58 protein-coding genes, 1 tRNA gene and 1 pseudogene (1 of these 60 running past the window's edge) are annotated in these 54,212 nt (G+C 70.1%); 23 read left to right on the forward strand and 37 right to left on the reverse strand.

Annotated features, from left to right (window positions below):
* Both ACH41F_RS19640 and ACH41F_RS19645 read right to left on the reverse strand, forming a co-directional pair.
* Positions 1 to 950: pseudogene (locus tag ACH41F_RS19640) on the reverse strand (hypothetical protein); the annotation flags it as partial.
* 648 nt (positions 951 to 1,598) lie between these two features.
* A complete protein-coding gene (locus tag ACH41F_RS19645; RefSeq protein WP_391233035.1) occupies positions 1,599 to 2,066 on the reverse strand; it encodes a GatB/YqeY domain-containing protein in 468 nt (155 codons plus the stop codon).
* A gap of 109 nt (positions 2,067 to 2,175) precedes the next feature.
* Here ACH41F_RS19645 and ACH41F_RS19650 point away from each other — a divergent pair, with 109 nt between their 5' ends.
* The 3 genes from ACH41F_RS19650 (at position 2,176) to ACH41F_RS19660 (ending at position 4,174) form a co-directional block, all read left to right on the forward strand.
* Positions 2,176 to 3,102 carry a metallophosphoesterase gene (locus ACH41F_RS19650; RefSeq protein WP_398836743.1) on the forward strand — a complete coding sequence of 309 codons (927 nt, stop codon included), beginning with the start codon at positions 2,176 to 2,178 and terminating at the stop codon, positions 3,100 to 3,102.
* Between the two features lie 158 nt (positions 3,103 to 3,260).
* Positions 3,261 to 4,058, forward strand: a complete 798-nt coding sequence (locus tag ACH41F_RS19655; protein WP_391233038.1) for a Pr6Pr family membrane protein — start codon at positions 3,261 to 3,263, stop codon at positions 4,056 to 4,058.
* 42 nt (positions 4,059 to 4,100) lie between these two features.
* Positions 4,101 to 4,174: transfer RNA gene (locus ACH41F_RS19660), tRNA-Pro, on the forward strand.
* A 78-nt stretch (positions 4,175 to 4,252) separates the two neighbouring features.
* On the opposite strand, the gene xerC is transcribed toward ACH41F_RS19660, so the two are convergent.
* The 14 genes from xerC to ACH41F_RS19730 form a co-directional block, all read right to left on the reverse strand.
* Positions 4,253 to 5,419 carry a tyrosine recombinase XerC gene (gene xerC, locus ACH41F_RS19665; RefSeq protein WP_398836744.1) on the reverse strand — a complete coding sequence of 389 codons (1,167 nt, stop codon included), beginning with the start codon at positions 5,417 to 5,419 and terminating at the stop codon, positions 4,253 to 4,255.
* Positions 5,419 to 5,607, reverse strand: a complete 189-nt coding sequence (locus ACH41F_RS19670) for a helix-turn-helix domain-containing protein (RefSeq protein WP_398836746.1) — start codon at positions 5,605 to 5,607, stop codon at positions 5,419 to 5,421. The genes xerC and ACH41F_RS19670 overlap by 1 nt, the downstream gene beginning before the upstream one ends.
* Positions 5,604 to 6,968: a replication initiator protein RepSA gene (repSA, locus tag ACH41F_RS19675; protein ID WP_398837041.1), complete on the reverse strand. Its 1,365-nt coding sequence runs from the start codon at positions 6,966 to 6,968 to the stop codon at positions 5,604 to 5,606. The genes ACH41F_RS19670 and repSA overlap by 4 nt, the downstream gene beginning before the upstream one ends.
* Before the next feature lie 7 nt (positions 6,969 to 6,975).
* Entirely contained in the window at positions 6,976 to 7,389 is a 414-nt protein-coding gene (locus tag ACH41F_RS19680) for an ASCH domain-containing protein (RefSeq protein ID WP_398836747.1), read from the reverse strand.
* Positions 7,386 to 8,441 (reverse strand): DNA cytosine methyltransferase, encoded by a 1,056-nt coding sequence (locus ACH41F_RS19685; RefSeq protein WP_398836749.1) that lies wholly within the window; start codon positions 8,439 to 8,441, stop codon positions 7,386 to 7,388. The genes ACH41F_RS19680 and ACH41F_RS19685 overlap by 4 nt, the downstream gene beginning before the upstream one ends.
* Complete coding sequence (locus ACH41F_RS19690) at positions 8,438 to 8,644, reverse strand: hypothetical protein (protein WP_398836751.1); 207 nt, start codon at positions 8,642 to 8,644, stop codon at positions 8,438 to 8,440. Before ACH41F_RS19690 ends, ACH41F_RS19685 begins: the two co-directional genes overlap by 4 nt.
* An 88-nt stretch (positions 8,645 to 8,732) precedes the next feature.
* Positions 8,733 to 9,053 (reverse strand): SpdD-like protein, encoded by a 321-nt coding sequence (locus ACH41F_RS19695; RefSeq protein WP_398836752.1) that lies wholly within the window; start codon positions 9,051 to 9,053, stop codon positions 8,733 to 8,735.
* A 12-nt stretch (positions 9,054 to 9,065) separates the two neighbouring features.
* Complete coding sequence (locus tag ACH41F_RS19700) at positions 9,066 to 9,221, reverse strand: hypothetical protein (protein WP_212672659.1); 156 nt, start codon at positions 9,219 to 9,221, stop codon at positions 9,066 to 9,068.
* Between the two features lie 14 nt (positions 9,222 to 9,235).
* A complete protein-coding gene (locus tag ACH41F_RS19705; RefSeq protein WP_398836754.1) occupies positions 9,236 to 9,430 on the reverse strand; it encodes a mobile element transfer protein in 195 nt (64 codons plus the stop codon).
* 22 nt (positions 9,431 to 9,452) lie between these two features.
* Positions 9,453 to 10,127, reverse strand: coding sequence for a DUF2637 domain-containing protein (locus ACH41F_RS19710; protein WP_398836755.1), 675 nt, complete (start codon positions 10,125 to 10,127; stop codon positions 9,453 to 9,455).
* 74 nt (positions 10,128 to 10,201) lie between these two features.
* On the reverse strand, positions 10,202 to 10,396 hold the full coding sequence (locus tag ACH41F_RS19715) for a hypothetical protein (RefSeq protein ID WP_398836757.1): 195 nt from the start codon (positions 10,394 to 10,396) through the stop codon (positions 10,202 to 10,204).
* A complete protein-coding gene (locus ACH41F_RS19720) occupies positions 10,393 to 10,605 on the reverse strand; it encodes a hypothetical protein (RefSeq protein ID WP_398836758.1) in 213 nt (70 codons plus the stop codon). Before ACH41F_RS19720 ends, ACH41F_RS19715 begins: the two co-directional genes overlap by 4 nt.
* Positions 10,606 to 10,688: 83 nt before the next feature.
* On the reverse strand, positions 10,689 to 12,029 hold the full coding sequence (locus ACH41F_RS19725) for an FtsK/SpoIIIE domain-containing protein (RefSeq protein ID WP_398836759.1): 1,341 nt from the start codon (positions 12,027 to 12,029) through the stop codon (positions 10,689 to 10,691).
* 5 nt (positions 12,030 to 12,034) lie between these two features.
* Positions 12,035 to 12,382 (reverse strand): hypothetical protein, encoded by a 348-nt coding sequence (locus ACH41F_RS19730; protein WP_398836760.1) that lies wholly within the window; start codon positions 12,380 to 12,382, stop codon positions 12,035 to 12,037.
* Positions 12,383 to 12,534: 152 nt separating this feature from the next.
* Here ACH41F_RS19730 and ACH41F_RS19735 point away from each other — a divergent pair, with 152 nt between their 5' ends.
* The 3 genes from ACH41F_RS19735 to ACH41F_RS19745 all read left to right on the forward strand — a co-directional run bounded on the left by ACH41F_RS19735 (position 12,535) and on the right by ACH41F_RS19745 (position 14,857).
* Positions 12,535 to 12,903, forward strand: a complete 369-nt coding sequence (locus tag ACH41F_RS19735; protein ID WP_398836761.1) for a winged helix-turn-helix domain-containing protein — start codon at positions 12,535 to 12,537, stop codon at positions 12,901 to 12,903.
* Positions 12,904 to 13,137: 234 nt separating this feature from the next.
* Positions 13,138 to 14,352 (forward strand): helix-turn-helix domain-containing protein, encoded by a 1,215-nt coding sequence (locus ACH41F_RS19740; protein WP_398836763.1) that lies wholly within the window; start codon positions 13,138 to 13,140, stop codon positions 14,350 to 14,352.
* 19 nt (positions 14,353 to 14,371) lie between these two features.
* The gene (locus tag ACH41F_RS19745; protein WP_398836764.1) at positions 14,372 to 14,857 is read left to right on the forward strand and encodes an NUDIX domain-containing protein; all 486 of its coding nucleotides are present in this window, start codon (positions 14,372 to 14,374) and stop codon (positions 14,855 to 14,857) included.
* Between the two features lie 730 nt (positions 14,858 to 15,587).
* Here the strand turns inward: ACH41F_RS19745 and ACH41F_RS19750 are convergent.
* The 3 genes from ACH41F_RS19750 to ACH41F_RS19760 all read right to left on the reverse strand — a co-directional run bounded on the left by ACH41F_RS19750 (position 15,588) and on the right by ACH41F_RS19760 (position 18,463).
* The gene (locus ACH41F_RS19750) at positions 15,588 to 16,325 is read right to left on the reverse strand and encodes a XamI family restriction endonuclease (RefSeq protein ID WP_398836766.1); all 738 of its coding nucleotides are present in this window, start codon (positions 16,323 to 16,325) and stop codon (positions 15,588 to 15,590) included.
* A 171-nt stretch (positions 16,326 to 16,496) separates the two neighbouring features.
* Positions 16,497 to 17,918 (reverse strand): DNA cytosine methyltransferase, encoded by a 1,422-nt coding sequence (locus tag ACH41F_RS19755; RefSeq protein WP_398836768.1) that lies wholly within the window; start codon positions 17,916 to 17,918, stop codon positions 16,497 to 16,499.
* Positions 17,919 to 18,001: 83 nt separating this feature from the next.
* Entirely contained in the window at positions 18,002 to 18,463 is a 462-nt protein-coding gene (locus ACH41F_RS19760; RefSeq protein ID WP_398836770.1) for a very short patch repair endonuclease, read from the reverse strand.
* Positions 18,464 to 19,725: 1,262 nt separating this feature from the next.
* Between ACH41F_RS19760 and ACH41F_RS19765 the strand changes: the two genes are divergently transcribed.
* Together ACH41F_RS19765 and ACH41F_RS19770 are read left to right on the forward strand one after the other, a co-directional pair.
* Positions 19,726 to 20,400 carry a hypothetical protein gene (locus ACH41F_RS19765; RefSeq protein ID WP_391233056.1) on the forward strand — a complete coding sequence of 225 codons (675 nt, stop codon included), beginning with the start codon at positions 19,726 to 19,728 and terminating at the stop codon, positions 20,398 to 20,400.
* A gap of 263 nt (positions 20,401 to 20,663) precedes the next feature.
* The gene (locus tag ACH41F_RS19770; protein ID WP_391233059.1) at positions 20,664 to 20,954 is read left to right on the forward strand and encodes a zinc-ribbon domain-containing protein; all 291 of its coding nucleotides are present in this window, start codon (positions 20,664 to 20,666) and stop codon (positions 20,952 to 20,954) included.
* Positions 20,955 to 20,970: 16 nt separating this feature from the next.
* On the opposite strand, the gene ACH41F_RS19775 is transcribed toward ACH41F_RS19770, so the two are convergent.
* On the reverse strand, positions 20,971 to 21,705 hold the full coding sequence (locus tag ACH41F_RS19775; protein WP_398836772.1) for a TIGR03943 family putative permease subunit: 735 nt from the start codon (positions 21,703 to 21,705) through the stop codon (positions 20,971 to 20,973).
* Complete coding sequence (locus ACH41F_RS19780) at positions 21,702 to 22,715, reverse strand: permease (RefSeq protein ID WP_391233655.1); 1,014 nt, start codon at positions 22,713 to 22,715, stop codon at positions 21,702 to 21,704. Before ACH41F_RS19780 ends, ACH41F_RS19775 begins: the two co-directional genes overlap by 4 nt.
* 265 nt (positions 22,716 to 22,980) lie before the next feature.
* Here ACH41F_RS19780 and ACH41F_RS19785 point away from each other — a divergent pair, with 265 nt between their 5' ends.
* Entirely contained in the window at positions 22,981 to 24,894 is a 1,914-nt protein-coding gene (locus ACH41F_RS19785; protein WP_391233656.1) for an NAD-binding protein, read from the forward strand.
* A 146-nt stretch (positions 24,895 to 25,040) separates the two neighbouring features.
* On the opposite strand, the gene ACH41F_RS19790 is transcribed toward ACH41F_RS19785, so the two are convergent.
* A complete protein-coding gene (locus ACH41F_RS19790; protein ID WP_391233061.1) occupies positions 25,041 to 26,858 on the reverse strand; it encodes a prolyl oligopeptidase family serine peptidase in 1,818 nt (605 codons plus the stop codon).
* Between the two features lie 200 nt (positions 26,859 to 27,058).
* Here ACH41F_RS19790 and ACH41F_RS19795 point away from each other — a divergent pair, with 200 nt between their 5' ends.
* Complete coding sequence (locus ACH41F_RS19795; RefSeq protein WP_391233062.1) at positions 27,059 to 27,940, forward strand: SURF1 family cytochrome oxidase biogenesis protein; 882 nt, start codon at positions 27,059 to 27,061, stop codon at positions 27,938 to 27,940.
* A gap of 69 nt (positions 27,941 to 28,009) precedes the next feature.
* Here ACH41F_RS19795 and ACH41F_RS19800 read toward each other — a convergent pair whose 3' ends face one another.
* From ACH41F_RS19800 to ACH41F_RS19815, 4 genes are all read right to left on the reverse strand, one after another.
* Positions 28,010 to 29,035: a hypothetical protein gene (locus tag ACH41F_RS19800; protein ID WP_391233063.1), complete on the reverse strand. Its 1,026-nt coding sequence runs from the start codon at positions 29,033 to 29,035 to the stop codon at positions 28,010 to 28,012.
* A 158-nt stretch (positions 29,036 to 29,193) separates the two neighbouring features.
* Entirely contained in the window at positions 29,194 to 29,871 is a 678-nt protein-coding gene (locus tag ACH41F_RS19805; protein WP_391233064.1) for a SigE family RNA polymerase sigma factor, read from the reverse strand.
* A gap of 361 nt (positions 29,872 to 30,232) precedes the next feature.
* The gene (locus tag ACH41F_RS19810; protein ID WP_391233065.1) at positions 30,233 to 31,303 is read right to left on the reverse strand and encodes an aspartate-semialdehyde dehydrogenase; all 1,071 of its coding nucleotides are present in this window, start codon (positions 31,301 to 31,303) and stop codon (positions 30,233 to 30,235) included.
* Positions 31,303 to 32,580 (reverse strand): aspartate kinase, encoded by a 1,278-nt coding sequence (locus tag ACH41F_RS19815; protein WP_391233068.1) that lies wholly within the window; start codon positions 32,578 to 32,580, stop codon positions 31,303 to 31,305. The genes ACH41F_RS19810 and ACH41F_RS19815 overlap by 1 nt, the downstream gene beginning before the upstream one ends.
* 287 nt (positions 32,581 to 32,867) lie before the next feature.
* Between ACH41F_RS19815 and ACH41F_RS19820 the strand changes: the two genes are divergently transcribed.
* Genes ACH41F_RS19820 through ACH41F_RS19835 form a run of 4 tightly spaced genes read left to right on the forward strand, consistent with a single transcriptional unit; the run spans position 32,868 to position 36,860 of the window.
* A complete protein-coding gene (locus ACH41F_RS19820; RefSeq protein ID WP_391233070.1) occupies positions 32,868 to 33,599 on the forward strand; it encodes a tRNA-dependent cyclodipeptide synthase in 732 nt (243 codons plus the stop codon).
* The gene (locus ACH41F_RS19825; RefSeq protein ID WP_391233071.1) at positions 33,586 to 34,776 is read left to right on the forward strand and encodes a cytochrome P450; all 1,191 of its coding nucleotides are present in this window, start codon (positions 33,586 to 33,588) and stop codon (positions 34,774 to 34,776) included. The genes ACH41F_RS19820 and ACH41F_RS19825 overlap by 14 nt, the downstream gene beginning before the upstream one ends.
* 60 nt (positions 34,777 to 34,836) lie before the next feature.
* Positions 34,837 to 35,523, forward strand: a complete 687-nt coding sequence (locus tag ACH41F_RS19830; RefSeq protein WP_391233073.1) for a response regulator — start codon at positions 34,837 to 34,839, stop codon at positions 35,521 to 35,523.
* Positions 35,520 to 36,860, forward strand: coding sequence for an ATP-binding protein (locus ACH41F_RS19835; RefSeq protein WP_391233074.1), 1,341 nt, complete (start codon positions 35,520 to 35,522; stop codon positions 36,858 to 36,860). The genes ACH41F_RS19830 and ACH41F_RS19835 overlap by 4 nt, the downstream gene beginning before the upstream one ends.
* On the opposite strand, the gene ACH41F_RS19840 is transcribed toward ACH41F_RS19835, so the two are convergent.
* The gene (locus ACH41F_RS19840; RefSeq protein ID WP_391233075.1) at positions 36,826 to 37,329 is read right to left on the reverse strand and encodes an SgcJ/EcaC family oxidoreductase; all 504 of its coding nucleotides are present in this window, start codon (positions 37,327 to 37,329) and stop codon (positions 36,826 to 36,828) included. The genes ACH41F_RS19835 and ACH41F_RS19840 overlap by 35 nt on opposite strands.
* 256 nt (positions 37,330 to 37,585) lie before the next feature.
* Here ACH41F_RS19840 and ACH41F_RS19845 point away from each other — a divergent pair, with 256 nt between their 5' ends.
* Positions 37,586 to 38,305 (forward strand): TSUP family transporter, encoded by a 720-nt coding sequence (locus ACH41F_RS19845; protein WP_398836777.1) that lies wholly within the window; start codon positions 37,586 to 37,588, stop codon positions 38,303 to 38,305.
* Positions 38,306 to 38,338: 33 nt separating this feature from the next.
* On the opposite strand, the gene ACH41F_RS19850 is transcribed toward ACH41F_RS19845, so the two are convergent.
* Genes ACH41F_RS19850 through ACH41F_RS19860 form a run of 3 tightly spaced genes read right to left on the reverse strand, consistent with a single transcriptional unit; the run spans position 38,339 to position 39,989 of the window.
* Positions 38,339 to 38,998: a DUF5063 domain-containing protein gene (locus ACH41F_RS19850; protein ID WP_391233078.1), complete on the reverse strand. Its 660-nt coding sequence runs from the start codon at positions 38,996 to 38,998 to the stop codon at positions 38,339 to 38,341.
* The gene (gene recR / locus ACH41F_RS19855; protein WP_391233080.1) at positions 38,991 to 39,590 is read right to left on the reverse strand and encodes a recombination mediator RecR; all 600 of its coding nucleotides are present in this window, start codon (positions 39,588 to 39,590) and stop codon (positions 38,991 to 38,993) included. Before recR ends, ACH41F_RS19850 begins: the two co-directional genes overlap by 8 nt.
* A gap of 57 nt (positions 39,591 to 39,647) precedes the next feature.
* Entirely contained in the window at positions 39,648 to 39,989 is a 342-nt protein-coding gene (locus ACH41F_RS19860; protein WP_391233657.1) for a YbaB/EbfC family nucleoid-associated protein, read from the reverse strand.
* Positions 39,990 to 40,257: 268 nt separating this feature from the next.
* Between ACH41F_RS19860 and ACH41F_RS19865 the strand changes: the two genes are divergently transcribed.
* Positions 40,258 to 41,010, forward strand: a complete 753-nt coding sequence (locus ACH41F_RS19865; protein ID WP_391233082.1) for an SLATT domain-containing protein — start codon at positions 40,258 to 40,260, stop codon at positions 41,008 to 41,010.
* Between the two features lie 263 nt (positions 41,011 to 41,273).
* On the opposite strand, the gene ACH41F_RS19870 is transcribed toward ACH41F_RS19865, so the two are convergent.
* Positions 41,274 to 41,834 (reverse strand): hypothetical protein, encoded by a 561-nt coding sequence (locus ACH41F_RS19870; protein WP_391233083.1) that lies wholly within the window; start codon positions 41,832 to 41,834, stop codon positions 41,274 to 41,276.
* On the reverse strand, positions 41,831 to 42,223 hold the full coding sequence (locus ACH41F_RS19875; protein WP_391233084.1) for a hypothetical protein: 393 nt from the start codon (positions 42,221 to 42,223) through the stop codon (positions 41,831 to 41,833). Before ACH41F_RS19875 ends, ACH41F_RS19870 begins: the two co-directional genes overlap by 4 nt.
* A 147-nt stretch (positions 42,224 to 42,370) precedes the next feature.
* Between ACH41F_RS19875 and ACH41F_RS19880 the strand changes: the two genes are divergently transcribed.
* Together ACH41F_RS19880 and ACH41F_RS19885 are read left to right on the forward strand one after the other, a co-directional pair.
* Positions 42,371 to 43,546: a sensor histidine kinase gene (locus tag ACH41F_RS19880; RefSeq protein WP_398836781.1), complete on the forward strand. Its 1,176-nt coding sequence runs from the start codon at positions 42,371 to 42,373 to the stop codon at positions 43,544 to 43,546.
* A complete protein-coding gene (locus tag ACH41F_RS19885; protein WP_391233086.1) occupies positions 43,543 to 44,148 on the forward strand; it encodes a response regulator in 606 nt (201 codons plus the stop codon). The genes ACH41F_RS19880 and ACH41F_RS19885 overlap by 4 nt, the downstream gene beginning before the upstream one ends.
* Positions 44,149 to 44,176: 28 nt before the next feature.
* Here the strand turns inward: ACH41F_RS19885 and ACH41F_RS19890 are convergent, their stop codons facing one another.
* Positions 44,177 to 46,189, reverse strand: a complete 2,013-nt coding sequence (locus ACH41F_RS19890) for a serine/threonine-protein kinase (protein WP_398836783.1) — start codon at positions 46,187 to 46,189, stop codon at positions 44,177 to 44,179.
* A 256-nt stretch (positions 46,190 to 46,445) separates the two neighbouring features.
* Between ACH41F_RS19890 and ACH41F_RS19895 the strand changes: the two genes are divergently transcribed.
* The 3 genes from ACH41F_RS19895 to ACH41F_RS19905 all read left to right on the forward strand — a co-directional run bounded on the left by ACH41F_RS19895 (position 46,446) and on the right by ACH41F_RS19905 (position 49,441).
* On the forward strand, positions 46,446 to 47,801 hold the full coding sequence (locus ACH41F_RS19895) for an aspartate aminotransferase family protein (RefSeq protein WP_398836785.1): 1,356 nt from the start codon (positions 46,446 to 46,448) through the stop codon (positions 47,799 to 47,801).
* Between the two features lie 130 nt (positions 47,802 to 47,931).
* A complete protein-coding gene (locus ACH41F_RS19900; RefSeq protein ID WP_391233092.1) occupies positions 47,932 to 48,648 on the forward strand; it encodes a GntR family transcriptional regulator in 717 nt (238 codons plus the stop codon).
* A 142-nt stretch (positions 48,649 to 48,790) separates the two neighbouring features.
* The gene (locus ACH41F_RS19905; RefSeq protein WP_391233093.1) at positions 48,791 to 49,441 is read left to right on the forward strand and encodes a hypothetical protein; all 651 of its coding nucleotides are present in this window, start codon (positions 48,791 to 48,793) and stop codon (positions 49,439 to 49,441) included.
* 4 nt (positions 49,442 to 49,445) lie between these two features.
* On the opposite strand, the gene ACH41F_RS19910 is transcribed toward ACH41F_RS19905, so the two are convergent.
* Together ACH41F_RS19910 and ACH41F_RS19915 are read right to left on the reverse strand one after the other, a co-directional pair.
* On the reverse strand, positions 49,446 to 49,739 hold the full coding sequence (locus ACH41F_RS19910) for a hypothetical protein (RefSeq protein WP_391233094.1): 294 nt from the start codon (positions 49,737 to 49,739) through the stop codon (positions 49,446 to 49,448).
* 165 nt (positions 49,740 to 49,904) lie between these two features.
* Positions 49,905 to 51,188, reverse strand: a complete 1,284-nt coding sequence (locus ACH41F_RS19915) for an adenylosuccinate synthase (protein ID WP_391233095.1) — start codon at positions 51,186 to 51,188, stop codon at positions 49,905 to 49,907.
* A gap of 219 nt (positions 51,189 to 51,407) precedes the next feature.
* Here ACH41F_RS19915 and ACH41F_RS19920 point away from each other — a divergent pair, with 219 nt between their 5' ends.
* Positions 51,408 to 52,271 (forward strand): diacylglycerol kinase, encoded by an 864-nt coding sequence (locus ACH41F_RS19920; protein WP_391366107.1) that lies wholly within the window; start codon positions 51,408 to 51,410, stop codon positions 52,269 to 52,271.
* 33 nt (positions 52,272 to 52,304) lie between these two features.
* Here the strand turns inward: ACH41F_RS19920 and ACH41F_RS19925 are convergent, their stop codons facing one another.
* Positions 52,305 to 52,754 (reverse strand): hemerythrin domain-containing protein, encoded by a 450-nt coding sequence (locus ACH41F_RS19925; protein ID WP_391233098.1) that lies wholly within the window; start codon positions 52,752 to 52,754, stop codon positions 52,305 to 52,307.
* A gap of 168 nt (positions 52,755 to 52,922) precedes the next feature.
* Positions 52,923 to 53,441: a MarR family transcriptional regulator gene (locus ACH41F_RS19930; RefSeq protein ID WP_391233099.1), complete on the reverse strand. Its 519-nt coding sequence runs from the start codon at positions 53,439 to 53,441 to the stop codon at positions 52,923 to 52,925.
* Between the two features lie 73 nt (positions 53,442 to 53,514).
* On the opposite strand from ACH41F_RS19930, the gene ACH41F_RS19935 reads away from it, so the two are divergent.
* A protein-coding gene (locus ACH41F_RS19935) for an ATP-binding cassette domain-containing protein (protein WP_391233101.1) crosses the window boundary here: on the forward strand, positions 53,515 to 54,212 show its 5' portion. The gene runs 199 nt beyond the window's last position; the window shows 698 of its 897 coding nt (coding positions 1-698); the start codon lies at positions 53,515 to 53,517; its stop codon lies off the right edge, out of view.

Consider the following 54,212-nt stretch of genomic DNA (forward strand, 5'->3'; position numbering starts at 1 on the left):
TGCACGATCGCGGCACCCGTGGTGGAAAGCGTGGCATCCTTGTCCGCCCCCGCCAACCGCGTGACGGTCCTCGGCAGACCCTTCGCCGCCTTCACCCCGCCGGTGAGATAGACCTGCCCGCCACGCCGGGTCAGCCCGGTGTCACCGAGCGGCCCGGACCCCAGCCCGGTCACCTTCCCCCCAGCCCAACGCCGTACCAGGGCCGACTCCCGCTCCTTGAGGCTGTCGCGCTGCACCCGCTCCAGGAACACATAACCGCCCCCGCCGTCCCGGCTGATGCGATACGGCACCGTGCCCGTGGCAGCCAGCCTCTCCTTACGGCCCCTCGCGTCGATCTCGACGAGCGTGCGCCCGGAAGCCGCAGCGATCCTCCCACCCCCGGCAGGCACCGCCGAGGTCACCTGCCCGGCCACCACAACCGGCGCAGCCGCCTCCCCGGTTGCCGCATCGACCCGGATCAACCGCGTCTTGTTCCGGTCCTCACCCGGGGACTGCGTCAACACCGCCGTCTCACCCGTGCCACACCCCGGGTTGTAATACGACAGCGAGGCATTGACTTTCAACTTCCGCACCGAACCGGTCACCAGGTCGACCACGGCCGTGAAACCGCCACGCGCCATCAACTTCGGATCATTGGTGAACGTACGCGGCGCATACACCACCACCGCCCGCTTCCCCGACCCGGTGACACACACATTCCCGATCCACTGATCCGCATCGAACCCCGGCTCAGCCAGCGACGCCAACGTCTTCCACGCGTAACCACTCTTCTCCGTCGCGGTCAGCAGATGAAAACCCTGCGCATCACCCGTCGTCGTCCAGGCAACATCCGCCGACGACCTGTAATCCAAACCGAGTACGTCGGCACGCTCACCCGCGGGCACCGAATCCGCACCCGGATCAGCCGACTTGACGGCCGCCTCGGCGCGGGCACCGGGCGAGGCACCCACCTCCGCCCAAGCCGTGGCCTGAAGCAGACCCGCCAGAATTCCGCCGGCGGCTATGAGGGCCAGCGGAGCTCGAGCTCGTCTGAGGCGTTGCCGTTGCGCTTGCCCTTGTCTTGGTCCTTGTCTGGGGCTCAACCACTCGTCCTTCCTGCTCTCCTGATACGCGTGCCGGGACGGCACGACTCGTCCGGCCCACGGGTGCGCGTGGCGGCGGGGCCGGAAGTTGGGGGGAGGGGGCGTATGCGGCGGAGGAGCGGGGACGGCGGCGTAGGACGTCTTCGTGTGGCGCGTCGTGGCACGTTGTCGTGTGACTCGTCGTAGGACGTCTTCGTGTAGCGCGTTGTGGAACGTCTTCGTGTGGTGCGTCGTACGGCGTTCCCGTAGGGGCGTTCTCGTGCTCGGAGACGAGTGCGTTGATCGTGCGTCAGGGACGCGCTAGGTGAAATCCCGCTGCTGAAGGCCCTGTTACGGCGATATTCGATCAGAGGGGGCGGCCATCTCTCAACGCGTGCACAGGAATTGACGTCATTACGCCAGGCTCGACGAGAAGGGTGACGAGGAGGGTGAGCGGAGACGCAGAAAGCCCCGCTTCCCTCTCCCTGGAGGGAGGAAAGCGGGGCTTTTCGTGCTCTGGGTCTGTCGGCCCTGTTCTCAGCCGGCCAGCCGCTTCTTCACCACGGCGGCGACACGGCCGCCCTCGGCGAGGCCGGCGACCTTCGGGTTCACGATCTTCATGACGGCACCCATGGCCCGCGGCCCCTCGGCACCCGCCGCCTTGGCCTCCTCGACGGCCTGGGCGACGATGTCGTTCAGCTCGTCGTCGGACAGCTGCTTGGGCAGGTACTCGGCGAGCACCTCGCCCTCCGCCTTCTCCCGCTCGGCGCTCTCGGCCCGACCACCCTGCGCGAAGGCGTCCGCGGCCTCCCGGCGCTTCTTCGCCTCCTTGGTGATCACCTTGAGGACCTCGTCGTCGGAGAGCTCACGCTTCTCCTTGCCCGCCACCTCCTCCTTGGAGATCGCGGCGAGGGCCATGCGCAGCGTCGAGGAGCGGAGCTCGTCGCGCTCCTTGATCGCGGCGGTGAGGTCTTCCTGGAGCTTCGACTTGAGCGTGGTGGTCATGTGACTGATTCTCGCAGGTGTGCGAGGCCGGACGCCCGTCGATTTCAGGGGCCGGCTCCAAGGGACGGCGGGCGACGGGGTACTTGCCGGGTCTGACACGATGGGACCCATGCGCGCGCGATACGGAGTACCTCTGTCGGTCGCGGCGGCTGGCGCCGCCGGTCTGGTGTATGCGGCGGGCTTCGAGGCCCGCTCCTTCCGTCTCCGGCGGGTGACGGTCCCCGTCCTGCCCAGTGGGATGCGGCCGTTGCGCGTCCTGCAGGTCTCCGACATCCACATGGTCGGCGGGCAGCGCAAGAAGCAGCGCTGGCTGCGCTCGCTGGCGGGTCTGCGCCCCGACTTCGTGATCAACACCGGTGACAACCTGTCCGACCCGGAGGGCGTGCCGGAGGTCCTGGACGCGCTGGGCCCGCTGATGGAGTTCCCGGGGGCGTACGTCTTCGGCTCGAACGACTACTACGGACCGAGGCTGCGCAACCCGGCGCGCTATCTGCTGGAGAAGATGAGCGGCCGCCACGGACTGAACGGCAACCCGCCCGCCGTGGGCGTGGTCCACAACCCGTGGGAGGACCTGCGGGACGGTTTCGACGCGGCGGGGTGGCTCAACCTGACCAACACCCGCGGGGTGCTGAAGGTCGAGGGCATGTCCGTCGAGCTGACCGGCCTGGACGACCCGCACATCAAGCGGGACCGGTACGCGGAGGTGGCCGGCGGACCGTCGTCCGCGGTGGACTTCTCGATGGGCGTGGTGCACGCGCCGTACCTGCGCGCCCTCGACGCCTACACGGCCGACGGCTACCCGCTTCTCCTCGCCGGCCACACGCACGGCGGGCAGCTGTGCATCCCCTTCTACGGGGCGCTGGTCACCAACTGCGACCTGGACACGGAGCGGGTGAAGGGGCTGTCGACGCACACGGCGGAGGGTCGGACGTCGTATCTGCACGTCTCGGCGGGGTGCGGGACGAACCGCTACACGCCGGTACGGTTCGCATGCCCGCCGGAGGCGACGCTGCTGACGCTGGTGGCGCGGGGTTAGGTGGGCGGAGGGGGTGGCTTCCGCGCGGGTGCTGGGCCCTGGGGTGACCCGCATGGGTGCCGGGCCCTTGGATAACCGGCACGGGTGCCGGACCGTGGGGGTAACCCGCACGGACCGCCCGTGTCGCCCCTTTTGTCCGATCTGCTTAGCGTGAGGGCATGACCGCCCCGATACCCAGGGACATCCCGGACCTTCCCGCGGTCCCGGGCATGCCCGCACTGCTGCCCTCCCCCGTCCCCGCCACGGCGGTGGTGGCCCCCGTGCGCCGCCCCCTGACCGCGGCGTACCGCCTGCTGGTCGCCCTCGTGGCCGCCGGGGCCGTGACGATCGACCTGATCCTCGGCAGCCCGACCCGCGTGCTGAGCTACTTCACGATCCAGAGCAACATCCTGCTGGCGCTGGTCTTCGTGGCGGCGGCAAAACGGGCATGGTCGGCCCGCCGCGCGCTGCCGGCGGCACTGACGGGCGCGACGCTGCTGTACGTCCTGATCACCGGCTCGGTGTACCACCTGCTGCTGGCCGAGGCGGCGAACCCGTTCTCGATGACAGGCGGCGCGACGGCTCCCACGGGCTGGCAGTCCCTGGCGAACCACGTCCTGCACACGGCGGTCCCGATCGCGGCGGTCGTGGACTGGCTGCTCCTGACCGCCCCCGGCCGCCTCCACCTCCGCCAGGCGGCGACCTGGCTCCTGTACCCCATGGCCTACCTGGCCTTCTCCTTCGCCCGAGGCGAACTGCTCCTGCCCGGAACACCGGGCCGCTACCTCTACCCCTTCCTGGACGTGGACCTGCACGGCTACAAGACCATCCTCGGCAACGCCCTCCTCCTCGGCCTCGCCTTCTACGCCCTCGCCGTCCTACTCGTCGCCCTCGACCACGCCCGCCCCAACCCGATCCGCCACCGCGCCCACCACCACCCCAAAACCGGATTTCGTCTCCAGCCACCAGTGGGCTAAAGTAAACGTCGTCGCCGCGACAAGCAGGACAAGCAGCGACATCGGGGTGTAGCGCAGCTTGGCAGCGCGCTTCGTTCGGGACGAAGAGGTCGTGGGTTCAAATCCCGCCACCCCGACAGCCAAAACAGCAGGTGAGGCCCTTACCGATTCGGTAAGGGCCTCACCTGTTTTCGCGTGCGTGTCTATCTGCGTGACTACCGCTTTGGGCTGCGCTCGAAGATGCCGTCCATGACCACGGCGCCGGTCTGGATCACGGGCCGGATCTGCTTGCGATAGACCTCCTCGGTGACCGCCGTACCGGAGTGTCCGACGAGCCGGGAGATCTCCTCCAGCGGGACGCCCCGGTCGGAGAGCAGCGACACGAAGCTGTGCCGGAGCTCCCGAGGAGTCCATTCGGCAGCGTCGACCCCGTCAACGCCTTTGAGCGCCTGGCGGAAGGCGCGGCGAACGTTGGCGGCGTCGAGTGGCTTGCCGACGGCCGAGGAGAAGACGAGGCCGTGTTCCTCCCAGGCGTCGTCGGCGGCGAGCCGATCCCAGCCCTGGTCTTCGAACTGCTGCCAGAGAGCTTCGACGCAGCGCGCCGGCAGGGCGAGGGTGCGCCGAGACTTTCGGGTCTTGGTGTCCCCGCTCCGCCTGACAGAGCGCCACACGGCGATGTGCGGAGGCTGCGGCGGATCGAAGTCGGGGCGCCCCTTCAGGAAGACGTGATCCCAAGTGAGGGCGCGCAGTTCCTCGGTACGGGCCCCGGTCAGCAGCGCGACGACGATGTAGGCGTACATCGAGGTTCCTTCGGCCCCCTTAAGTACCGCCTCAGCTTGGGTGAAGGTGAGTGCCTTAGACGGGCGCCCAGCCTGCCCCTGAGGTACCGAGCACAGCTCCACGACGTTGCGCTTCACCTTGTCTCGCGCCATGGCCCGCTTCACCGAGCGGTTCAGGCAGGAGTGAAGGCCCTGGAGTGTGCGAGTGCTGAGCGTCTTCGCCTTGATGGCCAGCCAGCGGTCTACGTCCTCCGCGCTGAGGTCACGGAGCTTGCGAGCGCCGAGTGAGGGAATGACGTGCTTCTGGCTAAGGAGCGTTGTGGTCTCGACGGTGCTCGGGTCGAGACCGGCCAGGCCGTAGGTAAGCCAGTCCGTCACCGCGTCTCTGACCGTGTAGTTGGTGGGAGCGATAGCGAGGCCATCTTCGTGATCCCGCAGCACCTCCTTGAGCTTGTTCTTCGCCTCCGTCTTGGTCTTGCCACTCCCCCGCTTCACGATTCGCTTGCCGCTCGGGTCGAAGCCGAGGTTCGCCGTGGCGATCCATCGCTGTCTCTTCTCATCCCAGTGCAGGCCACCATCACCGCGACTACGGCGCTTCGTCATCAGGCCGCTTCCGCAATCCGCGCACGGATGTAGTCCTGGACCGCGCTCTCTGGGATGCGCCGTGCACGCCCCTCCGTGATCGAGACCAGGCGCCTCGTACGGATCAGGTCGTAGACCTTGGTCCGGCTGAGCTTGAGCCGCGCCATGACCTCAGGAACGGTCAGTAGTGCGGCACTTGCTGCGGTCATGCTGCGACTCCTTCCAAAACGAGTCGATCTCGGAGAGCTTCACGGGCGGTTTCGCGGTTGAGTGCGAGGTCGTGGGCGATGGTGGCGGCGAGGGCGGATTCTCCGGGGGTGTGGCCGTGGCCGGCGTACTGCCAGTCGGCGAGGACGAGGACGGTGTCCGGCTCGATCTCGTCGAGGCCGAGGGCTTGGCGTTCCTGTGCGGCGCGGTAGTCGGCTCGGGTCTGCCGCAGTGCGCCGAGGGTGGTGGAGTAGCGGCGGGATTTGGAGCTGAAGTGGCCGCGGAAGCCGAGCATGTGGGCCCAAGCCCAGAGCCGGCGGTCGGGATACAACTTGTCGAGGTCGCGGCATGCGGTGATCAGGCGGCGGGCGTGGTCGGGCACGTCGTGGCGGTCGAGTTCGGCGAGTTCGCCGATGCGGCGGTCGAGGGTCCCGGTGTTCTCGGCTGCTTTGGTGGCGTACTTGGCGACGTAGGAGGCCACGGCCTGTTCCGTCAGCTCCGAGTCGTCGCCGAAGGCCTTGACGGAACGGATGTCGAGCTGTCGGCCCCACTTGAAGGTGCGGGCAGGTTGGTCACCGACCGGGGGGAGGCTGACGGTGGTGTAGGAGTGTCGGGCGGCGGCGCGGATGGCGTCGGTGAGCAGGTCGACGCTTGCCCAGGTGGGCGGGGTGTCTTCGGGGCCGTCGGGTCCGTCGAGGCGGATGACGGCGTGGAAGTGGATCGCGCCGCGTTTTTGGAATTCGGCGACCTTGCCGTAGGAGAGGCGGCAGGCCTCTTTGAGTTCGCGCTGTGAGAGGCCGGCGCGGGCGGCGATCTCGCGGCGGAGCCGGTTGGTGAAGCGCTGCCACAGCTCGCCCGCGTGATTGTTGAACAGCACCGCGCCCGCGTAGTCGTAGCGGTCGGGGTCGAGGGGGGTGCCGAGGGCGGGGTCGTCGTCGCGGTGGTGGCGTCCACAGCGGCAGCGTGCGTGGTCGGGTTGGTTGTGGACGGGGCCGAAGGAGGGGGCGGTGAGGGTGGCGAAGACCCAGGGATGGTCGCGGACGGCGCTGGGGATGTTGCGGTCGGGTGCTCCGGCGAGGCCGGCGCGGATGAGGTGGTAGGTGTCGCCGGCGTAGGTGTAGGCGCAGGAGGGGCAGCGGGAGGCACGGCGGTTGCCGCAGGCGACGCGGAGTCGGCTGCCGGGTTCGCCGGCGGTGGTGTAGTGGTGCAGCACCTGGCCGGTGGTCTTGTCGGTGTGGGTGGTCCAGCCTTGCAGGTGGATGGGGTCGGCGCAGCCTCCGGTGCGGTGGATCTGGTGTTGCCAGCGCTCGAAGTCGGGGGCGGAGGCCACCCGCAACAGGTCGTTGAGGGTGGCCGGGTCCATCAGAGGGTCAGGCACGGGCGGCCTCCCTGACCTGGTCGAGCAGGGCGGGGGCGGGGGTCCACAGGCCGCGCGCGCCAGCCCAGGGGACGGGGCGGGTCAGGCGGTGGACGTCGGTGAGGTGCCAGTGCCACTGTCCGGGGGCGGACCACAGGGTGCACATGCCGTCGTCGGGGTGGCAGTCGTCGAGGCGGGCCCAGCCCAGGACGGCGCTGATGGGCTGCGGGCGGTTGAGGAAGGGGCGGGCCATGACGGCGTACTTGGCGGCGGGGTCGGGGGTGGCGCCGGCGTGGAGGAGGAGCCAGCCCCGGTAGTCGGTGGCCCAACGCCGGTTCTCGATGCGCTTGGTGCCGTAGACGATGGCGGAGGCCCAGGGCTGCCACAGGGTCAGGGCCCGTACTTCGGCCCGTTCGGAGGTGGTCATGCGGCCACCTCCAGCGCGGCGGGTGCGAGGGCGCCCAGGACGGCGGTGGCGAGCGGGGGCGGGACGGCGTTGCCGATCTGCTGGAACTGCTTGGTGCGTGAGCCGGCCCACGGGTAGTTGGCGGGGAAGCCCTGGAGAACGGCGGCTTCCTCGAGGGCGAGGCGACGGATGGGCGTACCGTCCGCGTCGATCCAGGCGACGTGGTTCATGGCCTTGCCGAACAGCAGCGTCGAGGCGGGTTGGTCGAGGCGCCGGCGAGTGGCGGTGGGACGGCTGCCGACCTTGAGCAGCCAGGACCGAGCGCGGCCGGTGACCGCCCAGGACGGGCCGGTGGTGGGGAAGCGGCTGCCGCCGGTGGTGTGGTTCCCGCGGGTGTGGACGATGGCGGGCGGGCAGCCCAGGACGTCGCCCATCGTGCGCCACGGGAGCAGGCCGGTGCCGAACAGGTCGTCGGGGGTGCCTCCGTCGGCGTGGGTGGGCTCCGGAGGCAGAGCCGGATGGGTGCGGGAGGCGAGCAGGATGGCGCGGCGGCGGGTCTGCGGTAGGCCGAAGTCGGCGGCGTTGAGGATGCCGGTCCACGTCGAGTAGCCGACGCCGGCCAGGAGGCGGGCGGTGTGCTCGAACAACGGGAGTACCGCGGGGACTTGTTCCAGGGCGACCCAGTCGGGGCGCAGGTCCAGGGCGTAGCGCAGGGGCTCGACAACGAGGAGGGAGCGCGGGTCGGTGCAGGCGACGCGCAGCGCCGCGCGGGTGTCGTGGCCGTGGGCGAGGTCGTCCAATCCCTGGTGGCACAGCGGCAGGTCGTCGTTTCCGGCGCGCAGGCCGGCGGTGCTGAAGGTCTGGCAGGGTGCTGAGCCGATGAGGCCGGACACCTTCCCGAGAAGCGGGGCGGTGGGGTAGACGGCCACGTTGGCACGAATGGTGGTGTGGCCGGCGGCGGCGCGCGTCTGGCACACGGTGGCGTCGATCTCGATGCCCACCTCGCGGATGCCGATCTCGCGCAGTCCGGTGGACCAGCCGCCGGGGCCGGCGAAGAGGTCGAGGACGCTCATGCGGCCACCTCCACACCCGCTGCCGTGAGGTGGGGGCGCAGGGGCACGGTGCCGGTGCCGTGGCAGGTTGCGCAGTCGATGTGGAGCAGGGCGCGGGTGCCGTCACGGTGGCGGGTGCCGGAGGCTATGGCGGCGGTGGCGAAGCCGTCGCAGTTCGGGCAGATCCGCGTTGTGGTGCTGGTGGCCGGGTTGGGGCCGGGCATGATGGAGGTTCCTTCCGGTTGAGAGATCGGATAGGGACGGCGCCCGGAGCGGACGAAACTTGGCGGTAGAGGCCGCTCCGGGGGCCGGTCAGCGTCGGGTGTCACTCGCGAGGATCGAGCGGATGACCAAGGCGCAGATGGCGACCGACGCGCCGGTGATGGCGACCGCGAGCAGCATGGAAACGAGGACGGCGCCGACGACGAGCACGACGGCGGTACCAGCTCCGGCCACGGCGACGACGGCGCCGGGCGTGAGCTGGATCGTGGGCCGCGACGGCACCTGTGCCGGAGCCATGGGAGCGGGCGGCTGGGTCGGGGTGCCGGGGGTGACGCTGGTCGGCTGGATGACGGCGGGCGGGGTGCTCAGCCCGGTCGGTGTCGGGTTGACCGGGACCTTCGGTCGGATCATGGCGGAGTCTCCTTACTTAGTTGCGGTGTCGATGGCGGGGGCGAGGAAGCTGTCGGCGAGGAGGTAGCCGCCGATCAGCAGGACCAGGACGAGCCACCAGGGCGGGCGAACGAGCTTGACGCCGACCAGCCCGAGGCAGGCGATGAAGAACCACAGCGGCACAGACACGGTGTGATCTCCCTTCACCGGACGGGGCAGCGGTGGCCGCGTGCGGCGACCATGGCGGCCTCGTAGGAGTCGTAGGCGGCCGACCAACCGCAGTCCTCGGCTTCGCAGGCGGCGACGTACTTCATCTCGCCGGTACGGTGGTCAGGTCCGCCGCCGATCGCGATGGCGCCGACGCGGTGCATCTCGTTCCAGATCTGGTAGAGACCCATGAGGGGTCAACTCCTCTCCGATTCAGGTGAGTTGGGCAGTGATGGCGTCCGCCATGGGGGCGGGGATGCCGAGGCGGGCGCGCAGGGTGGCGGTGTCGATCGGGGTGCCGGTGCGAGCCGTGTGATCAGCGGCGATCTTGCGGGCGTGTTCGACCAGAGCGGCCGGAACCGGTACAGAGGAAGTAGGAGCGGGAGCCGGATCGGCGACGGACAGAGCGGGAGGCTCCTCAGCCGGCTGCACTGCCGTCTTGGGTTCCGGGGCCGACGCGGTTTCGCGTTCGACGTCGAGGACTGACGGGGCGGGGAGCGGGATCGTGTCATCGGTGTCAGCGAACCGGTCGGGGGCGTGGGCGAGGAGGGTGCCTCCGAGGAAGGCGAGGGCGGGCCAGCCGGCGACGCCGAAGCGCAGCCAGGCGGGCGGATGTTGAAGGTCGAGGAAGCCTGCGGTGGCGACGTTGGCGCCGAGCGATGCGAACAGGGCGATGAGGAACCAGCACCAGGCCAGCCGGGACGGGCCGTCCGCGCGCAGTCGTCGCCATGCGGCCACCAGGAGCAGGTCGACGGAGACGGGGTAGGCCCAGGCTTTCCAGCCGGTCTGGCCGGCGGCGGCGGCGAGGTCGTGCAGGTGGGCGAAGGACAGGGCACCGGCGATCACGGCCTGTACGAGCACGGCGTCCGGGCGGATCGAGCGGGTCACGGGTCTTCACCTCCTTCAGGTGGTTAGGCCAAGGTGGGGCGGGGATCAGGTCCGGCCGCCCCGTCCTGGCGGGTTCAGTCGGTAGGGGCTTCGCCGGAGCCGAGGCAGGCCAGGCACAGGCCGGTCTGCTTGCCGACCACGCGCTGACTGCGGCCGACCCGGACCGTGCGGGAGACCTCTCCGGTGCCCTCGCAGGTCCCGCACGGGGCGGGGCCCGGCTTCGGGGCGGTGGTCTTGCGGCGGGTGGCCGGCTTCTTCGCGGCGGTCACGGGGTCCACCCCTCGCCGGGGTATTCGGGGCCCTCGGTGGGGTCGTAGCCGGGCGGCAGGAAGCCGGGCGGCGGCTCCGGCAGGGACGCGGCGAGCGAGGGGCCGACGAGTTCCACGAACAGCAGGTCAGCGCCGCCGGCGTCGGCGTACAGGGCCAGGGAGCCGAGCATCCGCACGGTGCGGGCGAAGTCATCGCAGCGAGGGCACATGGCAGGCTCTCCCTCCTTTCGGGCATGGCTCGGGTAGGGATCTGGCGCGAAGGCGGTCGCGCCGACCGTGGAGCGGGGAGGGTTCAGGCGGCTTCGGTCACCGCGGGCGCCTCGACGGGCGCGAGGTCGAGCAGCGGGCGGAAGCGGACCAACTCCGGGAGATCCGGGACCAGATGCGCGTACTTGTTGCAGGCCGAGACGGCTTGCCGCATCGTCGTGTGCGGGGTACGGATGCGCACCCATTCACCGGTGGAGTAGCCGACCACGGCCATCCCGCGCCGTTCGTTGGGGATCTGGATGGCGGCGAACACGGCGTGGGGGGAGATGTCGCCGAACGCCATCTTGGCGGTGGATTCGTCGTTGACGCGGTGCACCATCCGCCCGGTGAGCTGGGCGCGGAGCATGGTGATGCCGTCGCCGAGTTCGGAGCCGAAGCGCTGGCCGTAGATGTCGAGGAAGATGCCGGCCGCACGGCCGAGTTGGGCGAGGCGGACCAGGGCTTTGACGATGCGGTCGCGGCGCGGGTCGTTCTTCTTCGTGCTCAGCGCGAGTTCGGCGATCTCGTCGATGGTGACCACGATCGGCACCGGCCGCAGGTCTTCGGGCAGGTCCCAGATGTTCGCGGCGATGTCCGCATCCGGGGTGTCCGCGCTGATGCGCTGCTCGCGGCGGATGACGTCGTAGATGACTTCCATCCGGGCGATGAGGGCTTCGAGGAGATCGGCGGCATCGTCGGGGTTGTCGACCAGCGCGGAGAACCGGCGTGCGAGCGGGCCCAGTTCCACGCCCTTCTTGCAGTCGATGCCGACCAGCGCGACCGGTTGCGGGGCGAGTTCCTTGATCAGGGTGCGTTGGGTGACGGACTTGCCGGTGCCGATCGCACCGACCGTGATCGAGTGCGGCACCTGTCGATAGTCGCGGTAGTGCACACTGCCGTCCTCGACCAGCGCGAGCGGAATCTTCAACAGACCACGCTCGACCGTGGCCGGCATCTGCACCCGCTTGAGGACGTCATAGCCGGTCAGCGTGACCTCGATGACACCCGGCTTGATCTCGCGGGAGCTGACCTGATGGACACCGAAGGAGTGCCGCAGCCGATCCGAGGCGGCGGCGAACTCGAACGCGTCCTGACCGGGCCACAGCCTGATCCGTAACCGCAGACCGGTGCGGGTCGGGCGGATCCACAACAGGCGCGGCACCCGCTGCGGCGGAACCGGCTTCTTCATCCAGCGGGCCAACGCCCGACGCATCCGCGAAGCGGGCATGGTCAGGTGACAGGCCTCCATGACCGAGGCGTAGCGCCAACGCACCCGCACCACGGCGAGGACGATGCCGAAGCTCAGCCAGTACCAGACCGGGCGGCGCCACTTCAGCAGCAGCGCCAGCGCGACCAGGACCGCTAACGCGATCAGCAGCTTGGTCACGGCGATCAGCCCTTGCCGTTCGAGCCGGCCGGGGTGAGCCGCTTCGCTGCAACCGCGATCGCACGGTAGGAGATGCCGTGCCCGAAGTCGTTCTCCCACGGACGGGCCACCAGCCCCGGCAGCTCAACCGGCATACCCGGCATGAGGTCGGTCTGAATGCCGTCCTCAGCGACCACGATCGTCACGGCGTCCGGACGACCGTCCACGATCACGGCGACGTTGACGTTGTAGAGCACCTTGCCCGACTGCTTGTCCACGGCGATCTCACCGGTCTCACGGTTCTTGACCTTCTTCTCCGGAACCTGGATCAGCATGACCGTCATCGCGGACGTGTCGACGGGAATCTGACGCATGAGCTTTGCTCCTAGAGTTGAGCGTCTTGACGTACTTAGTACGTCAACTTAGATTCGAGGATGCACCTGTACCACTTGGTGTGTCAAGTAGTGCTCTCGACTCTTGTCGGTCCGATGTGCTGCACTTGGTACAACAACCGCGGAGAGGGGCTATGACCGAGTTCACCGGGCGTGCGGCGTACTTGCAGATCGCCGACGAGTTCAAGGGCAAGATCCGGGATGGGGACCTGGCCCCGGGTGACAAGCTGCCTTCAGAGTCCGAGCTGATGACTCGTCACGGCGTCTCACGTACCGTCGCCCGGCAGGCGATCTCTCGTCTACGTGAGGATGGCTATGCCATCTCTCATCAGGGCAAAGGCAGCTTCGCAGCCCTGCCAGGTGAGGGTGTGGAGTCGAAGCGAAGCCCAGAGTTCGAGCAAATCACCAAGTACCTGTCGGAGGTTCGCCAAGACGTGCGCCGTCTTGCCGAGCGGATGGAACAGCTCGAAGATCTTGTGAAACAGCAGGGGCAAGTGAAGTAATCACTGCCTCGGCACGACGTGCCAGCGCGGTCATGTCGTCAACAAGTCCCTCGATTTGGCGGACCAGTTCCAGCCGTTCCTGCGGGGTCAGTGCCATCGTGTCCCCCTCTTCGCACGTTCGAGCCGACAGCCCCTCCGGTAGTCAGCAACGCTAGGACCGAAGCGATGCGCTACCCCGGAAAAACTCTCCGGGGTCGCTTGAGGAGACGGGGGGACGCTCGTTCCATGCGAGGAATGACGACGAACCTGACGATCGGCGAGCGAGTTGCTTGGTACCGCCGCCGGCGCGGAATCTCCCAGGAAGTCCTGGCTGGCCTGGTCGGCCGTACCGTCGACTGGCTCAGCAAGGCCGAGAACAACAGGCTAGAGCTGGACCGTCTCTCGGTCATCAAATCTTTGGCCGACGCGCTGGACGTGACACTCGGCGACTTGCTTGCCGAACCGACCCTCGTGGACTGGACGGCAGACAGCGGGACCCGTACCGTTCCCGCGCTGCGATCAGCGCTGATGAACTATCGACAGCTCACACCACTGTTGGGGGTGCCCACAGATGGTGAGCCGACGGCACTCGACGAGCTGCGAGCGAGCGTCTCCGAGGTGTGGGATGCCTACCAAGACTCGCGATACGGGTTCGCGACTCGCCGTCTGCCACTCCTGCTCGCCGACGTGCTCATTGCTGCCCAAGCGTACGAAGGCCGAGACAGGGAGCGAGCGCACGAGTTGATGGCCATGACTTACCAGAGCGCTGCCATGGTGCTCACCAAGGTCGGGGAAACGGATCTCGCCTGGATCGCGGCGGATCGCGGCCTTGCCGCGGCACAGCAGTCCGGGAATGAGGTCGTTACGGGATCTCTCTTCCGGTCCGTGGCGCACTGCCTGCTGTCCAACGGCAGGTTCGACGCTTCAGTGCAGCTTGTAGGCGATGCCTCGGACTACCTCCGACCAGGTCTCGAAGACGCCAGTCCGGAGTTCCTGTCGATCTACGGAACGCTCTTTCTCGCCGGCTCGATGGCAGCGGCCCGCGCCGAAGAGCGAGAGACGACCCGAGAGTTTCTCGCCGAAGCCGACCGGGCCGCGCAGCGGCTCGGGCATGACGCCAACCACGTATGGACTGCGTTCGGGCCGACGAATGTTGCGATTCACCGTGTGGCCACGTCGGCGGAACTCGGAGACATGCAGGTCGCCGTCGATCTCGGACCGCAGATTGATACCAGCGCCCTGCCAACCGAGCGGCGCACACGGCACAACCTCGAAGTGGCCCGAGCTCTCAGCGCGAACAACCGAGTCGACGACGCTTTGTCGATGATCCTTGAAGCGGAGCAGTGGGCGCCGGAACAAGTTCGGAGCCATTACCTCGCACGAGAGCTCGTGCTCACTTGGGTACGGAACCAACGTGGTCGACCGAGCCGTCCGATGGCAGAGCTGGCCAACCGGCTGCATGTCATCTGACATAGGTACGCTCGGCCGCATGGCCTTGAACGAACATGAAGCAAGGATGGCGCATCCGCGTATGGCAGCGGGTGCGCTCTTCTTTGATGCCGCAGGGCGCGTCCTGATGGTCGAGCCCACGTACAAGGACTACTGGGACATCCCTGGCGGGTACGTCGAGACGGGGGAATCCCCCCTTCAAGCAGCCACCCGCGAGGTGCGAGAAGAGCTGGGGATCACTCCTCCCCTGGGGCGCTTGTTGGCCGTCGACTGGGCACCCAGCGACGCCGAGGGCGACAAGGTCTTGTACCTCTTCGATGGCGGTCAGCTCAGCTCAGAAAGCCTTGCCGAAGTGACCTTGCAGGCGGACGAGTTGAAGGCGTTCGAGTTCCTGTCGCCCCAAGAGATCAGCAAGAGGGCGATCCCGCGACTAGCCCGAAGGATCTTGGCCGCAGTTGAAGCCCGATCAGGGGCCGCACCGATCTACCTCGAACACGGGCAGCAGCCAGGAAGCGCGGCCCCCTAACCCATGACGAAACGCGCTGACCCTGGCGCGGCGAGCGCGGTAGAACTTTCCCTACTTCATCAAGGCTCGCTGCGCTCGCGGCCGGCCATCCTCAGCCGCGGACGCCGACCGCCCCTTGCCTTGGGCCCTGGACCCGGTGACGCGGGTACGCCCGCGGGGAACCGCCGCCGCGATCCGGCCTAGGAGGGGAGAACCCTTCAGCACCCGTAGGGCCGCACAGCGCACGGAGCACGAGACACCCCATCAAGACCATTAGACCCGGGCAGCCCAACGAAGTCGGGATCGATCCAAGTACCGAGGGCCGCACACACGGGGCGGCGCCGGCCGGCCGCCGCCCCGCTGCCTCCATGCCTCCGTCACCGGCTGCGTGTCGCCGTCCGTCCGTCGCCGCCCTCAGCGGCCAAGAACCAAGCACCGTGCCATGAGGTACAGGGGATTGCCGCACAGCAGGCCAAAGACGCTTTGTGTTACCGAAGAGGCCGGATCGCGGCGGCGGTTCCCCGCGGGCTACCTCGCTACCGGGGCCGTTGCCCCGTGGCTGGGGCGGTCGGCTCCGCGACTTTAGCCAGCCACTTTGGCGCGAGCCTCGAAGATCATGGCCCCAACGTCGTGCTTTAACGGGCAGGTCCACAGACTGCCCGACTCGCCATGAGCTTACGGGGCCATGATCACTCGCGCCAAAGCAGCTCCCGGCCAAAGTCGCTACGCCAACCGCGCTCTCATGGCCTCGCTAGACTATCGTCTCGATAAAATCTGTCAGCGACTCCAGGTCATGCTGCCAATAAACCCAGAGGCCGTCCATATTCTGTGCCCTTTCCAGGCATGAGAGATCAAAGGAGCCGGCCAATACGGCAACCGTCATCACCTGGGTGCCGAAAAGTTGACGCCAAGTCTCAGACTTGCCGCCGCATTCACGAATCAGCCGCTTCCAAGAGTTTTTTGGGCCATTTGAAACCTTGCACTCGACCGCTAGAAGGCGTCCGTCTCTCAAGCGAATGGGAACATCGCATTTCGCTCCGGCCACCTTTCTTTCCTTTGAAAAGTGGCCACGTTTCAAGACATCCAGGACGTCGATGTCACCTCTTTGGCCATCTAGTACGTACCCGATGCTTTCTAGAGCCTCGGCGACTTCGGCTTCCTGACGCTTACTTGCCGTTCCTCGCCGACGTGTTCGCAATAGTTCCAAAGCCAGAAGCGCTGTGGTCGCCATGATTGCGGACTCGCGCTCCGTATCGTTCGGTCGCCGGCCCTCTGCGACCCAGGAAAAACGAACAGGATCCAGGACCTCGCGAATCACGTCAGCGGTTTCATCGCCAAGATCTGCTGGAACGGTTCGAAACTTTTGCCCAACGAGTGTCCAAAGATCCTCTTCGCTTACTGGAGGGGCACAAACATATCGAAGAATACGCCAAATAGTGGGGTCGTATATAAAAGCTTGGCCGTCCAGATTGAGGAGATCGTCGGTCACCTCTAGTGCTTCTCGGACCCGAGGCTCGACTTCTCGATACACATCCTCAAAGGCGCGGGGCCCTTCATCTTTACGCTCTTTCCGGAAGAGCTGCTCCGAACACGCTCGCCCTTCTACTAATTCCGACGTAGACCACTTCGAAGGGAACTTCCACGTCTGAGCCATCCCCCACTAACCTGCCATTTCTCGTTGCTTTCGCGCGGCAGCCCTATGCTCGCCGTTTGTCTGATGTTCCATGGCGGTGTAAGCCATCCATTTATGGAACTCAGGAGGCCAAGGCGCAGACTTGGGAGCGGCCTTCTTGTTCGAGCTAATGGATTGCATGAGCATCAGTCCCATTTTTTCCGCCACGTCGGCCTGTACAGCATTGCCGATCTGGCGAAACCTGCTGGCGACTGTGCCCTGGAACTCCCACTCTCGGGGAAACCCTTGTAGTGCTGCGCATTCACGCCAAGTGATCCGACGCAAGGTGCCGTCTTCAAGACGGACCCAGTCCGGGGTAGTAGCAGCGCGGATCGTTCGCGCCGGCATGTCGAGGTCAGCAAGAAAACGATCCTGCCTATAACCCCAATGACCGCTGGGTCGGTTGGCTTCAACAATTCCACCCGACTTAACACCTGTACCTGGACTCAGCCCTTTCAGTTCCTCCACCAGGGAACCAGAGGGATAAACGACATCCTCAGGCTTAGGAGTTGGCTGGCCAGAAAGAAACTCGCCAAGTGTCACCCACGGCTTCACATCGCCAATAAGGGTGTCCCCCACAAGCCTTCCATGTGTGGGTTCCGGGAAATCGGGAAGAATGCGATCCTTGGACGCAATCATAAACAGCCGGATCCGGCGTTGTGCAGCTCCGAAGTCGGCAGCATTGAGCAACTTGAAGCGCGTAGCGTAACCAATTTCTTCGAAGGAGGACCGGATGAGTCGTAGAACTCCTCCCGGTTCTCCATTCGGGTCTTTTGCCGTAACGAGGCCACGGACATTTTCAAAAAGAATTAGTCTCGGCTTCAGCTGTTCGGCAAGGCTGACGAACTCCAAAAAGAGCTTGCCCCGAGGATCCTCGATGCCCCGCTGTCGACCAGCAGAGCTAAAAGGCTGGCACGGAGGCCCGCCGGCCAGAACGTCAGGGCGCCACCGACTCGTTGCACCCTCCGGTCGCAAATCCGCAGCCTTGAGTTCTGCTGCAGGGACATGGAGAAGCCGGGCGCCTTCCAAGTGGAATCGCCCCTCATGGCCGCGCACCGGAACATTGGATTCCTGTACCTTCTGCAGAGTCTTCATGCAGTTGGCGTCCATATCGGTCGCGCTGACAGTGTGGAACCCAGCACGTTCTAGGCCGAGGTCAAGCCCACCCGCTCCCGAGAAGAGCGAAACGAGTGTTGGCTTCCTTTCGCTATTAGGTGTAGTCAAGGGGCCCTCGCTGACTCTCAGTGGTTCGGACCGGCGGTGCAGCTGGTGGAGTTGCTGCCGCACTGGACGACTATGGATGCTACCGGGGCCAGCCGTCAGCGTGATGCGATAGGTGGCATCGTGTTGCAGGAAGGCCGATGCGCGCGTTGCCGACACTGGCAGAACGTCTGCGTATCCACAGCACACAGCAGCAGTTCAGGTAGCGCAGCGGGCAAGATGGTGTAACCTAACCGTTTCCTGACACTTCGTCATAAGAAGTCTCTGCGTCCCTACGCGGCTGAGCTGCCCCCGGGCTTCGCCGTCGTTTGTGGCTGCTGGCGGACACGTTCAGCCACGTGCTCGGCTGCGACGGTCGGATCCTCGTGCTCCCAGACGCGAATAACTGTCCATCCAGCGTCTACCAATTGGCGATCAGTGTCAGCATCCCGTTCTCTATTCTTGCTTATCTTGCGCGCCCAGTAATCACTATTCGTTACAGAGGCGAAGTAGTGTTTGGGACAGCCGTGCCAGAAACATCCATCAAGGAAAACGGCGACTTTAGCCCTTGTGAATACCAAGTCAGCTGTCCGGCGCAGATGCGGCAGTGGCCGAATGCTCACGCGATACCTAAGACCGCGCGCATGGATGGCGCGCCGAAGAGCCAATTCAGGACGCGTATCGCGACGTGGGGTGCGCTGCATCCTTGCCCGCACTTCATCGCTGGATGCCCAAGATATATAGGAACGACTCATGTTGCAGCCTAGCCAAGGTATTTAGTCAAAATGTAGTAGCCGTATCGACCGGCGCCTGCCGAACGTGTCTCTTGCAGGCTAACTGACAAGCCGAGCTGACCCGAACGGAGGTGCGTCATGGGCAATCGACGGGTAAGCGAAAGCTCTGGCGATCAACGAAACGACTGTAGAGAGCGCCCTTACTCGGAAAACTGGATCTTCTTCGCGGTCGGTGTGGTGCAGCACGCGGAAGTACAGCAACCGTGTCGGCCACAGCGGCCAACCCCTGTCTCGAGCCCCGTGGATGCTCAGAAGCCTTGACCGGGGTGACCGTCGCTGGATGCATCGGGGTGGTGCTGAGTGTCTAACTGCGTGACAACGCCGACGAACAACGGCGGACGAGCACGAACGTCTGCGGACCATCAGCCCAGGTGAGCGCCACGCCAGCCCAAGCCACCGCCCCCACCCAAGTTGCTTCGGGACGAAGAGGTCGTGGGTTCAAATCCCGCCACCCCGACAGCCAAAACATCAGGTCAGGCCCGGTGCTGAGAGATCAGCGCCGGGCCTGATTGTTTTGTAGCCCTGTTTTGGCAGCCAACTGAGTGTGGTGCCTTGAGATCCGGCTCCTGGTGGTTCCCCCCGGGGAGCGGTCGTCTGCCTCCTCTCGGCGCGGGCCTGCTCCGGGTGGCTGGTGAGGACGGCACCGAGTGGAACGGGATCCGTCTGGCGCGCAGGCGTGTGATCACCAACGTCGAGAGCATGCTCGCCGCGCGTCTCGAGTCAGGCGCCACACGGGCCGCCGATCAACCGCGGACCAAGGTCAACGGATTTGACCGTGGCCGTCACGCTCGTCGGCACAGTTGAAAGGTGTGTTGGTGGGGATCTGGCGAACCATCGTCTGGCATCCGCGCGGCTGTAGATCCTGGCTCACGACGCAGGGCTGTTGGCCGCGCTGCGCGAGGTCAACGGCGCCGGCGAGGCTCTGGGAGCCTGCTGGCGACGCGGGGCACGGAAGAGGTCGAGTATCGAGCCCGGCGAGACCGGTGCCGTGGAGCCTGGACTCGTTCATCGAGCGGGGCAGTCGTGTGATCGGGAAGCGCCTGGAGCGTCCTTGACTGGCCTCCGCGCCACACCCGCACCAGGCGTGGCGTGATGGGGCATGCCGCGCAGGGGCCACGTTGGTCACAGATACGCAAAACCACACCTCGGCAGGACCAGCAGCTATGGGATGTCACTTCCGACCCCGCCCTCGGGGCTCCTACTGCCGTAAAGGAACTGCGCAGATGACTCAGCCCGGAGCAGTGGTCCTGACCAAGGCCTCGCCCACGGTCTCGTTGGACAAGCACGGTGTGACCTCGGGGCTGATCCGGGTCAACCTCAACTGGACCTCGCCGCGGGCGACGGCAGAGCGGGAAGCCCGGGAGGTGAGTGGCGGTTGGTTCAGGAGGATGCGGGCCTCCTTGAAGGCGAACGCGGCCAAGGATGTGGATCTCGATCTGGGCTGCATGATCAGATGCAGTGACGGCAGCAAGACCGTCGTGCAGGCCCTCGGCAACGCATTCGGCGCAGTGGATCGCTTTCCCTACGTCGCGTTGGACGCGGACGATCGGACCGGCACCCGCTCCGCAGGCGAGAACCTGGTGATCAATCTCGACCACCAAGCCGAGTTCTCCAAGCTCTTGCTCTTCGTCTACATCTACAGCGGTTCGGTGGACTTCCGGGGTCTCGACGCAGTAGTGACCCTCACTTCGGATCGCGGCGACCGCTTTGAAGTGCGACTGGATGAATGCCCGCCGCAAGGCCATGCGTGTGCGATCGCCATGATCAAGCGTCAGAAGACGCAGCTCGTCGTGGAACGTGAGGTGAGGTGGTTCACCCCGCAGGACGGCCCTGCCATCCACGACGTGATCTCGCGTGCCTATCGGCTCGGCATGAAATGGACACCCGGACGGAAGTAGCTCGCCCGTCGCAAGCCGGTACCTCGGCGATCTCGCCACCGCTCCGGCGGCCGAGGAGATCCTCGACGGGGTCCTGGCGGGGTACGCGCTCTGGCGGGGTACGCCGACTGACCCCCGCCGGGTCACCCCAGCCCCCGGGTACTCCGGATACGCGCCGATTGCCCGCCCCCGGGTCCCCAAGACCCCCCACCCCCACCAACCCCGCCGCTCCCCCGCCACCCCCCGTAGCCTTGGCCGCAGGCGTACCCCCGAAAGGACCCCGCATGATCATCTTCGGTACCAAGGGCTATCTCTACCAGCTCGCGATACTCACCCTCGTGTGCGGGCAGTGCGGCAACCCCTCCGCGCACACGCTCCGCAAGCGCGTCACCAAGTTCACCTTGTTCTTCGTGCCGTTGTTCCCGTTCTCGACGAAGTACTCCACGCAGTGCACCTTCTGCGGTGCGGAGCAGAAGATCACCGGGGAGCAGGCGGAGCAGCTCCAGGCACAGGCGCAGGGCGCCGGTGGGCAGCAGGCTTACGGGCAGCCGCACCAGCAGCCGTACCAGCGGTGAGCGGTCCCGCCCGACCTCACTTGTTCCACGTCTCGTCGTACGGGTCCGGCGGCGCCGTCACCGGGCGGGAGCTCGTGACCTTCAGATACGGGATCGGGCCGTCGTTGACCGGGTCCTCGGTGCGCTCGGGCGTATAGGTGCCGGTGACCTCCAGCCAGGCGTCCGGGCGCAGGACGGGCGGGATCGTGCCGGTGAGCGCGATCTTCACCGGCTGGGCGTCCGCCGCGCAGCAGTTGAGGGCCATGCGGACCAGGTAGGCGTGCCCGGCGGAGTCCATCGCGACAAAGCCGGTGACCTTGATCTCGCGGCCGGCCAGGGACTTGCCGTGGTCGTAGACCGCGCGGCCCGCGTAGTCGGCGACCCCGAGGCGCAGCGGGCCCTCGGCAGGCAGGTCCTCATAGCCGTAGGCCTGCTGCAGAGCCGTACCCGTGCGCATCGCGCTGTACGAGCCGAGGGCCGGCGGGGCGACCAGGACGAGGGCGAGGAGGGGGAGGATCAGGAGCCAGGACACCCGGGGTTCCGGATGGTGGTCCTCGCCATGGCCACCCTCGTCCCCCTCATGCTCCTCGCCCTTGCCTCGCCGCTCGTACCACAGCGTGGCCGCCGCCGCGGCGATCAGGACCGCTCCGGAGAGCAGGAGCAGCGGGCGCAGGCCCGCCTTGACGTAGCGGAGGTAGAGGTCGGTGCTGCCCGCGTGCAGCAGGGTCGCGCCGAGCAGGAACATGACCGCCGACTGCGCGTGCCGGTTCACAGCAGCACCGCCCCGACGGCGACCGACACCAGGACGGCCAGGACGAACGTGGCGGGGGCGAACCGCAGCGCGAAGCCGCGGCCGAAGGTGCCGGCCTGCATCGCGAACAGCTTCAGGTCGATCATCGGGCCGACCACCAGGAACGCCAGCCGCGCGGTGAGCGAGAACTGCGACAGCGAGGCCGCCACGAACGCGTCCGCCTCCGAGCAGATCGACAGCAGGACGGCCAGTACGGCGAGGGCGAGCACGGAGACGACCGGGTTCCCCGCCGCCGTACGCAGCCACTCCTCCGGTACGACCGCCTTCAGCGTCGCCGCCGCCATCGCCCCGACGACCAGGAAACCGCCGGCGTGCATCACGTCGTGCCGGACCGAACCCCAGAACGCCACTCCCCTGCCCTGACCCTCGTACGACGCGCGGGCCGGTGGGCGCAGCCAGTCGGCGCGGCCCACGCGCAGCCACAGCCAGCCCATCGCGCACGCCACGACGAGGCTGGCGACCAGACGGGCGAGGACCATCTCGGGGTCGTTCGGGAACGCGACCGCCGTCGCCGTCAGCACGATCGGGTTGATCGCCGGGGCGGAGAGGAGGAAGGCTAGCGCGGCGGCGGGTGTGACGCCCCGGCGGACCAGCGCCCCGGCCACCGGGACGGACGCGCACTCGCAGCCCGGCAGCACCGCGCCCGCCGCGCCCGCGACCGGCACCGCCAGGGCGGGGTGCCTGGGCAGCACACGGGCGAAGAAGGACGCCGGTACGAACACCGCGATCGCCGCCGAGAGCAGCACCCCGAGCACGAGGAACGGCAGTGCCTGCACGACCACCGCCACGAACACCGTCATCCAGCTCTGCATCACCGGGGCGGCGAGCGCCCCCCTGATGGGGCCCTGCAACAGGAGCACCAGGAGGAGGAGCATCGTGAGCAGGAGGGGGGAGTCGAGGTGACGCCCCTGCCGGTCGTCGCGGAGGCGTCCCTGCCGGTCATCGCGGGGGCGCGCCTGCCGGTCCTCCAGGGAGCGGGTCCGCTGATCGTCGGGCGGGGGCGCGCCAGGCAGGGCCGGGGGTGCCGGCGCGCGGTTCGGCGGCGGCTTGGTGGTGGCCACGGGCGAGGTACCTCCCGAAGGGTGCTGGTTTCCCTCCCCTCCAGTACGGCGGGCGGGGGGCGGACGTTCAGTCGCGACCTCGGTGGTCTGTGGCACCTCCCGTCCCGGTGCGGCACTCTTCTCCCTTGTGGGGAGCGTTCCGAACCAGGGTCAGCACAGTGCTGCCGCCACGCACATGGTGGTCTGCGGCGACGACGGGCTCGCGCATCGGCTGGCCGCCGAGTTGCGGGGCGTGTACGGGGAACAGGTCACGCTGGTCGTGCCGGCGTCCGAACGGAGTGTGCGGCCACCGGTCGTCGGGCGGGCACGGGCCGCCTCGGCGGCCCTGCTGGACCGGATGGTGAGCGCCGCCGGCGGAGGTGGTCGGGCCGGTACGGGTGAACCCCCCGGTGGGGAAAGGCTGTTGGAGGCCGGCGAGGCGACCGAGGCGGTGCTCGCCGACGCCGGGGTGGAGCGGGCCGCCGCCCTGGCGCTCGTGTACGACGACGACGAGACCAACATCCGTGCCGCGCTGACCGCCCGGCGCCTCAACCCCCGCCTGCGGCTCGTACTGCGGCTGTACAACCGGCGGTTGGGCCAGCACATCGAGGAACTCCTCGACCAGGCCGCGGCCCTGGCCTCCGGCGACGGCACCGACGCCGACTCCCCGTCCGGCTCCGCCCTCGACGCCTCTACGACCGTCCTGTCCGACGCCGACACCGCCGCGCCGGCGCTCGTGGCCAGTGCCGTCGCCGGGACCAGCAAGGTCGTACAGACCGACGGGCTGCTGCTGCGGGCGGTGGAGCGGGCACCCGGAAGCGGCGGTGCCGGGCTCGCCACGCTGGCCCTGCTGTCCGCGAACGGCAACGGCACGGCGGGGCCCGACGGCTCCGCTCCGGGCGGCACCGGCGAGCACGGGCCCGAGCTGCTGCCGGACGCGGAGGCGGTACGGGCGGCCGAAGGGCGCGGGACCGTGGTGCTGGAGCAGGTGTCGTACGCGGCGCCCGACGGCTCCGCGGGCCGCGGCGTCGTGCCCCCGTTCGCCTCGCTCTTCTCGCGGCGGCTTCGGTGGTCGCTGGCCGGGATGGTGGGGTGCGTGGCCGCGCTCGCCGTCGCGCTGACGGTGGTGACCGGGGAGCATCCGCTGTACGCGACGTACATGACGCTGCTCGATCTCTTCGCCATCAACGATCCCGCGCTCGGGGCGTCGATCGGGCGTCAGGTGCTTCAACTCCTCGCCGGACTCGTCGGGTTGCTCCTGCTGCCGGTGCTGCTCGCCGCCGTGCTGGAGGCGCTGGGGACGTTTCGGACCGCGTCTGCCCTGCGCAAGCCGCCGCGGGGGCTGAGCGGGCACGTGGTGCTGCTCGGGCTGGGGAAGATCGGCACCCGGGTGCTGACGCGGCTGCGGGAGCTGCACATCCCGGTGGTGTGCGTGGAGTCCGATCCGGAGGCGCGGGGGCTCGCCACGGCTCGGCGGTTGCGGGTGCCGGTGGTGCTCGGTGACGTCACCCAGGAAGGGGTGCTGGAGGCGGCGAAGGTGCACCGGGCGCATGCGTTGCTCGCGGTGACCAGTGCGGACACGACGAACCTGGAGGCCGCGCTGTACGGGCGGTCCGTGCGGCCGGACCTTCGGGTGGTGCTGCGGCTGTACGACGACGACTTCGCCACCGCGGTGTACCGGACCCTGCGGGCCGCGCATCCGCAGGCCTCCACGCGGAGTCGGAGTGTGTCCCATCTGGCCGCGCCCGCGTTCGCCGGGGCGATGATGGGGCGGCAGATTCTGGGGGCGATCCCTGTGGAGCGGCGGGTGTTGCTGTTCGCGGCGATGGAGGTGGGCGGGCATCCGGAGCTGGAGGGGAAGACGGTGGGGGAGGCGTTTCGGGCGGGGGCGTGGCGGGTGCTGGCGTTGGACACGGCGGTGTCCGGGGGGCGGGAGGAGTCGGTGGTGGCGGGGGCGTCCGAGGAGGTCGGGGCGGGTGGGGGGTTGGTGTGGGATCTGCCCGACACGTATGTGCTGACGGGGGCGGATCGGGTGGTGCTGGCGGCTACGCGGCGGGGGTTGGCGGAGTTGTCCGGGCGGCGGGGGCGGCGGGAGCCTGCCGGGGCGTAGGTGGGGCGCCGGGGAGTTTTTCGCCCCCGCCGCCCCTACCCGTCCCGTCCCTCAGGGGGCTCCGCCCCCTGGACCCCCGTCGGCCCTGAACGGGCCTCGTCCTCAAACGCCGGACGGGCTGAGAGACAAACGCCGGACGGGCTGAGTCAGCCCCGCATGTGCCTCTCCGCGAAGTCCAGTTCCAGCCTCACCTGCTTGATGCGTTCGTCCACGACCAGGGAGCCGTGGCCCGCGTCGTAGCGGTAGACCTCGTGGATGGCGCCGCGGGCCTCCAGGCGCTTGACGTAGTTGTCGATCTGGCGGATGGGGCAGCGGGGGTCGTTGACGCCGGCCGAGATGTAGACCGGGGCCTTGACCTGGTCCACGTAGGTCAGGGGTGACGATGCCTCGAAGCGTTCCGGGACCTCTTCCGGGGTGCCGCCCAGCAGCGTGCGGTCCAGGGCCTTCAGGGCCTCCATCTCGTCGTGGTACGCGGTGACGTAGTCGGCGACGGGGACGGCCGCGATGCCCAGGGCCCAGGCGTCGGGCTGGGTGCCGAGGCCGAGGAGGGTGAGGTATCCGCCCCAGGAGCCGCCGGTCAGGATCAGCCGGTCGGGGTCGGCCAGTCCCGAGGTGACGGCCCATTCCCGGACCGCCGCGATGTCCTCCAGCTCGATCAGGCCGACCCGGTGCTTCAGGGCGTCGGTCCAGGCCCTGCCGTAGCCCGTGGAGCCCCGGTAGTTGACCCTGACCACCGCGTATCCGTGGTCCACCCAGGCCGCCGGGCCCGCGGCGAAGGCGTCGCTGTCGTGCCAGGTCGGGCCGCCGTGGATGTCGAAGACGGTGGGGAGGGGGCCCGTGGCACCCCGCGGCTTCTGGACCAGGGCGTGGATACGGCCGCCCGGGCCCTCCACCCACACGTCCTCCACCGGGACCGAGCCCGGGGACTTCAGGCCGGGCGGGTCCAGGACGATCCGGCCGGTCGTGGAGCGGACCGTGGAGGGTTCGGCGGCCGAGGACCAGAGGTACTCCACGCTGCCATCGGGGCGGGCGGTCGCGCCGGAGACCGAGCCGGGCGGGGTGGGGATCCTGCTCAGTTCGCGGGTCGTCAGGTCGTAGCGGAACAGCTCGCTGCGGGCCTCGAAGCTGTGGGCGATCAGCAGGCCCGAGCCGTCCGGGTACCACTCCGCGCTCACGTCGCCGGGCAGGTCGAGGGCGAGGTCGCGCTCCTCGCCCGTCGCCACGTCCCAGACCAGCGGTTCCCAGCGGCCCCGGCGCTGGTGGCCGATGAGCAGGCGGGTGTCGCCCTCCACCGGGGCGAAGCCGAGGACCTCCAGGCCCAGCTCCAGGGTGCCGTCCTTGGTGTCGTCGAGCTCGGCGACCGCCGTGCCGTCGGGGCGGACCACGCGCAGCGCCGAGTGCATGGCGTCGCCGTGCTCGGTGTGCTCCAGGGCGATCAGCGTGCCGTCGTGGGAGAGGTCGCCGACGCCCGCCGACTCACGGTGGCGGTAGATCTCCACCGGCTCCTCGCCGGTGCGCACGACGTGGATCGTCGTACCGTCCTCGTCGGTCGAACGGCCCACCACCGCCGTGCGGCCGTCCCTGGCGAGGGCGAGGCCCGCCGGGTAGGAGGCGTCCAGACCGGGGGCGGCGAGTTCGTCCTCGCCGCCGGTGAAGGGCTGGCGGCGCCAGACGCCGAACTCGTCGCCGTCCTTGTCGTCGAACCACCAGATCCACGCGCCGTCCGGGGACAGGACGCCGTCCGTCGTGCCGTTCGGCCGGTCGGTGACCTGGCGCTGCTCGTCCGTGGCCCGGTCCCAGGCATACAGCTCGTACGTCCCCGTCGCGTTCGACACGAACAGGGAGCGGTCCGGTGCGTCCTCCGCCCAGTCCGGCAGGGACACCCGGGGCGCCCGGAAGCGCTTCTCCCAGTCCGGCGTGGCTGCGTTCTGCTCGGGCGAGACGGACCCGTTGCTCTCAGTCATGGCCCCATAGTGCCTGGCCCCGCCGACAATGCGCCGCCGAGGTCCCCAGCCTGTGGACAACCAGCACGCATCACACCCTTTGAGCCGGTCGCCGACACGCGTCACAGCCCTGAGCGGGCCGGGCTCCCGGCGCCCCGGGCACCCCCGGCGGTCCCGACCCCGCGGGCGGCCAGGACCGGGCTGCCCCGTACCGTTGAGGTGTGTACCGGTTTCTGCTGACGCCCCGGTGGTGGGGGATCAACGTCTTCGTGCTGCTCGCCATCCCCTTCTGTGTGTTCATGGGGTCCTGGCAGCTGAGCCGGTTCGAGGACCGGATGGCGGACCATGACCGGGCGACCTCGCGGGCGGCGTCGGACGGGCGGGATGCCGCGCGACCGCTGGCGGAGCTGCTGCCGGTGGACAAGGAGACGTCCGGGGACCAGGTCACCGCGACCGGGCGGTACGGCAGGCAGCTGCTGGTGCCGGGGCGGGAGCTGGACGGCAGGCGCGGCTACTACGTGCTGACCCTGCTGCGCGTCGACGGCGGCAAGGCCCTGCCGGTCGTGCGCGGGTGGCTGCCCGGCACCGCCGACGCGGCGAAGGCTCCGGCCGCGCCCTCGGGCGAGGTCACCGTCAGGGGCTCCCTGCAGGCGTCCGAGCAGCCCGGTGAGAACGGGGTCAGCGCGCAAGGAGGGCTGCCGGCGGGGCAGACGTCGGCGATCAGCGCGGCCTCGCTGGTGAACCTCGTGTCGTACGACGTCTACGACGCCTGGGTCACGCTGAACACCGGGGACTCCGGGATGAAGGCGGTGCCCGCGGCGGCGGCTCCGGACACCGGGCTGAACCTGAAGGCGTTCCAGAACCTCGGCTACACCGGCGAGTGGTTCGTCTTCGCCGGGTTCGTGGTGTTCATGTGGTTCCGGCTCCTGCGGCGCGAGGTGGAGTTCGTACGGGACGCCGAACTCGGACTGCTGCCGGAACCGGAACCGGAGCGAGAAGCGGGACCGGACCGGGAGGGAGAACCGGGACCGGACCTGGAGAAGGATCCGGCCTCGGGGCCCACGCCGTCGCCCTCCCCCGCGCCGGACGGGCAGCGGGCCTGAACCCCGGCCCGCGTCACGTGCCGTCCGCGGCGAGCGCCGCGCGCGGCTCCCGGCGGCGCGGGACGCCCGTCACGTCGTAGGGGCCAGCAACCCGGTCCAATACACCGTCCCGGCGCACGCGTTCGTCACCGTCGCCGAGGTCGACGGGGCGCCGCCCTCCGCCAAGCCGGTGATCATGACGCTGCCGTCGAGGGTGCCCTCGGTCCTCGTCATCTGGGTGGTGGTGCCGGTGTCGCCGCCCGTGGAGGTGCCCCCCGTGTCGCTGGAGTCCTCCGAGGGGGTCGGCGTCGGGGTCGGGGTGGGGCCGGTGTCGGTGGGGCAGGTCTCCGAGGGGACCCAGGCGAACTTCACGTGGTAGGACGCGCCGGGCTGGAGGACCAGCGAGGCGAGCTCGGTGGACGGGTCGGGCAGCGAGACCGCCGCGTCACCGGAGACGTGCCGGACCGGGAAGACCTTGGCGGCGTCCGCGGCGCCGGAGACCGACGTGGTCACCGAGCCGGGGCCGCTGACGGTGCAGGCCGCGGCGGAGCCGTTGGTGAAGGTGAACGTGCCGTACACCGCGCCGGCCGAGTCGGCGGGGTCGATGCTCGCGGTCGGCACGCCGAAGGAGGCGGGCGTGCACGCGGGGACGCCCGCCGTGCTGCTGGCCGAGGGGCCGGCGCTGTCGCCGCCCCCGGTGCCGGTGCCGGTGCCCTTGTCCTTGTCATCCCCCTTGGACTCGCCCTTGCCCTTGTCCTCGACCTTGTCGGAGGAGCCGCCGGAGGTGCTCTCGCCACCGTCCGGGTCCTTGCCCTGGCTCGGGCCGCCCTGGTCCTGCGAGTAGTGGGCGTTGGAGGTGGACGCGTCGGAGCCGGTGGCGCCCGAGACGTGCAGCAGGGCGGGGACCGCGGTGCCGACGAAGAGGGCGGCGGCCGCCGCGCCGACCAGTACCTGCCGCTTGCGGGCCCGGCGGGCGGGGACCGCCTGGCGCAGATGGTCCAGGGTGCCGTCGCGCGGCTCGATCTCCTGGACCGCCTGGTGCAGCAGGTGGCGCAGTGTCAGCTCGTCCGAGTCGAGCCCTGTCGAGGAGCTCTGATCGTCCAGGCCGTGGTTCACAGTTCCGTTCCCAGCAGTTGGTTGCTTCGGTGTGGGCTGACCGCCCGTGCCGCCCGGCTCACGCCTGCCCCACCGCTCCAGACGCTCGGGGGGATCCCCGGACGGCTCGTGCGGGACGTGCGGACGGCGTCCGTCGTTCTCCCCGGATCCGGAGCCGCTCATACCGGGGCCTCCATGGCGACCCGGAGGGCGGCGATGCCGCGAGAGCCGTACGCCTTCACCGAGCCCAGGGATATCCCGAGGGTCTCGGCGACCTGCGCCTCGGTCATGTCCGCGAAGTAGCGCAGGACGAGGACCTCGCGCTGGCGGCGCTGGAGGCCCTTCATCGCCTTGATGAGCGAGTCGCGCTCCAGCTGGTCGTAGGCCCCCTCCTCGGCGCTCGCCATGTCCGGCATCGGCTTGGACAGCAGCTTCAGTCCGAGGATGCGGCGGCGCAGGGCCGAGCGGGAGAGGTTGACGACGGTCTGCCGCAGATAGGCGAGCGTCTTGTCCCGGTCCCGGACGCGTTTGCGCGCCGAGTGGACCCGGATGAAGGCCTCCTGGACGACGTCCTCGCAGGAGGCGGTGTCGTCGAGGAGGAGGGCGGCGAGGCGCAGCAGGGAGCTGTAGTGCGCCCGGTAGGTCTCGGTGAGGTGATCGACGGTGGTGCCGGCTGCCGCGACATCCTCGGCGCCGTCACGCTGGCTCGGTATGCGGGCAGGCCGCGCTGCGGGCATGGGCGCGATCACCGGCATGCCACCGGCAGCACCGGCCATGCGGGGTCGTACGGCCGGTGGGCGCGGCGGCCGGAGAGCCGTGCCGCGCGAGACCGCTGTGAAATCGAGAACCTCTGCCACGCCAGTTGGACACCGCTACCCCCGTAAGGGTTGTACGGGCCGGGCGTCACTTTTGCGTCGGTCGACGAAGCGCTGGACGAGACGGCCTCCCGTCCGCTGTCAGGCAGCACAACCGACCGTGCGTCAAACGCCCTCATGCCTACCCGCTCTTCCCCTATATCCTGAATGACCGAGGTGTCCCCACACCTCGTACCGCATCCCCGCGACGTCCTGAAGGGCGTTCGCAAAGACGCTCCCCGCCCTTCACGCGGTTGCGAAGGACGGGGAGGAAAATCTTCGGACGACAAGGGCGCCCGCAGCAAGTGATCCAGGCCATCGACCCGCTCACACTTGGTTCACCGATCTTACAAACCGGGACGGTTCAGCCGCCGGTGAATTCGGCCGCGATCAACTCGGCGATCTGGGCGGTGTTCAGCGCGGCGCCCTTGCGCAGGTTGTCGCCGCAGACGAAGAGCTCGAGGGCGGTGGGGTCGTCCAGCGCCCGGCGCACCCGGCCCACCCAGGTCGGATCGGTGCCGACGACGTCGGCGGGGGTCGGGAACTCCCCGGCGGCCGGGTTGTCGAACAGCACGACGCCCGGCGCGGTGTCGAGGATCTCCCGCGCCTTGGCGACGGTGACCTCGCCCTCGAAGCGGGCGTGGACGGTCAGGGAGTGCGTGGTGACCACCGGCACCCGGACACAGGTGACCGCGACGGGCAGCGCCGGCAGTCCGAGGATCTTGCGGGACTCGTCCCGCACCTTCATCTCCTCCGAGGACCAGCCGTCCTCGCGCAGGGAACCGGCCCACGGCACGACGTTCAGCGCGACGGGCTCCGGGAACGGCCCGGTGTTGTCGCCCACGGCCCGCCGTACGTCTCCGGGGTGGGTGCCCAGTTCCGTACCGGCGACCAGGGACAGCTGCTGGCGCAGGGTCTCCACGCCGGCCCGCCCGGCCCCGCTGACGGCCTGGTAGCTGGAGACCACCAGCTCGCGCAGCCCGAACTCGGCGTGCAGCGCGCCGAGCGCGACGATCATCGACAGGGTCGTGCAGTTGGGGTTGGCGACGATCCCGCGCGGCCTGACGCGGGCCGCGTGCGGGTTGACCTCGGGGACGACGAGGGGCACCTCCGGGTCCATCCGGAAGGCGCCCGAGTTGTCGACGACGACGGCACCGCGCGCGGCGGCGATCGGCGCCCACTGCGCGGAGACCTCGTCGGGGACGTCGAACATGGCGACGTCGACGCCGTCGAAGGCGTCCTCGGTGAGAGCGATCACCTCGACCTGCTCGCCGCGCACGGCCAGCTTGCGGCCGGCCGAGCGCGGGGAGGCGATCAGCCGGATCTCACCCCAGATGTCCGCGTGCTGGGACAGGATCTGGAGCATGACCGTGCCGACGGCCCCGGTCGCCCCCACGACCGCGAGCGTCGGCCGCGGCGACCCTGTCCCGGCCATCAGCGACCCGTGCCCCCGTAGACGACGGCCTCGTCGCTGTCGGAGTCGAGCCCGAAGGCGGTGTGCACGGCGCGCACGGCCTCGTTGACGTCGTCGGCGCGGGTGATGACCGAGATGCGGATCTCGGAGGTCGAGATCAGCTCGATGTTCACGCCCGCGTCGGAGAGCGCCTCGAAGAAGGAGGCGGTGACGCCCGGGTTGGTCTTCATGCCCGCGCCGACCAGGGAGATCTTGCCGATCTGGTCGTCGTAGCGCAGGGAGTCGAAGCCGATGCCGGCCTTGTGCTTCTCCAGCGCGTCGATGGCCTTGCGGCCCTCGGTCTTGGGCAGCGTGAAGGAGATGTCCGTCAGGCCGGTGGCCGCGGCGGAGACGTTCTGCACGATCATGTCGATGTTGATCTCGGCGTCGGAGATCGCGCGGAAGATCGTGGCGGCCTCGCCCGGCTTGTCCGGCACGCCCACGACCGTGACCTTGGCCTCGGAGGTGTCGTGCGCGACACCGGAGATGATCGCCTGCTCCACCGGCTTGTCCCCTTGCTTGATCGGCTCACTGCTGACCCACGTGCCCTGGAGTCCGCTGAAGCTGGACCGGACGTGGATCGGGATGTTGTAGCGGCGGGCGTACTCCACACAGCGGTGGAGCAGCACCTTGGAGCCGGAGCTGGCCAGCTCCAGCATGTCCTCGAAGGAGATCCAGTCGATCTTCTTCGCCTTCTTCACCACGCGCGGGTCGGCGGTGAACACGCCGTCCACGTCGGTGTAGATCTCGCAGACCTCGGCGTCGAGGGCCGCGGCGAGGGCGACGGCGGTGGTGTCGGAGCCACCACGACCCAGGGTCGTGATGTCCTTCTTGTCCTGGCTGACGCCCTGGAAGCCGGCGACGATGGCGATGTTGCCCTCGTCGAGGGCCGTGCGGATCCGGCCCGGCGTGACGTCGATGATCCGGGCTTTGTTGTGGACCGAGTCGGTGATGACGCCTGCCTGGCTGCCGGTGAAGCTCTGGGCCTCGTGGCCCAGGTTCTTGATCGCCATGGCCAGCAGGGCCATGGAGATACGCTCTCCGGCGGTCAGCAGCATGTCGAACTCACGGCCGGCGGGCATCGGGGATACCTGCTCGGCGAGATCGATCAGCTCGTCCGTCGTGTCGCCCATCGCGGAAACGACGACGACCACCTGGTGGCCGTTCTTCTTCGCTTCGACGATCCGCTTGGCGACGCGCTTGATGCCCTCGGCATCGGCTACGGAGGAGCCTCCGTACTTCTGCACGACAAGGCCCACGTGCGCTCCTCGCTCAGTTCAGTCTGTGTGTTCGCAGTCCACACATACGCATATGTACTGCGGTCGGCTCAGTCTATCGAGCGTCCGAAACCACCCATCGTGAAACCACATGGTGAGACCGGTCCGCCCAGCACGACCCTGCCCATCCCCACCGTGAACACTCGGCAAAGTGGGCCAGGTCACCCGTTGACGCTCTCCGTAGTCGAACGCTAACTTCACGTCGTCGTCGCCACACCAGGAGCACACGGCTCCCCCGGGACTAGCGACGCGCGAAGGACTCCCTTCCCTTGACGACTGCGACCGTCTCCGAGATCCAGCACGTCACCCCCGCCGACCTCTTCGAGGTCCGCCCCTTCACCGCCCACTGCGAGGTCATCCGTGCCGCGGGCGACCACGCCGTCATCGGCGTCTCCCCCGGCAACAGCTACTTCTCCGCCCGCCGGGTCCTGGACCTGGCCCGCTGGTCACTCGCCCTGTTCGAGCGGGTGGACTTCGTCCACACCGACCTGCACGTGGCCGAGATGTACGAGGCCTCCGGCTATCCGGCCGAGGACGCGCGCCGCAAGGCGGTGAAGAACCTGCGCGGCGTACGGGCCAAGGTGCTGGGCGCCGTGCGGGCGGTGGACCCCGGCGGCGCCCGGCTGCGCGCCCACGCCCTGTCGGACCTGCGCGCCAACCCCGCCTACCGCGACCTGCACGAGCACCTCACCGCCCGCCTCGGCACCGACGACGAGTTCCGCACGACCTGCGAGAAGCTCGTCGGCTCCTTCCTCGCCGGCCGGGCCGAGGACGTCACCGAGACCCAGCGCGAGGTGTGCATGGCCTACGTCTGCGCCGAGGCGCCCCTCTTCCTCGACACCCCGGCGATCCTGGGCGTGCCGTCCTCCTTGAACTGCTACCACCAGCTGCTGCCGATGGCCGAGCTGCTGTACGCCCCCGGCGCGGGTCTGCGCGCCTCCCGCAACCAGGGCCACGCGATCGTCACGCCGGCCGAGGAGGTGCAGGTTGTCGTCCGTTGAGCCGCTCATCGACTTCCCGTTCTCCTGGCGCGGCGACCAGCTCCCGTCCGAGGTCGAGGAGTTGCGCACCCACGCGCCCGTGCGCCGGGTCCGCACCATCGCCGGCGACGAGGCCTGGCTGGTGTCGTCGTACGAGCTGTGCAAGCGGGTCCTGGAGGACCCGCGGTTCAGCCTGAAGGACACCTCGGCGCCGGGGGTGCCCCGGCAGTACGCGCTGACGATCCCGCCCGAGGTCGTCAACAACATGGGGAACATCACCGGCGCCGGGCTCCGCAAGGCCGTGCTGAAGGCCCTGAACCCCAAGAACCCGGGGCTGACGGAGTGGATGCGGTCCTGCGCCGCCGAGCTGGTCGACGGCCTCGTCCGCGAGGGCGCCCCGGGCGACCTGCGGGCCGGTTTCGCGGACCCGTACTCGGCCGGGATGCACTGCCGGCTGCTGGGCATTCCGTACGCGGACGCGCCGAGGCTGACGCGGAGCCTGGACATCGCGTTCATGAACTCCGCCTGTCCCGTGACCGGCGCCCGGCTCAACTGGGACCGGGACATCGCGTACATGACCGAGCGGCTGGACGACCCGGCGACCACGGGCCTGATGGCCGAGCTGGCCGCGCTCCGATCGGACCCCGCGTACGCGCACCTCACCGACGAGATGCTCGCCACGGTCGGGGTGACGATGTTCGGCGCGGGCGTGATCTCCACCTCCGGGTTCCTGACCATGGCCCTGCTGTCGCTGATCCAGCACCCCGAGCTCCAGCAGGAGCTGGTCGCCCGCCCCGAGCGGATCCCGGCGGCCGTGGAGGAGCTGCTGCGGATCAACCTGTCCATCGGGGACGGGCTGCCGAGGCTGGCGCTGGAGGACGTGACGCTGGGGGACGTCGAGGTGCGCGCGGGCGAGCTGGTCCTGGTGCTCGTCGAGGGCGCCAACTTCGACCCGGCCGCCTTCCCCGACCCCCACACCGTCGACCTCGACCGCGCCAACAGCGCCGCGCACCTCTCCTTCGGCGGCGGCCGGCACTACTGCCCGGCCACCGCGCTGGGCCGCAGGCACGCCGAGATCGCCCTGTCGGTGCTGCTGGAACGCATGCCCCGACTGGCCCTCGCGGTCCCCGTGGAGCAGCTGGTGTGGCGGACGGGGTTCATGAAACGGCTCCCGGAGCGGCTGCCGGTGCTGTGGTGATCGCGGGCTGAGCAACTCGGCGACCGGCCGTCTTTAAAGTTCAAGCATTAGGGTTCGCCTGTGCGCGTACTGCTGGTGGAAGACGATGAGCCGGTCGCCGAGTCGCTCCGGCGCGGACTGCTGCGCTACGGCTTCGAGGTGGCCTGGGTCACCACGGGCGGAGCGGCCCTCGCCCACGAGGAGCCCTACGACGTCGTCCTCCTGGATCTCGGCCTGCCCGACACCGACGGGCTGGACGTGTGCCGGGCGCTGCGCGAGCGCGGTGACGTGCCGATCATCGTGATCAGCGCGCGCAGCGACGAGACGGACCGGGTGGTCGGTCTGGAGCTCGGCGCGGACGACTACGTCTCCAAGCCGTTCGGGGTCCGGGAGGTCATCGCGCGGATACGGGCGGTGCTGCGGCGGACGCAGCCGCGCGCCGGGCAGGCCGCGGCCGGTCCCGACCGGTACGGCGACCGGCTCACCGTCGACCGCAAGGCCGCCCGGGTCCACCTGGACGGCGAGGAGGTCCCGCTCGCCCCCAAGGAGTACGACCTGCTGGCGTTCCTCACCGAGGAGCCGGGCGCGCTGATGTCGCGCGAGCAGATCATGGAAGCGGTCTGGGACGCGAACTGGTTCGGGCCGACGAAGACCCTGGACGTCCATGTGGCGGCGCTGCGACGCAAGCTGGCCGGGGCGATCACCATCGAGGCGGTCCGGGGCGTCGGTTTCCGGCTGGAGATCGTCAAGGACCCCGGGGCCTCATGAACCGCCAGCTCATCCGGAGTTACATCCTGCTCGTCGCGGTGGCGATCTTCCTGTTCACGGTGCCGGTCGCCTTCACCCTCACCAAGCAACTGCGGGACGACACCCGGCAGTCCGTGCTGCGCGAGGCCCACACCATGGCGCTGCTGCTCGGCAACGGCGACCGGGCCTCGTGCGAGGCGCTGTCGAAGGTGGCCAGGGCGTACGGCGACGTGCAGGCGACCCCGACGGCCGCGTGCGACCCGAAGCTGCCGCGGCCCACCCCGGACGCGGCGCTGACCCGGGCCGTGCGGGACAACGAGCCCACCACCGACTGGGGTTCCGACGTCGTCTGGGGCAGCCATCTGACGGTCACGGTCCCCGTCGAGGGCGACGCGGCCGTACGGATCGTCTACGCGACCTCGGACATGACCAAGCGGCTGTGGCAGATCTGGGGCTTCCGGGCGGCGCTGGCCGTGCTGGTGCTGGCGGCGGCCGCGGCGATCGGCGCGTTCGCGGCCAGGCGCATCACCGCGCCGCTGCGTGAACTCAACGCCATGGCCAGCAGGTTCGGCGACGGCGACCTGACCGCCCGCTCGCCCGTGACGGGCCCGCCGGAGACACAGACGCTCGCGCGGACCCTCAACCAGGGGGCGGAACGCCTGGACACCCTGGTCGCCTCGCAGCGGATCTTCGTCGCGGACGCCTCCCACCAACTGCGCACCCCCCTGACGGCGTTGCGCCTGTCGCTGGACAACATCGCGGACGGTGTGGACGACGAGTTCGTGCGCGAGGACGTCGAGCAGGCGACCGCCGAGGTGGTCCGGATGAGCCGGCTGGTCAACGGGCTGCTGGTGCTGGCCCGGGCGGAGGCGAAGGTGTCGGCCGCGGAGCCGCTGTCGCTGCCGGACATCATCGCCGAACGCCTCGCGGTGTGGAGGCCGGCCGCCGACGAGCGCGGAGTCACCATCGCGCTCAGGGGGAGTGATGTCGGCGGCCGGCTGCTGGTGCTGGCCAGCCCCGGCCATCTCGACCAGGTGCTGGACAACGTGCTCTCGAACGCGTTGGAGGTCTCCCCGGACGGCGGGAGGATCACCGTCCAGGTCGAGACGCGGGGGGACGAGGTCGTGTTGTCGGTCCTCGACCAGGGGCCGGGCATGTCCGACGCGGACAAGTCCCGTGCCTTCGACCGCTTCTGGCGCGGTCAGGGGCTGACCGGGCGCTCCGGCTCCGGGCTCGGCCTCGCCGTCGTCAAGCAGTTGGTGACCGACGACGGCGGGACCGTGACGCTCGGGGACGCGCCCGGCGGCGGGCTGTCGGTGCGGATCAGCCTTCGGGCATCGCCGAGGAGTGGTGGTTGACGATCTTCCACTCGCCGTCGCGCTTCTCGTACTCGTAGGTGTAGCGGGCCTTGACGACGCGCTTTTCGCCGGTGTCCGGGTCGGTGAGCGTGAACTCGTAGACGCCGCTGTCGAGGGCCGAGTTGTGGTCGAGGATGTTGACGTGCGTCTCGATCTTCTTGCCGACCGGCTTGTTCTTGAGGAAGTGCTCGAAGTAGTCGACGATGGCGCCGTGGTTGCTGCGGACCTTGTTGGAGACCGTGGGCAGCAGCACCGCGTCCGTGCCGTACCGGGCCGCGACGGTCTCGGGGTCGCCGGTCCGCAGGGCCTTGTTCCAGCCGTCGAACTGCGCGGCGATCTCGGCCCGCGTCGGCTTCTTGGACTGCTTCTCCGGCCCGGCGACCCCGACTCCGGCGGCGAAGGTACCGACGGCGACGAGGGCTCCGGCGGCGACGACGGCTACACGCTTGGTTATCGGTCGAGGGGTCATCTCATCTCCCGTACGAGCAAGGGGGCTTGCTTCCTCCGCGCTCTGTCGCGGCCCCTTGCGGGGTTCCTGTGGAGGAAGTGACTCCAGACTCGCGTGCCGCCGGTTAGCGACCGTGCAGGTGTCGTACAGGGGACGTCCAGGGATGATCCAACTCACGGTCGGTGAGCGGGCGGTGACACCAGGTCAAGGGCGTACCCTCCCCGCCCGGAGGCACAGCGGAACCGCGCCGTGCCGTGCGCGGGGACGGGGTGGCCGGGTGGGCGACACAGTGCTGCTGGCCGGGATCGTGCTGCTCGGATCCTCGGTCCAGTGGCTCACCGGCATGGGCTTCGCCCTGGTCGCCGTACCCGCGCTCGTCCTGCTGCTCGGGCCCACGCAGGGAGTCGTGCTCGCCAACTGCGCGGCGGGCGTCATCTGTGTCGTGGGCCTGGCGGGCGGCCGGCGGCACGTCCGCCTCGCCGCCATGGTGCCGCTGTGCGCCGCCGCCGCCTGCACGGTCCCGGCGGGCACCTGGATGACCCGCCGGCTCCCCGAGTCCTGGCTGCTGCTGGTCATGGGCGCGCTCGTGACCGCGGCCGTGCTGGTGATCATGCGCGGGGTGCGGATACCCGCGCTGCGCGGCACCCGGGGCGCGATCGCGGCGGGCGCGGCAGGCGGCTTCATGAACGCGGCGGCCGGGGTGGGCGGACCACCGGTCTCCCTCTACGCCCTCAACGCGGGCTGGACCGTACGGGAGTTCGTCCCCAACGCCATGTTCTACGGGGTCGTCGTCAACGCCTTCTCCGTCGCCTCCAACGGGCTTCCGGAGCTGACCGGACCGCAGTGGACGTCCGTCGCCGCCGCGATGGCGCTCGGCGGGGTCGTCGGCAGGGGGCTCGCCACCCGGATACCCGAGGAGCGGGCCCGTCTGCTGGTCCTCCTGCTCGCCCTGGCCGGCGGGATCACGGCCGTCGGCAAGGGCCTGTGGGGGCTGTAGGGCTGTGAGAGCGGTACCGGAGGCGCTACGGCCCTACTGCACCGGCCGCAGCCCCAGGGGGCCCGCGATCTCCTCCGCCATCACCCGGCCGGCCTCGAACTCCAGGGTCTCGTCACCGACGCTCTGGTCGGTGTCCAGGCCGTCCAGCTCCGCCAGGGGCTGGTTCAGGCGGACGTGCGCCACCACGGACTGGAGCGCGCGCAGGGTCGCGGACGCGGTGGAGCCCCAGTTGGAGAAGTAGGAGAACTGCCACCACCACAGGGCCTCCGAGGTACGGCCGGCCTTGTAGTGGGCCATGCCGTGGCGCAGGTCGGTGATGACGTCCGTGAGGTCGTCGGAGATCCGGGCCGGGACCGGGGCCTTGCGGGGCTCGTAGGGGTCGAAGACCTCGGAGTAGACGTCGATCGGGTCCAGCAGCCGGGCCAGGTTCTCGCGGAGCTCGTCCACGTCGGCGTCCGGGCCCGTGTCGGGCTCGTAGCGCTCGTCCGGGACGATGTCCTCATGGGCGCCCAGGCGGCCGCCGGCCAGCAGCAGCTGGGAGACCTCCAGCAGGAGGAAGGGGACGGCCGAGTCGGGCTCGTCGCCCTTCGCCACCTCCATGACGGCCACCAGGAAGCTCTCGACCTGGTCGGCGATCTGGACCGCGAAGTCGTCGGGGTCCGGTGCAGTCGCGTGCAGCGTGGCGTCAGACATCTAGGAGTCGTCTCCCCTCGAAGGCGCGGCCGAGGGTCACCTCGTCCGCGTATTCCAGGTCGCCGCCCACCGGGAGGCCGCTGGCCAGGCGGGTGACCTTGAGGCCCATGGGCTTGATCATGCGGGCGAGATACGTGGCCGTGGCCTCGCCCTCCAGGTTCGGGTCCGTGGCCAGGATCAGTTCCGTGACCGTCCCGTCGGCCAACCGCGCGAGAAGTTCTCGTATACGCAGGTCGTCGGGACCGACACCCTCGATCGGGCTGATGGCGCCGCCCAGGACGTGGTACTTGCCGCGGAACTCGCGCGTGCGCTCGATCGCCACGACGTCCTTCGGCTCCTCCACCACACAGATCACCGAGGGGTCGCGGCGGCTGTCGCGGCAGATGCCGCACAGCTCTTCCTGTGCCACGTTCCCGCAGGTCGCGCAGAAGCGGACCCTCGCCTTGACCTCCATCAGGCACTGCGCGAGACGGCGTACGTCCGTCGGCTCCGCCTGCAGGATGTGGAAGGCGATCCGCTGCGCGCTCTTGGGACCGACGCCGGGCAGCCGCCCCAGCTCGTCGATGAGGTCCTGGACCACGCCTTCGTACACGGACTGCCGTCCTTCCTGGGTTCCTGGGGTACGTACGGTAGTTGGCGGACGCCCGTCTTAGAAAGGCAGACCCGGGATGCCGCCGCCGCCCAGCGCCTGGGTGAGCGGGCCCAGCTTCTGCTGCTGGAGGGTCTGGGCGTTGTCGTTGGCCGCCTGCACGGCCGCGACGATCAGGTCGGCGAGGGTCTCGGTGTCCTCCGGGTCCACCGCCTTGGGGTCGATCTTCAGGGCCCGCAGTTCACCGGAGCCCGTCACCGTCGCCCGCACCAGACCGCCGCCGGCCTGGCCGTCGACCTCGGTCCGCGCGAGCTCCTCCTGCGCGTTCGCCAGGTCCTGCTGCATCTTCTGGGCCTGCTGGAGCAGCTGCTGCATGTTGGGCTGGCCACCACCGGGGATCACGATCAGCTCCCTGCTGTTCTCCGCCTGGATCCTGCTGTGCACTTACGTCTGTCACGAGCCTACGTGGTCTGCGCAGCCATCGCTCCAGCACTCTTTCGAGTGAGACGCCGTCGAGCCCTATACCTGATCACGGGCCACGTCCGAGCGGAAAAGCGGTGAAAGCCGTCCCTTCGCCACCCATTGGGCGGTAGGAAGGGTCCGGCGCGTCAGCATCATGCGTCACACAGCGTGCTCGTTCGTGTTCGTCGTGGTCAGTAGGGAGTGCCGGGTGGGTCAGCCGGAGATGCAGCCCGAGGATCCTCCTCAGGACGGGCGGAGCGGGGAGGCGGCCGGGCCGCGGCCGGGCGACCTGACGGGGCGGACCCTCCCCCTCGGGGACTGGGGCGAGCCCGCCCTCCGTCTCGACGAGCTGTACCGGTGGGTGGAGCGCGGGGCGCTCGACACCGCCGCCTGGTACCTCGCGGACCGGGTGTGGAAGCGGCGGGGCGCGCGGGCGCTGCGCACCGGTGCCGCGGCGGGTGCCGTGGCCGGGGCCTCGCTGCCCCTGCTGGACCTCACCGGGGTGGTCGGCGGGGGCGCCCCCTGGGGATACCTGGCCCTGCTCCTCGCCGTCGCCTGCGTGGCCGTGGACCGGTTCTTCGGGGTGACGTCCGGCTGGATAAGGGACGTGGCCACCGCACAGGCCGTGCAGCGGCGGCTCCAGGTCCTTCAGTTCGACTGGGCCTCGGAGAGCGTGCGGGAGGTGCTGGGGCCGACCGAGGGGACCGCCGGGGAGGCGGCCGAGCGGTGCCTCGCGGTGCTGCGGCGGTTCTCCGAGGACGTGACCGAGCTGGTGCGGGTGGAGACCGCGGACTGGATGGTGGAGTTCCGCACGGGGTCGGCGCCGCTGGGGATCCAGGCGGCGGTGGCGGGCGGGTCGCGGGCGGACGGGAACGTGGTGCAGGGACGGTTCCCCTTGCCGCCCGGGGCGGGGGGTGCGCGGCCGAACATGCCTCGGCAGCGGCCGCCGGAAGCGCGGTAGCCTGCGGCGCTTGGGCGGGGGGCGGGGTGGGGGTGGGGGTGGCGCGGTTGTCTGCGGGTGCGTTGTGGTTGAGCGCGCAGTTCCCCGCGCCCCTGGGGGTGTGCGGTGGCGCGGTTGTCTGCGGGTGCGTTGTGGCTGAGCGCGCCGTTCCCCGCGCCCCTGGGGGGTGTGCGGTGGCGCGGTTGTCTGCGGGTGCGTTGTGGCTGAGCGCGCAGTTCCCCGCGCCCCTGGGGGGTGTGGGCGCGCCGTGGGGGGTCCGTTCGCTAGGTCAGGGATGCCAGTTCCAGGGCTACCAGTACGTCCACCACCGCGCACCATTCCGCGAAGGTGGGGGCCACCGTGCCTCTCAGGCGGGGCAGCGTCAGGTGGGTGAGGTCCCAGAGGCCGTGGAGGAGCCAGCCTGCTGCCACCAGCCAGCGGCCCAGGTCCGGGGTGAGCAGGAGGCCCGTCACCGCCAGCGCCCCGAAGGCGACCGCGCCGGTGGCCTGGAGCGGCAGCCCGGCTCTGCCGTGCGGAGTGCCCCGCACCGCACCCCACAGCAGTACCGCCAGGGCCAGGCCGATCATGGTGCCGGCCGGGGAGACCAGGTCCAGGGCCTGGAGGGCGAGGACCAGCACGAGGCCGCCGCCGAGGACCGGCCAGGTCGCCCTCGGGGTGCCGATCTGGTGGATCACGACGTAGAGCAGCGGCAGGAGCGGGAGGACCTCTCCGAAACCCGTCACCGTCTCGTCCAGGGTGTCGGAGGCGCCCGCGGCGGCCTGCGCGGCCCAGACGGCGACGGCGACACAGGTGGGCCAGCGGCGGACCAGGGGATGGGTGCTCACGCGGCGTACTCCCCGCGGCGGCGGAGCAGGACCGCGAGCATCAGCGGCAGCATCGCGAGGTGCTCCCACGTCATCGCCGCGTCCGGGGTCACGAGGTCCCGGGCGAGCAGGGGGACGAGGACCAGGGCCGGGAGGAACATCGCCGCGCACATCTCGGCGATGCCCGGCCAGGCGTGGCCGCGGCGGCGCATCCACCAGGTCATGCCGGCCGACATCGTGAACGCCATCTCCAGCGTGACCAGTTCGGGATGGCCGGACATGCCGTAGTCGATGTCCGTGAGGGCCAGCGCACCCCGCAGGGCCGCGCCGAGGACGAGCATGCCGGCCAGCATCGCGACGATCATCTCGACGTAGTGGCGGGCCAGTCCGTGGTGCCGTCGGTGCTCCATGACGCCTCCTGAGAGGTACGGGGGTGGGGTATGTCCTGACGCCTCTCAGACTGGCCTCGGCGGTACCGGCGCCAGTAGTGCCGGAACCGCACGTCCCCGTATGACATCTGTCATCCGCGCGTCCCGGCCCGCTGCCAGAATGGGCGCGTGGAGAACGGGGCGGGGCTCACGAGTTTCCGGCGCTACACGTGGTGGGCCGTACCGGGGACCGTTCTGTGCGTGCTGGTCGTGGCGTACGGGGGCTGGGCGCTGGACGGTGACGTGCCGCTCTGGGCGAGGGCGCCGGTGGTGCCCGCGCTGGCCGTCGACGCGGTGGCGGCGGCCGTGCTGCTCGGCGGCGCGTTGGACCGCGCCCCGGCGTTGCGGCCGCTCGCGGGCTGGGTGCTCACCGCGTGCGTCGCCTCCGCGGTGCTGGCCGCGCTGCCGCTGGCCCGGCACGACTACGGGCTGTGGGCGGTCGCCCCGGCGGTGACCGTGGCGATCGTCGCCGCGTATCTGCCGGCGGCCGGCAGGCGGTGGCTGATCGGGGGCGCCGTCGTCGCGGCGCTGCTGCCGGGCAGTGCCGTGAACCTGGCCGCCGGGGACGAGGACCCCGCGTACGCGGCGCTCTTCCCGGCCGGCCTGACCGCGTTCACCGTATGGACCGTGCTCGGGCCGCTGTGGGCGTGGCGGATCGCGGGGCGGCTGGACCGGGCGCGGCGGCTGGAGGCGGAGCTGGCGGTGAAGGACGAGCGGCTGCGGTTCGCCTCGGACCTGCACGACATCCAGGGACACCATCTGCAAGTCATCGCCCTGAAAGCCGAGTTGGCGTCCCGGCTCGCCGAGACCGACCCGGCGCGGGCGGCCGCCGAGATGCGGGAGGTACGGCAGTTGTGCGCGGACGCGCTGCGGGACACGCGGGCCGTCGTGCGGGGCATCCGCCGCACGCCCCTGGACGACGAGATCGCCAACGCGACCCGGGTGCTGGCGGCGGCCGGCATAGACGCCCGGATGAGTCTCGAACCGGCGGCGTCCCAGGCCGAGTTGGCGGACCCCGCGCGGCAGCTCCTCGGCCTGGTCGTGCGGGAGGCCACCACCAACGTGCTGCGCCACAGCGACGCCGGGCGGGCCGAGGTCGACTACCGCGTCGACGGCGACGTCGCCCGGCTGCGGGTCGGCAACGACGGCGCCGGTCCGGCCGCTCCCGGCGGCTCGGACGGGACGGGGCTGCGCGGGCTCGCCGAGCGACTGCGGTGCGCGGGCGGGGAGTTGACGTGGGGGCGGCAGGACGGCGACCGTTTCGTGGTGACCGCGACCCTGCCCGTACGGGGAGCCGAGGAGTGATCCGGCTGCTCCTCGCCGACGACGAGGACCTCCTGCGCAGCGCCCTCGCCGCGCTCCTCGCCCTGGAGGACGACCTCACGGTGGTCGCGGAGGCCTCCACCTCCACCGACGCCGTACGGCTCGCCCTGGAGCACGGGCCCGACATCGCCGTACTGGATCTGGAGATGCCGCCCACGGACGGGCTGCGGGCCGCCGAGGAGATCCGGGCCGCCCGCCCCGACACCCGGGTGGTCATCGTCACCCGGCACGCCCGCCCTGCCGTGCTGCGGCGTGCGCTGGCCGCCGGGGTGCGCGGGTTCGTGCCCAAGACGACCCCGGCGGCGCGGCTCGCGGAGATCCTCCGGGACATCGCCGCCGGCCGCCGGTACGTCGATCCGGACATCGCCGCGTCCGCGCTGACCGAGGACGCGTGCCCGCTGAGCGAGCGGGAGTTGGAGGTGCTGCGGGCGGCGCGCACGGGGGCGTCGGTGGCGGAGATCGCCGAGCAGGTGCATCTGGCCCAGGGGACCGTGCGCAACTACCTCTCCGCGGCGATGTCCAAGCTCGGCGCCTCCACGCGGCACGCGGCCGCCCATCACGCCTGGCAGCAGGGCTGGATCTAGCGCCGCGACCGGGACAGGGGACCTCGGGTCACTGCTTCGTGTAAGTCAGCTTCTCCCCGTTGCCGGTGTTCACCCGCTCCAGGGTGCCGTCGGGCAGCAGGGTGACCTCGCTGGCCGCGCCCGGGGTGCAGGAGGAGGCGGGCTCGCCGACCGTCACCGTGGACGGGCCGATCTCCAACGGGCCGTCGGCGTCCGGCTTCTCGGCGAGGTCCGCCTCGAACACGCAGTGGTAGTCGGGGCCGTCGGCGACGAGGGAGAGGACCGTGTCGCCCACCTCGCCCTGCTGGATGGTGAGTCGGCGGGTGTGCGAGCCCTCCGAGTTGTTGATCGTGCCGGTCCAGGTGCCGAGGTAACCGGCCGGGATGCCGCCGTCCTCCGGCGCGCTCGTCGTGGGCGTCGGCGCCGGGGTGGTCTCGTCGGTGGACGGGCCCGGTGTCGTCGGCGCGGTCGAGGTGGGCGTGGGCGTCGGCGTGGCCTTGTCGTCGTCGCCCCCGCTCATCAGGGCGTACACCGAGCCGCCCGCACCGAGCGCGACGACCAGCGCGACGACGATCAGGGCCGCGGTGGAGCGGCCGTTGCGGCGCGGCGGCTCCTGAGGCGGGAGGTAGCCCGGGACGGGGCCGTAGGGCGGGGTGCCGGTCCCGCCGCCGTAGTACGGCGCGGGGGCGCCGGGGTGGGAGGGGTGGCCGTACGCCGGGGTCTGGGGCTGCTGGGGGTGGTGCGGCGGGTAGGCGTACGCCGGCGTCTGCGGCTGCTGCGGATGCTGCTGGGGGTGGCCGTACGCGGGGTGCGAGGGCGGCGGTGTCCGCGGGGCGCCCACGGGCGGGGGCGGCGGCGTGGGGGTGCCCTGGCCCGCGCCGGCGACCAGGGTGGGCAGGTGGTTCACGGGCGCCCCCGGGACCGGCGGCCGGCCAGGAGAGGGCGGGGTGCCCTCGGCGGCCGCGGACGCGTGCTCGGGAGGGGCCTCACCCGAACCGGAGGCGGAGGCGGAGGCAGAGGCGGCGGAGGCGGCGGAGGCGGCGGAACCGGGTGCGGAGCCCGAGCCGGACCCGTCCCCCGGCGCGCCCTTCGGTCCGCCCGGTCCGTCCGATCCCCCCGGTCCGCCGGTCCCCCCGGGCCCCTCCGGGTCCTCGGTGTCCAGCAACTGAACCGCGTGCCGCCCGAGTTGGGCGACCAGGGCGCTCGGCAGCCAGGGGTCCCGCGAACGGCCGTCGGCCACCGTGTCCTCGGCGCCCGTCCGCTCCAGGACCTGGTCCAGCGTCGGCCGCCGCGCCGGGTCCTTCTTCAGGCAGTCCCGGACCAGCTCGGCGATGCCCTCCGGCACGCCCTCCAGGTCGGGTTCCTCCTGGGCGATGCGGAACATCAGGGCGTGGACGCCGCTGCCCCCGGCACCGAAGGGGAGTCGGCCGGTGGCGGCGTACGCGAGGACCGAGCCGAGGCAGAAGACGTCGCAGGCCGGGGTGATCCGGTCACCCCGGACCTGCTCGGGCGCCATGAACCCGGGCGACCCGACGAGGGCGCCGGTGCGGGTGAGCCCGCCGTCGGTCACCGTCTCCAGGGCCCGTGCGATACCGAAGTCGATGACCCGGGGGCCGTCGATGGTGACCAGGACGTTGGAGGGCTTGAGGTCCCGGTGCACGATCCCGGCCGCGTGGATGTCCTTCAGCGCGTGCGCGAGACCGGCGGCGAGGATCCGCACCGACCGCTCGGGCAGCGCCCCGTGGTCGTGCCCGACGACCTGCTGGAGGCTGGGTCCGGCCACGTACCCGGTGGCGACCCAGGGCACGGGCGCCTCGGTGTCGGCGTCGAGGACCGGCGCGGTCCAGTACCCGCCGACCTGCCGGGCGGCCTGCACCTCCTGCCGGAAGCGGTTGCGGAACTCCTCCTGCGCGGCCAGTTCCTCGCGCACCAGCTTGACCGCGACGGTACGGCCCCGGTCCGAGCGGGCGAGATACACCTGCCCCATGCCGCCGGCCCCGAGCCGCGCCAGCAGCCGGTACGCCCCGATCCGCTGCGCGTCGCCGGCCCCGAGCTTCTCCATCGCAAGGCCCTCCCCCGAAAGTCCCCGTGTGCACCCCCTGTGCAACAGCCCACGATAGTGCCGCCCCAGCGGCTGGTGAGCGGACCGGTGTCGACGGTTCCGTAACGGAGCGGTCCGCGGCGGTCACACCGGGCCGCGCCCGGGGCGGTGCCCGCTGCCGTCCCCGCGGCCACGCGACAACCTGTCGCGGAAACCCCGCGTCCACAGACAGGACGCCGATACCGCTTCCGTATCGCGGACATTTACGCTCGGGCGCATGACCCCTCAGCCCAACCCCGAGGTCGGCGCCGCCGTGAAGGCCGCGGACCGTGCGCACGTGTTCCACTCCTGGTCCGCGCAGGAGCTCATCGACCCGCTCGCCGTCGCCGGTGCGGAGGGGTCGTACTTCTGGGACTACGACGGCAAGCGGTACCTGGACCTCACCTCCGGCCTCGTCTACACCAACATCGGCTACCAGCACCCGAAGGTCGTCGCCGCGATCCAGGAACAGGCCGCCACCCTGTCCACGTTCGCGCCCGCCTTCGCGATCGAGGCCCGCTCGGAGGCGGCCCGGCTGATCGCCGAGCGGACACCGGGCGACCTGGACAAGATCTTCTTCACCAACGGCGGCGCCGACGCGGTGGAGCACGCGGTGCGCATGGCGCGGTTGCACACCGGCCGGACCAAGGTGCTCTCCGCCTACCGCTCGTACCACGGCGGCACCCAGCAGGCGATCAACCTCACCGGTGACCCGCGCCGCTGGGCCTCCGACGGCGCCGCCGCCGGCGTGGTGCACTTCTGGGCGCCGTACCTGTACCGCTCCCGCTTCTACGCCCAGACCGAGGAACAGGAGTGCGCCCGGGCGCTGGAGCACCTGGAGACGACGATCGCCTTCGAGGGACCGGCCACCGTCGCCGCGATCATCCTGGAGACCATCCCCGGCACCGCCGGGATCATGGTCCCGCCGCCGGGCTACCTCGCCGGAGTGCGGGAGATCTGCGACAAGTACGGGATCGTCTTCATCCTCGACGAGGTGATGGCCGGGTTCGGACGGACCGGTGAGTGGTTCGCGGCCGACCTGTTCGACGTCACGCCCGACCTGATGACCTTCGCCAAGGGCGTCAACAGCGGATACGTGCCGCTCGGCGGGGTCGCCATCTCCGCCGAGATCGCGGCGACCTTCGGCAAGCGCCCCTACCCCGGCGGTCTGACGTACTCGGGGCACCCGCTGGCCTGCGCCGCCGCCGTCGCCACGATCAACGTGATGGCCGAGGAGGGCATCGTCGAGAACGCCGCGCGTCTCGGCGCCGAGGTGGTCGAGCCCGCGCTGCGCGAGCTGGCGGAGCGGCACCCGTCGGTCGGCGAGGTGCGCGGGGTCGGCATGTTCTGGGCGCTGGACCTGGTGAAGGACAAGGAGACCCGCGAGCCGCTGGTGCCGTACAACGCGACCGGTGAGGCGAACGCCCCGATGGCCGCGTTCGGCGCCGCCGCCAAGAAGCACGGCATCTGGCCGTTCATCAACATGAACCGCACCCATGTCGTGCCGCCGTGCAACGTCAGCGAGGCCGAGCTGAAGGAAGGCCTGGCCGCACTGGACGCGGCGCTCTCCGTGGCGGACGAGCACACGCGGTAGCCGCGCCGTCGCCGTGGCGGACGCTGGGCGACAAAACCCGGGAAACCCGAACGCGTAAGGTGGCGTGCCCGTAGAGATACGTGTACGTGTACGAGCACGCCACCCGATCGCCCCAGGGAGAGGCCCGACGATGCCCGGCAGCAGCGGCAACGGCGCCGTGACCCGCAGCACCCTGCGGCAGCAGATCGCCGACGCGCTCCGCGACGAGGTGCTCGCGGGGCGCCTCCAGCCGGGTCAGGCGTTCACGGTCAAGGAGATCGCCGAGCAGTACGGCGTCTCCGCGACCCCGGTGCGCGAGGCGCTCGTCGACCTCTCCGCCCAGGGGCTCCTGGAGGCGGACCAGCATCGCGGTTTCCGGGTCCACGAGTACTCCCTGGACGACTACCGCGGCATCATCGAGGCCCGCAGCCTCGTCATCGACGGCATGTTCCACGCGCTGGACGGCGGCCACAAGGGGTTCATCCACGACCCCGACAACTCCCGCGTCCTCGCCGCCCTGACCGGGGTGCGACGCCGGGGCGAGGAGGCGCAGCGGGCCGCCCTCGCCGGTGACGTCACCGTGCTGATCGGCTACGACCTGCGCTTCTGGCGCGAGTTGAGCAGCGTGTTCGGCAACCCCTACCTCGCCGACTTCCTGCACCGACTGCGCGTGCAGTCCTGGGTGTGCGCGGTGCAGCACCTGCGCCGGCTGACCGAGCTGCGGGGCGAGCTGTGGGCCGAGCACACCGCGCTGGTGGACGCGCTGGTGCGGCGGGACACCGCGGCGGCGCGGGAGGTCGTCGCCGCGTACAACGCGCACTCGCTCGCGGTGGTCGAACGTCTGGCCGGACGTCAGCACCCGTCCTGAGCCGCCGGACGTGGGCGGGCCCGGTGTGGGTATGGGACCTTCAGCAGATCGGCCGACCTCGCCCCGGGGGAAGCCAGGGCACGCCGGACCGACTACTCTTCCCTGACCGCTTCGCTACACCGTGCTATGCGAGGAGCCCTTCTTGGCCTGTGACCTGTGGCTGGTACCGCTCGTCGACGTGTTGTGCCACACGCCCGACAATCCGTTCGCCGAGGAACTCGCGCAATACAACAAGGTGCTCGCCGAGGCCGGGTTGCCACCGGTGCCGGTGTACCAGTACATGCCGGGCCTGTCCGGCGAGGTCGCCCCCGTGGCGGGCTTCGACTACGACGCGCTGCACTTCCTGCGCCGCGCCTATCTCCTTCAGGTGTGCGGCCTGCCGGTCACCCCCGTGGACGAACTGGGCGGGGACTACGAGCAGTTGCTGGAGATGTTCGAGGCCACGGCCCAGCAGTCGCACCTGGTCTGGCACTACGACCACGCCGGCGCCTACGTCCCGGTGGACTTCCCGCACCCGCTGGCCAACGACGAACTCCTGGCGAGCGGCGGCCCCTTGGGCTCGGCGCAGTCGCTGCTGCGGGAGCTGGAGCTGGTGGCCCCCGCGATCGGCATCGATCCGGCCAACCCGCCGGCGGCCCCCCTGCCGCCCGCGGGTCCGACGGAACTGGAGGAGCCGGCCGTCCCCGCGCCCTACGACCCGAGCCCCTTCGCCCGGGAGCGGCACGTCTGGCTGGGCCTGCACGCGGCGGCGACCCGGAGCCTGGCGCAGGGTTCGATGATCGTCTTCAGCTGAAGGGTCAGCGCCCCAGCTGGGAGAGGCCCTTCTGCACGTCCTCGTAGTTCATCACCGGGGTATAGCTGATCTTCGCACCCAGGTTCATGAAGAACGGCTCGCTGATCACCGGCATCTGCGAGCTGTCCTGCATGTCGAAGAACAGGTAGGCGGTGCGCTGACCGTTGTCGGTGGTGAAGTAGGCCGCCTCGGGCTTGATCTGCTCCAGCGAGCTCTCGATCAGCTTCGGCAGCGTGCCGTTGCCGATGGCCTCGTTCGCCTTCTCCGTGTCCATGGACACCTTGAGCAGCACGCGCATCACACTCACCTTCTTCCGTCGGTGGATACGCGGATGCCCCCATCGTATGCCCGGTTTGCACCCTTACGCCCGCGCTGCGACGGGACCACCGCTGCCCCGCCCGACGGGCCCGGGAACAGGCCATGAGCCGGTCAGGGAGGTCCCTGACCGGCCCATGGGTGCCTCCTAGATGAACGAGTTGATCTCGATCGTCTCGTCCCGGCCCGGGCCCACGCCGATCGCGGAGATCGGGGCGCCCGACATCTCCTCGAGCGCCTTGACGTAGTTCTGGGCGTTCTTGGGCAGGTCGGAGAAGGACTTCGCCTTGGTGATGTCCTCGGACCAGCCCGGGAGGGTCTCGTAGACCGGCTTCGCGTGGTGGAAGTCGGTCTGGGAGTACGGGAGCTCCTCGACGCGCTTGCCGTCGATCTCGTAGGCCACGCAGACCGGGATCTCCTCCCAGCCGGTGAGGACGTCGAGCTTGGTGAGGAAGAAGTCGGTCAGGCCGTTGACGCGGGTCGCGTAGCGGGCGATGACCGCGTCGAACCAGCCGCAGCGGCGGTCGCGGCCGGTGGTGACACCCCGCTCGCCGCCGATCCGGCGCAGCGCCTCGCCGTCCTCGTCGAAGAGCTCCGTCGGGAACGGGCCCGAGCCGACACGGGTCGTGTACGCCTTCAGGATGCCGATGACCCGGCTGATCTTCGTCGGGCCGACACCGGTACCCGTGCAGGCGCCGCCCGCGGTCGGGTTCGACGACGTCACGAAGGGATACGTGCCGTGGTCGATGTCCAGCAGCGTGCCCTGGCCGCCCTCGAAGAGCACGACCTTGTCGTCCTCCAGGGCCTGGTTGAGGATCAGGACCGTGTCGGCGACGTACGGCTTCAGGCGGTCCGCGTAGGACAGCAGCTCCTCCACCACCTGGCCGACCTCGATGGCGCGGCGGTTGAAGACCTTGGTCAGGAGCTGGTTCTTGCCGTCGAGGGCCGCCTCCACCTTCTGGGTCAGGATCGACTCGTCGTAGAGGTCCTGGATGCGGATACCGACGCGGTTGATCTTGTCCGCGTAGGTCGGGCCGATGCCGCGCCCCGTGGTCCCGATCTTCCGCTTGCCGAGGAAGCGTTCCGTCACCTTGTCGACGGTGACGTTGTACGGGGTGATGATGTGGGCGTTGCCGCTGATCAGGAGCTTGGACGTGTCGACGCCTCGCTCGTTCAGCCCGTTCAGCTCGGAGAACAGGACCGACGGGTCGATGACGACACCGTTGCCGATCACCGGAGTGCACTCCGGGGTCAGGATTCCGGAAGGGAGCAGGTGGAGGGCGTACTTCTGATCGCCCACGACTACCGTGTGGCCGGCGTTGTTGCCGCCCTGGTAGCGCACCACATAGTCAACGGATCCGCCGAGCAGGTCCGTCGCCTTTCCCTTGCCTTCGTCACCCCACTGAGCACCGAGCAGCACAAGTGCGGGCACGCGCGTACACCCCTTCCGGGCGGGGCATGTCCAGGGTCGGGGGCGTACGCGACACGGCCTTGTGCCTCGTACCCCGGCGACCTTCTTCGGCCACCGTTCGGCCGTCGTCGGCCGCGAACCGTCGGACCCGGATGCCCCGGAATAGACGAAGCCCCTGGCGCAATAGCGCAAGGGGCTCTTGCACAAAGATGCTACCCGAGGAAGCGAGGCAGGACCGAGGTGGCGACTTCAGCGTCTTCCGATCAGCTGTTGGTGGTCGTCGATCCGGTCGCCCGCAGGACGGACGGGGAGTCCGTCCGTATCGCGAAAGACGTGCTCAGCGCGGGTGCGGCGGGCACGAAGGTGTGCCTGCCCGAGAGCCCGGAGGAATTCGCCCGCGCGCTGGCCCGGCGCGGCTCCCGGCGGCCGGTGGTCGTCGGCGACGACCGCGCGCTGCTGCGGGCGGTGTCCCTGCTGCACCGGCGGCGGGAGCTGGCCGGATGTGTGCTGTCGGTGGTGCCGGTGGGCGGTGCGCTCACCGTCGCCCGGTCGCTCGGCGTGCCCCTGGGCGCGGTGGCGGCGGCGCGGGCGGTCCTCGACGGCGCGGAGCGGCGGCTCGACCTGCTCGTGGACGACAGCGACGGCGTGGTGCTGGGCGCGCTGCGCCTCCCCTCCCCCGCCGCGCGCGAGGAGGAGCCGGCGGGACAGGAGGGACAGGAGGGCGGCGGCCGGCCCTGGCTGCGGACCTGCCAGTCCCTCGTACGGACCCTGGTGCCGCCGCGGCCGCTGCGGACCGCCCATCCCGCGCCCGTGACCGGTCCCGCCCGGCTGCGGGTCGAGGTGGACGGCGAGATCCTCGTCGACCTCGACCAGCCGGTGGAGGCGGTGTCCGTGACCCCGCGGGGCGCCGGGACCGTGGCGGTGGAGGTCCGGCCGCTGTCGGTGGGCGCCGAGGCCTCACCGCTGCTCGCGCTCGGGCGGCGGGTGACGGTGTCCGGCGCGGACTTCCGCTACCGGGCGGACACGGGTGTGTGGGGACCGGTACGCAGGCGCACGTGGACGGTGTGGGAAGGGGCCCTGGGACTGACCCTGCCCGGAGCGTGAGCCGGGGTTTCCCTGCTGCCGGAGGCGGGGCGCTCAGGGGTGGGCCTCCCGCCACGCGGCCATCGCCCTGTTCCACTCCTCCCCCGACAGCGCCGTCAGCGAGGCCGGGAACAGGCCGTCCTCCTCCTTGGCGATGTGGTGGCGCAGTTCCCGGACCGCCTCGGTCAGCGTGCGGACGTCGGCCGGGTCGGTGAGGTCCAGGGCGGGCAGCAGCGCGGCGAGTTCGCGGTGCTCGGCGACGAGGGCGTCGATGTAGTCGGCGTACTCCGGGTCGGCCCGCATCACCGCGAACAGTCCCTCCTCCTCGCCCCGCCAGTGACGGCCGAGTTCGTGTGCCATCACGCCGACCAGCTCCCGCGCCCGCCCCGGTTCCCCGCGCTCCAGAGCCCGCAGCGCGTCCCCGGCGGCGTCGGTGACCCGCTCGTGCTCGGCGATGAACTCCTTGATCAACGGAATCTCACGGCAACCGCAGTAGTGGCACATGGGGTTGTTGTAAGGGGCCCGGGCCAGGACGGGGCGCAGCAAAACGCGGGCGCGTCGCCCTGTCGGCCCCCGCTACGGTGCCGTCTCCTGATCACGGCCGGAAGGACAGAGCCGGACGGCTGCGTGAGCGCGCCGGTCTCCTGCGGGGCCGGATGCCCGTCCAGGGACCTAGGGGCGGGCGGTGGGGCCGGGGGGCCGGTCGCCGAACGTCTGCTCCCGGTGTGTCCGCCAGCGGTCCATCATGGCCGCGACCTCTGTCTCGATGAACTCGAAGAACGCCAGGGTCTCGGCCATGCGGCGGCCGGCCGGGGTGTCCTCGCCGAGGCTGGCCACGCCGTCGCGCAGGGCGCCCTCCCAGCGCTTGATCATCGTCTCGCGGTTGGTGAGCGCCTCGTACCACTGGTCGCCGTGCACCCGGTACCGCTCGCGGCGTGAGCCGGGTTCCCGCTCGCGCGACACCATGTGCGTCTGGGCCAGGTAGCGCACCGCCCCGGACACCGCGGCGGGGCTGATCCGGAGCTGTTCGCCCAGCTCGGCCGAGGTCATCGTGCCGTCGTCCGAGGAGAGGAGCGCGGCGAAGACCCGGGCGGGCATGCGCTGCATGCCGGCCTCGACGAGTTGCGCTGCGAAGGACTCGACGAACTTCGACACGGCCTCCGCGTCCCGCCCACCAGGTGTCGCCGTCATGCCGTCATCCTATCCGGACTTCACAGCCTTCCTTAACTTCACAAATTTCTGAAGTAAGCGTACGTTCGGGGCCATGACGAAGGCAATCAGCGTCCGCGGCCTCCACAAGGCCTTCGGCGGGACGCACGCGCTCGACGGGCTCGACCTGGACGTCGAGACCGGCGAGGTGCACGGCTTCCTCGGCCCCAACGGATCCGGCAAGTCCACCACCATCCGCGTCCTGCTCGGCCTGCTGCGCGCCGACTCCGGCAGCGCGCGGGTGCTCGGCCACGACCCGTGGGCGGACGCCGTCGAGGTGCACCGCAGGATCGCGTACGTGCCCGGCGACGTCACGCTCTGGCGGAACCTCTCCGGCGGCGAGGTCATCGACCTCTACGGCCGGCTCCGCGGCGGCCTCGACCCGGCCCGCCGCGCCGACCTGATCGACCGCTTCGAGCTGGACCCGACCAAAAAGGGCCGCACCTACTCCAAGGGCAACCGCCAGAAGGTCGCCCTCGTCGCCGCGTTCGCCTCGGACGTCGACCTGCTCGTCCTCGACGAGCCGACCTCGGGTCTCGACCCGCTGATGGAGGAGGTCTTCCAGCGGTGCGTGGCGGAGGAACGCGACCGCGGCCGTACGGTCCTGCTCTCCTCGCACATCCTCAGCGAGGTCGAGGAGCTCTGCGACCGGGTCAGCATCATCCGGCGCGGTCGCACGGTGGAGTCCGGGTCCCTGGCCGACCTGCGCCACCTCACCCGCACCAGCGTGACCGCCGAACTCGCCGGTCCGCC

The sequence above is a fragment of the Streptomyces sp. NPDC020489 genome, from assembly GCF_044386545.1.
Taxonomy (GTDB): Bacteria; Actinomycetota; Actinomycetes; order Streptomycetales; family Streptomycetaceae; genus Streptomyces.

What these genes read in the sequence shown, in the direction of transcription:
- ACH41F_RS19645 (WP_391233035.1), bottom strand. Translation starts at nt 2,066, where the DNA reads ATGACCACCACGCTCAAGTCGAAGCTCCAGGAAGACCTCACCGCCGCG.
- ACH41F_RS19650 (WP_398836743.1), top strand. Translation starts at nt 2,176, where the DNA reads ATGCGCGCGCGATACGGAGTACCTCTGTCGGTCGCGGCGGCTGGCGCC.
- ACH41F_RS19655 (WP_391233038.1), top strand. Translation starts at nt 3,261, where the DNA reads ATGACCGCCCCGATACCCAGGGACATCCCGGACCTTCCCGCGGTCCCG.
- xerC (WP_398836744.1), bottom strand. Translation starts at nt 5,419, where the DNA reads ATGACGAAGCGCCGTAGTCGCGGTGATGGTGGCCTGCACTGGGATGAG.
- ACH41F_RS19670 (WP_398836746.1), bottom strand. Translation starts at nt 5,607, where the DNA reads ATGACCGCAGCAAGTGCCGCACTACTGACCGTTCCTGAGGTCATGGCG.
- repSA (WP_398837041.1), bottom strand. Translation starts at nt 6,968, where the DNA reads ATGGACCCGGCCACCCTCAACGACCTGTTGCGGGTGGCCTCCGCCCCC.
- ACH41F_RS19680 (WP_398836747.1), bottom strand. Translation starts at nt 7,389, where the DNA reads ATGACCACCTCCGAACGGGCCGAAGTACGGGCCCTGACCCTGTGGCAG.
- ACH41F_RS19685 (WP_398836749.1), bottom strand. Translation starts at nt 8,441, where the DNA reads ATGAGCGTCCTCGACCTCTTCGCCGGCCCCGGCGGCTGGTCCACCGGA.
- ACH41F_RS19690 (WP_398836751.1), bottom strand. Translation starts at nt 8,644, where the DNA reads ATGCCCGGCCCCAACCCGGCCACCAGCACCACAACGCGGATCTGCCCG.
- ACH41F_RS19695 (WP_398836752.1), bottom strand. Translation starts at nt 9,053, where the DNA reads ATGATCCGACCGAAGGTCCCGGTCAACCCGACACCGACCGGGCTGAGC.
- ACH41F_RS19705 (WP_398836754.1), bottom strand. Translation starts at nt 9,430, where the DNA reads ATGGGTCTCTACCAGATCTGGAACGAGATGCACCGCGTCGGCGCCATC.
- ACH41F_RS19720 (WP_398836758.1), bottom strand. Translation starts at nt 10,605, where the DNA reads ATGTGCCCTCGCTGCGATGACTTCGCCCGCACCGTGCGGATGCTCGGC.
- ACH41F_RS19730 (WP_398836760.1), bottom strand. Translation starts at nt 12,382, where the DNA reads ATGCGTCAGATTCCCGTCGACACGTCCGCGATGACGGTCATGCTGATC.
- ACH41F_RS19735 (WP_398836761.1), top strand. Translation starts at nt 12,535, where the DNA reads ATGACCGAGTTCACCGGGCGTGCGGCGTACTTGCAGATCGCCGACGAG.
- ACH41F_RS19740 (WP_398836763.1), top strand. Translation starts at nt 13,138, where the DNA reads ATGACGACGAACCTGACGATCGGCGAGCGAGTTGCTTGGTACCGCCGC.
- ACH41F_RS19745 (WP_398836764.1), top strand. Translation starts at nt 14,372, where the DNA reads ATGGCCTTGAACGAACATGAAGCAAGGATGGCGCATCCGCGTATGGCA.
- ACH41F_RS19760 (WP_398836770.1), bottom strand. Translation starts at nt 18,463, where the DNA reads ATGAGTCGTTCCTATATATCTTGGGCATCCAGCGATGAAGTGCGGGCA.
- ACH41F_RS19765 (WP_391233056.1), top strand. Translation starts at nt 19,726, where the DNA reads ATGACTCAGCCCGGAGCAGTGGTCCTGACCAAGGCCTCGCCCACGGTC.
- ACH41F_RS19770 (WP_391233059.1), top strand. Translation starts at nt 20,664, where the DNA reads ATGATCATCTTCGGTACCAAGGGCTATCTCTACCAGCTCGCGATACTC.
- ACH41F_RS19785 (WP_391233656.1), top strand. Translation starts at nt 22,981, where the DNA reads ATGGTGGTCTGCGGCGACGACGGGCTCGCGCATCGGCTGGCCGCCGAG.
- ACH41F_RS19790 (WP_391233061.1), bottom strand. Translation starts at nt 26,858, where the DNA reads ATGACTGAGAGCAACGGGTCCGTCTCGCCCGAGCAGAACGCAGCCACG.
- ACH41F_RS19810 (WP_391233065.1), bottom strand. Translation starts at nt 31,303, where the DNA reads ATGGCCGGGACAGGGTCGCCGCGGCCGACGCTCGCGGTCGTGGGGGCG.
- ACH41F_RS19835 (WP_391233074.1), top strand. Translation starts at nt 35,520, where the DNA reads ATGAACCGCCAGCTCATCCGGAGTTACATCCTGCTCGTCGCGGTGGCG.
- ACH41F_RS19840 (WP_391233075.1), bottom strand. Translation starts at nt 37,329, where the DNA reads ATGACCCCTCGACCGATAACCAAGCGTGTAGCCGTCGTCGCCGCCGGA.
- ACH41F_RS19850 (WP_391233078.1), bottom strand. Translation starts at nt 38,998, where the DNA reads ATGTCTGACGCCACGCTGCACGCGACTGCACCGGACCCCGACGACTTC.
- ACH41F_RS19875 (WP_391233084.1), bottom strand. Translation starts at nt 42,223, where the DNA reads ATGGAGCACCGACGGCACCACGGACTGGCCCGCCACTACGTCGAGATG.
- ACH41F_RS19890 (WP_398836783.1), bottom strand. Translation starts at nt 46,189, where the DNA reads ATGGAGAAGCTCGGGGCCGGCGACGCGCAGCGGATCGGGGCGTACCGG.
- ACH41F_RS19895 (WP_398836785.1), top strand. Translation starts at nt 46,446, where the DNA reads ATGACCCCTCAGCCCAACCCCGAGGTCGGCGCCGCCGTGAAGGCCGCG.
- ACH41F_RS19900 (WP_391233092.1), top strand. Translation starts at nt 47,932, where the DNA reads ATGCCCGGCAGCAGCGGCAACGGCGCCGTGACCCGCAGCACCCTGCGG.
- ACH41F_RS19910 (WP_391233094.1), bottom strand. Translation starts at nt 49,739, where the DNA reads ATGCGCGTGCTGCTCAAGGTGTCCATGGACACGGAGAAGGCGAACGAG.
- ACH41F_RS19925 (WP_391233098.1), bottom strand. Translation starts at nt 52,754, where the DNA reads ATGTGCCACTACTGCGGTTGCCGTGAGATTCCGTTGATCAAGGAGTTC.
- ACH41F_RS19930 (WP_391233099.1), bottom strand. Translation starts at nt 53,441, where the DNA reads ATGACGGCGACACCTGGTGGGCGGGACGCGGAGGCCGTGTCGAAGTTC.